General features: G+C 68.8%; 55 protein-coding genes and 1 rRNA gene (1 of these 56 only partly in view). 22 read left to right on the top strand and 34 right to left on the bottom strand.

What is annotated here, in order from left to right; translation table 11 throughout:
• The 7 genes from LDL21_RS28400 to LDL21_RS28370 form a co-directional block, all read left to right on the top strand.
• Positions 1 to 708: the 3' portion of an ABC transporter ATP-binding protein gene (locus tag LDL21_RS28400; RefSeq protein WP_225282493.1), read on the top strand. 51 nt of this gene lie to the left of the window's left edge; 708 of the gene's 759 nt are visible here — the last part of the coding sequence; the start codon falls outside the window, past its left edge; its stop codon occupies positions 706 to 708.
• Entirely contained in the window at positions 705 to 1,430 is a 726-nt protein-coding gene (locus LDL21_RS28395; protein WP_225282492.1) for an ABC transporter ATP-binding protein, read from the top strand. Before LDL21_RS28400 ends, LDL21_RS28395 begins: the two co-directional genes overlap by 4 nt.
• The gene (locus tag LDL21_RS28390; protein WP_225282491.1) at positions 1,427 to 2,305 is read left to right on the top strand and encodes a branched-chain amino acid ABC transporter permease; all 879 of its coding nucleotides are present in this window, start codon (positions 1,427 to 1,429) and stop codon (positions 2,303 to 2,305) included. The genes LDL21_RS28395 and LDL21_RS28390 overlap by 4 nt, the downstream gene beginning before the upstream one ends.
• Positions 2,302 to 3,342, top strand: coding sequence for a branched-chain amino acid ABC transporter permease (locus LDL21_RS28385; protein ID WP_225282490.1), 1,041 nt, complete (start codon positions 2,302 to 2,304; stop codon positions 3,340 to 3,342). The genes LDL21_RS28390 and LDL21_RS28385 overlap by 4 nt, the downstream gene beginning before the upstream one ends.
• Entirely contained in the window at positions 3,332 to 4,591 is a 1,260-nt protein-coding gene (locus LDL21_RS28380; protein ID WP_225282489.1) for an ABC transporter substrate-binding protein, read from the top strand. Before LDL21_RS28385 ends, LDL21_RS28380 begins: the two co-directional genes overlap by 11 nt.
• A gap of 48 nt (positions 4,592 to 4,639) precedes the next feature.
• A complete protein-coding gene (locus LDL21_RS28375; RefSeq protein WP_225282488.1) occupies positions 4,640 to 5,386 on the top strand; it encodes a DUF8020 domain-containing protein in 747 nt (248 codons plus the stop codon).
• An 86-nt stretch (positions 5,387 to 5,472) separates the two neighbouring features.
• Positions 5,473 to 6,630, top strand: a complete 1,158-nt coding sequence (locus LDL21_RS28370; protein ID WP_225282487.1) for an acyl-CoA dehydrogenase family protein — start codon at positions 5,473 to 5,475, stop codon at positions 6,628 to 6,630.
• 46 nt (positions 6,631 to 6,676) lie between these two features.
• Here the strand turns inward: LDL21_RS28370 and hisF are convergent, their stop codons facing one another.
• The 3 genes from hisF to priA are packed head-to-tail and all read right to left on the bottom strand — an operon-like array spanning position 6,677 to position 9,037.
• Complete coding sequence (hisF, locus tag LDL21_RS28365; RefSeq protein WP_181697640.1) at positions 6,677 to 7,471, bottom strand: imidazole glycerol phosphate synthase subunit HisF; 795 nt, start codon at positions 7,469 to 7,471, stop codon at positions 6,677 to 6,679.
• A gap of 5 nt (positions 7,472 to 7,476) precedes the next feature.
• A complete protein-coding gene (locus tag LDL21_RS28360) occupies positions 7,477 to 8,298 on the bottom strand; it encodes an inositol monophosphatase family protein (RefSeq protein WP_067644745.1) in 822 nt (273 codons plus the stop codon).
• Between the two features lie 7 nt (positions 8,299 to 8,305).
• Entirely contained in the window at positions 8,306 to 9,037 is a 732-nt protein-coding gene (priA, locus tag LDL21_RS28355; protein WP_181697638.1) for a bifunctional 1-(5-phosphoribosyl)-5-((5-phosphoribosylamino)methylideneamino)imidazole-4-carboxamide isomerase/phosphoribosylanthranilate isomerase PriA, read from the bottom strand.
• A 381-nt stretch (positions 9,038 to 9,418) separates the two neighbouring features.
• Here priA and LDL21_RS28350 point away from each other — a divergent pair, with 381 nt between their 5' ends.
• The 7 genes from LDL21_RS28350 to LDL21_RS28320 all read left to right on the top strand — a co-directional run bounded on the left by LDL21_RS28350 (position 9,419) and on the right by LDL21_RS28320 (position 15,612).
• Positions 9,419 to 9,841, top strand: a complete 423-nt coding sequence (locus tag LDL21_RS28350; RefSeq protein WP_067644751.1) for a hypothetical protein — start codon at positions 9,419 to 9,421, stop codon at positions 9,839 to 9,841.
• Positions 9,842 to 10,167: 326 nt separating this feature from the next.
• On the top strand, positions 10,168 to 11,058 hold the full coding sequence (locus tag LDL21_RS28345; RefSeq protein ID WP_181697637.1) for a LysR family transcriptional regulator: 891 nt from the start codon (positions 10,168 to 10,170) through the stop codon (positions 11,056 to 11,058).
• On the top strand, positions 11,055 to 11,984 hold the full coding sequence (locus LDL21_RS28340) for a LysR family transcriptional regulator (protein WP_225282486.1): 930 nt from the start codon (positions 11,055 to 11,057) through the stop codon (positions 11,982 to 11,984). Before LDL21_RS28345 ends, LDL21_RS28340 begins: the two co-directional genes overlap by 4 nt.
• Before the next feature lie 84 nt (positions 11,985 to 12,068).
• A complete protein-coding gene (locus tag LDL21_RS28335; RefSeq protein ID WP_225282485.1) occupies positions 12,069 to 13,220 on the top strand; it encodes a DUF2786 domain-containing protein in 1,152 nt (383 codons plus the stop codon).
• Between the two features lie 77 nt (positions 13,221 to 13,297).
• Positions 13,298 to 14,086, top strand: a complete 789-nt coding sequence (locus LDL21_RS28330; RefSeq protein ID WP_225282484.1) for a helix-turn-helix domain-containing protein — start codon at positions 13,298 to 13,300, stop codon at positions 14,084 to 14,086.
• A gap of 182 nt (positions 14,087 to 14,268) precedes the next feature.
• Positions 14,269 to 15,231, top strand: coding sequence for an alpha/beta fold hydrolase (locus tag LDL21_RS28325; protein WP_225282483.1), 963 nt, complete (start codon positions 14,269 to 14,271; stop codon positions 15,229 to 15,231).
• A gap of 27 nt (positions 15,232 to 15,258) precedes the next feature.
• A complete protein-coding gene (locus LDL21_RS28320; protein ID WP_181697632.1) occupies positions 15,259 to 15,612 on the top strand; it encodes a cupin domain-containing protein in 354 nt (117 codons plus the stop codon).
• Between the two features lies 1 nt (position 15,613).
• Here LDL21_RS28320 and hisH read toward each other — a convergent pair whose 3' ends face one another.
• From hisH to LDL21_RS28270, 10 genes are all read right to left on the bottom strand, one after another.
• Positions 15,614 to 16,243 carry an imidazole glycerol phosphate synthase subunit HisH gene (gene hisH, locus LDL21_RS28315; protein WP_067644773.1) on the bottom strand — a complete coding sequence of 210 codons (630 nt, stop codon included), beginning with the start codon at positions 16,241 to 16,243 and terminating at the stop codon, positions 15,614 to 15,616.
• Positions 16,240 to 16,854, bottom strand: a complete 615-nt coding sequence (gene hisB, locus LDL21_RS28310; protein ID WP_157105161.1) for an imidazoleglycerol-phosphate dehydratase HisB — start codon at positions 16,852 to 16,854, stop codon at positions 16,240 to 16,242. The genes hisH and hisB overlap by 4 nt, the downstream gene beginning before the upstream one ends.
• An 18-nt stretch (positions 16,855 to 16,872) precedes the next feature.
• A complete protein-coding gene (locus tag LDL21_RS28305) occupies positions 16,873 to 18,000 on the bottom strand; it encodes a histidinol-phosphate transaminase (protein ID WP_225282482.1) in 1,128 nt (375 codons plus the stop codon).
• Entirely contained in the window at positions 17,997 to 19,334 is a 1,338-nt protein-coding gene (gene hisD / locus LDL21_RS28300) for a histidinol dehydrogenase (protein ID WP_181697630.1), read from the bottom strand. The genes LDL21_RS28305 and hisD overlap by 4 nt, the downstream gene beginning before the upstream one ends.
• A gap of 143 nt (positions 19,335 to 19,477) precedes the next feature.
• Positions 19,478 to 21,079 (bottom strand): serine/threonine-protein kinase, encoded by a 1,602-nt coding sequence (locus tag LDL21_RS28295; protein ID WP_181697629.1) that lies wholly within the window; start codon positions 21,077 to 21,079, stop codon positions 19,478 to 19,480.
• A gap of 88 nt (positions 21,080 to 21,167) precedes the next feature.
• On the bottom strand, positions 21,168 to 22,907 hold the full coding sequence (locus LDL21_RS28290) for a penicillin-binding transpeptidase domain-containing protein (protein WP_225282481.1): 1,740 nt from the start codon (positions 22,905 to 22,907) through the stop codon (positions 21,168 to 21,170).
• Positions 22,908 to 22,953: 46 nt separating this feature from the next.
• Positions 22,954 to 25,029, bottom strand: a complete 2,076-nt coding sequence (locus LDL21_RS28285) for an acyltransferase family protein (RefSeq protein ID WP_225282480.1) — start codon at positions 25,027 to 25,029, stop codon at positions 22,954 to 22,956.
• A 128-nt stretch (positions 25,030 to 25,157) separates the two neighbouring features.
• On the bottom strand, positions 25,158 to 26,015 hold the full coding sequence (locus LDL21_RS28280; protein ID WP_225282479.1) for an arylamine N-acetyltransferase family protein: 858 nt from the start codon (positions 26,013 to 26,015) through the stop codon (positions 25,158 to 25,160).
• A 151-nt stretch (positions 26,016 to 26,166) separates the two neighbouring features.
• On the bottom strand, positions 26,167 to 27,156 hold the full coding sequence (locus tag LDL21_RS28275) for a TAXI family TRAP transporter solute-binding subunit (RefSeq protein WP_225282478.1): 990 nt from the start codon (positions 27,154 to 27,156) through the stop codon (positions 26,167 to 26,169).
• A gap of 41 nt (positions 27,157 to 27,197) precedes the next feature.
• A complete protein-coding gene (locus tag LDL21_RS28270; protein ID WP_225282477.1) occupies positions 27,198 to 29,441 on the bottom strand; it encodes a TRAP transporter permease in 2,244 nt (747 codons plus the stop codon).
• Positions 29,442 to 29,561: 120 nt separating this feature from the next.
• On the opposite strand from LDL21_RS28270, the gene LDL21_RS28265 reads away from it, so the two are divergent.
• On the top strand, positions 29,562 to 30,734 hold the full coding sequence (locus tag LDL21_RS28265) for a winged helix DNA-binding domain-containing protein (RefSeq protein WP_225282476.1): 1,173 nt from the start codon (positions 29,562 to 29,564) through the stop codon (positions 30,732 to 30,734).
• A 410-nt stretch (positions 30,735 to 31,144) separates the two neighbouring features.
• Here the strand turns inward: LDL21_RS28265 and nadC are convergent, their stop codons facing one another.
• The 3 genes from nadC to nadA form a co-directional block, all read right to left on the bottom strand.
• The gene (gene nadC, locus LDL21_RS28260; protein ID WP_225282475.1) at positions 31,145 to 32,005 is read right to left on the bottom strand and encodes a carboxylating nicotinate-nucleotide diphosphorylase; all 861 of its coding nucleotides are present in this window, start codon (positions 32,003 to 32,005) and stop codon (positions 31,145 to 31,147) included.
• A 203-nt stretch (positions 32,006 to 32,208) separates the two neighbouring features.
• Positions 32,209 to 33,954, bottom strand: a complete 1,746-nt coding sequence (locus tag LDL21_RS28255; RefSeq protein ID WP_225282474.1) for an L-aspartate oxidase — start codon at positions 33,952 to 33,954, stop codon at positions 32,209 to 32,211.
• A 32-nt stretch (positions 33,955 to 33,986) separates the two neighbouring features.
• Positions 33,987 to 35,024, bottom strand: coding sequence for a quinolinate synthase NadA (nadA, locus tag LDL21_RS28250; protein WP_225282473.1), 1,038 nt, complete (start codon positions 35,022 to 35,024; stop codon positions 33,987 to 33,989).
• A gap of 78 nt (positions 35,025 to 35,102) precedes the next feature.
• Here nadA and LDL21_RS28245 point away from each other — a divergent pair, with 78 nt between their 5' ends.
• Positions 35,103 to 35,819 (top strand): NUDIX hydrolase, encoded by a 717-nt coding sequence (locus LDL21_RS28245; protein WP_181701233.1) that lies wholly within the window; start codon positions 35,103 to 35,105, stop codon positions 35,817 to 35,819.
• A 58-nt stretch (positions 35,820 to 35,877) separates the two neighbouring features.
• Positions 35,878 to 36,369, top strand: a complete 492-nt coding sequence (locus LDL21_RS28240; RefSeq protein WP_225282472.1) for a nitroreductase/quinone reductase family protein — start codon at positions 35,878 to 35,880, stop codon at positions 36,367 to 36,369.
• Positions 36,370 to 36,372: 3 nt separating this feature from the next.
• Here the strand turns inward: LDL21_RS28240 and LDL21_RS28235 are convergent, their stop codons facing one another.
• From LDL21_RS28235 to bioB, 5 genes are all read right to left on the bottom strand, one after another.
• Positions 36,373 to 36,531, bottom strand: coding sequence for a hypothetical protein (locus LDL21_RS28235; RefSeq protein ID WP_225282471.1), 159 nt, complete (start codon positions 36,529 to 36,531; stop codon positions 36,373 to 36,375).
• Positions 36,532 to 36,620: 89 nt separating this feature from the next.
• Positions 36,621 to 37,154 carry a DUF1353 domain-containing protein gene (locus LDL21_RS28230; RefSeq protein ID WP_181701237.1) on the bottom strand — a complete coding sequence of 178 codons (534 nt, stop codon included), beginning with the start codon at positions 37,152 to 37,154 and terminating at the stop codon, positions 36,621 to 36,623.
• A gap of 70 nt (positions 37,155 to 37,224) precedes the next feature.
• A complete protein-coding gene (locus LDL21_RS28225; RefSeq protein ID WP_225282470.1) occupies positions 37,225 to 37,866 on the bottom strand; it encodes a DUF2567 domain-containing protein in 642 nt (213 codons plus the stop codon).
• A gap of 11 nt (positions 37,867 to 37,877) precedes the next feature.
• Positions 37,878 to 38,087 carry a biotin synthase auxiliary protein BsaP gene (bsaP, locus tag LDL21_RS28220; protein ID WP_067498764.1) on the bottom strand — a complete coding sequence of 70 codons (210 nt, stop codon included), beginning with the start codon at positions 38,085 to 38,087 and terminating at the stop codon, positions 37,878 to 37,880.
• A gap of 60 nt (positions 38,088 to 38,147) precedes the next feature.
• Positions 38,148 to 39,161: a biotin synthase BioB gene (bioB, locus tag LDL21_RS28215; RefSeq protein WP_181701242.1), complete on the bottom strand. Its 1,014-nt coding sequence runs from the start codon at positions 39,159 to 39,161 to the stop codon at positions 38,148 to 38,150.
• Positions 39,162 to 39,300: 139 nt separating this feature from the next.
• Between bioB and LDL21_RS28210 the strand changes: the two genes are divergently transcribed.
• Positions 39,301 to 39,885 (top strand): TetR/AcrR family transcriptional regulator C-terminal domain-containing protein, encoded by a 585-nt coding sequence (locus LDL21_RS28210; RefSeq protein WP_067498719.1) that lies wholly within the window; start codon positions 39,301 to 39,303, stop codon positions 39,883 to 39,885.
• Between the two features lie 4 nt (positions 39,886 to 39,889).
• On the opposite strand, the gene LDL21_RS28205 is transcribed toward LDL21_RS28210, so the two are convergent.
• Complete coding sequence (locus LDL21_RS28205) at positions 39,890 to 41,026, bottom strand: alpha/beta fold hydrolase (protein WP_225282469.1); 1,137 nt, start codon at positions 41,024 to 41,026, stop codon at positions 39,890 to 39,892.
• Positions 40,953 to 41,660, bottom strand: a complete 708-nt coding sequence (locus tag LDL21_RS28200) for a DUF6597 domain-containing transcriptional factor (RefSeq protein WP_225282468.1) — start codon at positions 41,658 to 41,660, stop codon at positions 40,953 to 40,955. The genes LDL21_RS28205 and LDL21_RS28200 overlap by 74 nt, the downstream gene beginning before the upstream one ends.
• A 62-nt stretch (positions 41,661 to 41,722) precedes the next feature.
• Between LDL21_RS28200 and LDL21_RS28195 the strand changes: the two genes are divergently transcribed.
• Positions 41,723 to 42,313, top strand: a complete 591-nt coding sequence (locus LDL21_RS28195; RefSeq protein ID WP_225282467.1) for a TIGR03086 family metal-binding protein — start codon at positions 41,723 to 41,725, stop codon at positions 42,311 to 42,313.
• 29 nt (positions 42,314 to 42,342) lie between these two features.
• Here the strand turns inward: LDL21_RS28195 and LDL21_RS28190 are convergent, their stop codons facing one another.
• From LDL21_RS28190 to LDL21_RS28170, 5 genes are read right to left on the bottom strand one after another with little or no spacing between them, the layout of a single operon-like run.
• Positions 42,343 to 43,518 carry an MFS transporter gene (locus tag LDL21_RS28190; RefSeq protein WP_225282568.1) on the bottom strand — a complete coding sequence of 392 codons (1,176 nt, stop codon included), beginning with the start codon at positions 43,516 to 43,518 and terminating at the stop codon, positions 42,343 to 42,345.
• 52 nt (positions 43,519 to 43,570) lie between these two features.
• Entirely contained in the window at positions 43,571 to 44,923 is a 1,353-nt protein-coding gene (locus LDL21_RS28185; protein WP_225282567.1) for an LLM class flavin-dependent oxidoreductase, read from the bottom strand.
• Positions 44,917 to 45,684, bottom strand: coding sequence for an ABC transporter ATP-binding protein (locus LDL21_RS28180; RefSeq protein WP_225282466.1), 768 nt, complete (start codon positions 45,682 to 45,684; stop codon positions 44,917 to 44,919). Before LDL21_RS28180 ends, LDL21_RS28185 begins: the two co-directional genes overlap by 7 nt.
• Positions 45,660 to 46,520: an ABC transporter permease gene (locus tag LDL21_RS28175; RefSeq protein ID WP_225282465.1), complete on the bottom strand. Its 861-nt coding sequence runs from the start codon at positions 46,518 to 46,520 to the stop codon at positions 45,660 to 45,662. Before LDL21_RS28175 ends, LDL21_RS28180 begins: the two co-directional genes overlap by 25 nt.
• Positions 46,520 to 47,611 carry an ABC transporter substrate-binding protein gene (locus LDL21_RS28170; RefSeq protein WP_225282464.1) on the bottom strand — a complete coding sequence of 364 codons (1,092 nt, stop codon included), beginning with the start codon at positions 47,609 to 47,611 and terminating at the stop codon, positions 46,520 to 46,522. Before LDL21_RS28170 ends, LDL21_RS28175 begins: the two co-directional genes overlap by 1 nt.
• A 238-nt stretch (positions 47,612 to 47,849) precedes the next feature.
• On the opposite strand from LDL21_RS28170, the gene LDL21_RS28165 reads away from it, so the two are divergent.
• From LDL21_RS28165 to LDL21_RS28155, 3 genes are read left to right on the top strand one after another with little or no spacing between them, the layout of a single operon-like run.
• Complete coding sequence (locus LDL21_RS28165; protein WP_225282463.1) at positions 47,850 to 48,881, top strand: FecCD family ABC transporter permease; 1,032 nt, start codon at positions 47,850 to 47,852, stop codon at positions 48,879 to 48,881.
• The gene (locus tag LDL21_RS28160; protein WP_225282462.1) at positions 48,878 to 49,699 is read left to right on the top strand and encodes an ABC transporter ATP-binding protein; all 822 of its coding nucleotides are present in this window, start codon (positions 48,878 to 48,880) and stop codon (positions 49,697 to 49,699) included. The genes LDL21_RS28165 and LDL21_RS28160 overlap by 4 nt, the downstream gene beginning before the upstream one ends.
• On the top strand, positions 49,696 to 50,730 hold the full coding sequence (locus LDL21_RS28155; protein WP_225282461.1) for an ABC transporter substrate-binding protein: 1,035 nt from the start codon (positions 49,696 to 49,698) through the stop codon (positions 50,728 to 50,730). Before LDL21_RS28160 ends, LDL21_RS28155 begins: the two co-directional genes overlap by 4 nt.
• Positions 50,731 to 50,734: 4 nt before the next feature.
• Here LDL21_RS28155 and LDL21_RS28150 read toward each other — a convergent pair whose 3' ends face one another.
• From LDL21_RS28150 to rrf, 6 genes are all read right to left on the bottom strand, one after another.
• The gene (locus LDL21_RS28150) at positions 50,735 to 51,163 is read right to left on the bottom strand and encodes a nitroreductase family deazaflavin-dependent oxidoreductase (protein WP_181701262.1); all 429 of its coding nucleotides are present in this window, start codon (positions 51,161 to 51,163) and stop codon (positions 50,735 to 50,737) included.
• Positions 51,164 to 51,173: 10 nt separating this feature from the next.
• Positions 51,174 to 52,391, bottom strand: a complete 1,218-nt coding sequence (locus LDL21_RS28145) for an ROK family transcriptional regulator (RefSeq protein ID WP_225282460.1) — start codon at positions 52,389 to 52,391, stop codon at positions 51,174 to 51,176.
• 25 nt (positions 52,392 to 52,416) lie between these two features.
• The gene (locus LDL21_RS28140; protein ID WP_225282459.1) at positions 52,417 to 53,658 is read right to left on the bottom strand and encodes a sugar ABC transporter permease; all 1,242 of its coding nucleotides are present in this window, start codon (positions 53,656 to 53,658) and stop codon (positions 52,417 to 52,419) included.
• Complete coding sequence (locus LDL21_RS28135; protein WP_067498705.1) at positions 53,655 to 54,410, bottom strand: ATP-binding cassette domain-containing protein; 756 nt, start codon at positions 54,408 to 54,410, stop codon at positions 53,655 to 53,657. Before LDL21_RS28135 ends, LDL21_RS28140 begins: the two co-directional genes overlap by 4 nt.
• Positions 54,410 to 55,495, bottom strand: coding sequence for a sugar ABC transporter substrate-binding protein (locus LDL21_RS28130; protein WP_181701268.1), 1,086 nt, complete (start codon positions 55,493 to 55,495; stop codon positions 54,410 to 54,412). The genes LDL21_RS28135 and LDL21_RS28130 overlap by 1 nt, the downstream gene beginning before the upstream one ends.
• Positions 55,496 to 55,728: 233 nt before the next feature.
• Positions 55,729 to 55,845: ribosomal RNA gene (rrf, locus tag LDL21_RS28125) — 5S ribosomal RNA — on the bottom strand.
• Between the last annotated feature and the right edge of the window lie 171 nt (positions 55,846 to 56,016).

Genomic DNA, 56,016 nt, shown 5'->3' with positions numbered 1-56,016 from the left:
CAGGATGTGGGGTTCACGGTCGCCGCGGGCGAGATGGTCGGTCTGATCGGGCCCAACGGCGCGGGCAAGACCACCCTGTTCAACTGCCTCACCCGGCGCAACCGTCCCACCTCCGGCACCTTGCGCTACCTCGACACCGACCTGACCACGGTGCGCCCCGATGCACTGGCCGGGCTCGGCATCGCCCGCACCTTCCAGAACCTCGGCCTGTTCACCCGGATGTCGGTACGCGACAACGTGCTCGTCGGCACCCATCACCGCACGCGCGGCGGCTTCGTCTCGGCGGGGCTGCGGATGCCGTGGGTCGGCCGGGAGGAACGGCGATTGCGCGTCGAGGCCGACGAACTGCTCGAGCGGCTCGACCTCACCGCAGTCGCCGACCATCCCGCCGCCGGGCTGCCGTTCGGCACGCTCAAACGGATCGAATTGGCGCGCGCCCTGGCGGTGCGGCCCCGGCTGCTACTGCTCGACGAGCCGGTGAACGGGCTGAGCCACGGCGAGGTCGACGAGTTCGCCGAGCGTCTTCGTGCCCTGCAGGCCGAGCTCGATCTCACCGTTGTCGTCGTCGAACACCACATGGGATTCGTGATGAACACCTGCGACCGGGTGGTCTGCCTCGAGTTCGGACAGGTGATCGCCGAGGGCGAACCCGAAGCGGTGCAGAGCGATCCGGCTGTCGTCCGCGCCTATCTGGGGGCTGCCTCATGAGCGAATTCCTGGCCGTCACCGACCTGCACGCGGGCTACGGCGCGGCGAAAGTGCTGCACGGTGTGAGCTTTTCGGTCGCCGAGGGCGAAGTATGCGCCATCCTCGGTCCCAACGGTGCGGGCAAGACCACCTTGCTGCGCGCGCTGTGCGGCATGGTGAAAGTGCGTGGCACCCTTCGCTTGAACGGTGACGAGGTCGCCGGACGGGCACCCGAGGCGATGGCCCGGCTCGGCGTCGCCCACGTGCCCGAGGGCCGCGGCACCTTCGCCCCGCTCACGGTGGAGGAGAACCTGCGCCTCGGCGCCTACTCCCGCCGCGACCGCGCGGGCGTCGAGTCCGACCTGCGCCGCGTCTACGACTACTTCCCGATCCTGCGCGACAAACAGCGCGACGCGGCGGGCGGGCTGTCCGGCGGTCAGCAGCAGATGCTCGCCATCGGCCGGGCGCTGATGCTGCGCCCACGACTGCTGCTGCTGGACGAACCTTCGCTCGGGCTTTCCCCGCTGGTCACCCAGGAGCTGTTCGGGATCGTGCACACCATCAACGCAGAGGAACGCACCACCGTGATAGTCGTCGAACAGAACGCCCACCTCGCGCTGGGTGTCGCCCATCAGGCACATGTGCTCGAGACGGGCCGCATCGTCCTGTCCGGCAGCGCCGCCGAGATCAAAGCAGACGAGCAGGTCGTCCGCTCCTACCTCGGATACCGGGTGCGACCGTGAACGAATTCGCGCAGCAGCTCGTCGAGGGGCTCTCGGCGGGCGCGATCTACGCGGGGCTGGCGCTGGCGCTGGTCCTGATCTACCGGTTCACCGGGGTGGCCAACTTCGCCCAGGGCGAGCTGGCCATGTTCTCGGCTTTCCTGGCCTGGCAGCTGAGTCAGGTGATGCCGTTCTGGGCGGCACTCGTCCTCACGCTGGTGATCTCCTTCCTCGCGGGCATGGTGATCGAGCGGGTGGTGATCCGGCCGGTCGAAGGCAAACCGGAGATCACCCTGGTGATCGTCACGGTCGGTTTGTTCTTCACGGTGCACGCGGCGGCGGGCTGGATCTGGTCCTACCAGGTGAAGTCCTTCCCGAATCCCTTCCCGGACGGCGCATTACGGGTCGCCGATGTCAGTGTGGGGTACGGCAGCCTCGGCATCTTCGCCGTCGTCGGACTGGTGATGGCACTGCTGTATCTGCTGTTCCGTTACACCGCGATCGGGTTGGCCATGCGGGCGGTGGCGTGTAATCCGCAGTCCGCCAGGCTCGTCGGCATCCGGGTCGGCACCGTGCTCTCGCTGGGATGGGGCCTGGCCGCGCTGGTCGGGTCGGTGTCGGGCGTGCTGTCGGCGCCGCTGCTGTTCCTCGATCCCAACATGATGAGCGGCGTCCTGATCTACGCCTTCGCGGCGGCGACGCTCGGCGGGTTCGACTCCCCCGGCGGCGCGGTGGCGGGCGGACTGATCGTCGGCGTCGCCGAAACCCTCACCGGCGCATACGTCGACGCGATCGGCACCGAACTCAAGATCGGTGTGCCGCTGGTGATCATCCTGGGCGTGCTGTTGCTTCGCCCCCAAGGTCTGTTCGGACATGCGGCGGTGGAACGGGTATGAGCGAGTTGAAAATCTCGGCAGCGAATCCTGCAGCACTCCAGGCGGAACCGGAACGTTCGAGAATTCGCGTCCCCCGGCTTCCGCTGGTCTTCACGGTCGCGGTACTCCTGCTCGCCTGTGCCGCACCGTTCCAGCTGGTGCCCTTCCACACCTTCCAGCTGGCGATGGCCATGATCTACGCGGTCACCCTGCTCGGGCTCAACCTGCTCGTCGGGCACACCGGCCAGATCTCGCTCGGCCACGGCGCGTTCTTCGCGATCGGCGCCTACACGGCCGCGATCGCGATGCATCGCTGGGACACAGCGTATTTCGCGACCATACCGCTGGCGGCGGCGATCACCTTCGTGCTCGGGTTCGCGCTCGGGATCCCGGCGTTGCGCCTGCGCGGGCTGTATCTCGCACTGGTCACCCTGTCGATCGCGATCTTCCTGGTCCCGTTGCTGAAACGGTTCGACGGACTCACCGGCGGCTCGATGGGACTCGGCGTCGACAAGCCGGTGCCGCCTGCCTGGACCGGGCTCGCCGAGGACCAGTGGCTGTACTTCCTCGCGCTGGCCGTCACCGTGCTGAGCTTCGTGCTGGTCGCCGGGATGCTGCGCTCCAAAGTCGGTCGCGCCCTGCACGCGGTGCGTGACAACGAGACCGCCGCCGAGGTGCTCGGGGTGAACCTGGCGCACTACAAGACCCTGGCCTTCGCCTGGAGCGCGCTGCTGGCCGGCGTCGCGGGCTGCGTCTACACCTGGGTGATCGCCTTCGTCTCCCCCGACTCGTTCGCGCTCACCCTGTCGATCACCCTGCTGGCCGGGCTCGTCGTCGGCGGACTCGGCACGACGTGGGGGCCGGTGCTCGGCGGGCTGTTCGTGATGTTCGTGCCGAGCCTGGCGCAAGACGTCAACCAGGCCGCACCCGGCGTCATCTTCGGACTGCTGATCATCGCGGTCATGTACCTCGCACCCCAGGGACTGGCCGGTCTGGCCACCCGATGGGCGCACTGGCTCGGACAACGCGTCCGGAAAGGGAGAACTCATGCGCACTAGGACAATCCAGTGTCTCGGGGTGGCCGCCGCACTGGCCCTCGCGGTCGCCACGCTCACCGCGTGCGGTGGTCGCAACGCCGACACCGGAACCGTCGGCCAAGGCGATTGCCGAGGTCAGCAGACCACCGGCATCACCGACAGCACCATCAAGCTCGGCGGCGTGTACCCGCTGTCCGGTCCGGCCTCGGCCTATGGCGAGGTGCCCAAGGGCATCAAGGCCTACTTCGACTACGTCAACGCCGAGAAAGGCGGCATCGGTGGACGCCAGGTGGAATACCTCGTCCGCGACGACGGCTACCAGCCGCCCAAAACCGTCGAGGAGACCCGTCGCCTCGTCGAACAGGATCAGGTGTTCGCCGTCTTCCAGACCCTCGGCACCGCCACCTCCTCGGCGGTGAGCGACTACCTCGGCCAGCGCAAGGTGCCGCAGGTGTTCGTCGCCACCGGCGCCACGAAGTTCGGGTCCGAGGACAACCCGTGGACCATCGGCTGGCAACCCAGCTACCGCACCGAGGGCCTGGCCTACGCCGAGTACGTGAAGAAGCAGCGCCCCACCGCGACCGTCGCGGTGCTGTACCAGAACGACGACTTCGGCAAGGACCTGCTCGCCGCGTTCCGCGAAGGCGCCGAGGGCAGCGGGGTGAAGGTGGTCGCCGAGCAGAGCTTCGAGGTGACCGACCCCACCGTCGACGCGCAGGTCCGCAACCTGGCCAACTCCAAAGCCGATGTGATGCTGAACTTCTCGACGCCGAAGTTCGCCTCCCAGGCCCTGGCCGCCGACGTGCGCAACACCGACTGGAACCCGCTGCACGTGCTCACCCAGGTATCCAACACCATGGCGACACTGCGCCCGGTCGGCCTGCCGAACATCCAGGGCACGGTGAGCGCGGCGTTCCTCAAGGACCCCGCCGACCCGCGCTGGGCCACCGACGCAGGCATGCAGACGTTCAAGACCGAACTCACCCAGTACGCACCCGGCGCCGACACCGAGAACCAGCACGCCATGGCCGGCTGGGCGATGGCACAGAGCTTCCACAAGACCCTCGAAGCGGCGAAGTGCCCGACCAGGGAGGGCCTGCGCGATGCGATGCGCTCGCTCGACAACGTCTCCGCCGACCTGATGCTGCCCGGTATCAGCATGAAAACCGGTGCGGGCGACGGCTTCCCGCTCGAGGCGGTCGGCATCCAGACCTTCGCCGGCGAGCACTGGTCGCTGACCGAGGGCCTGATCGATACCTCCGGCAAGTAGTCCCGTGCCGCGAGGCACAAGTTCACCCCACGATCGATGAGGATCACCATGAAGATGTCAACCACGCTCGCGACGGCCGCCATGACGGCACTTGCCCTGTGCGTCGGCAGCGCGAACGCCAACGCCGAGCCGGCCCAGACCGAGGTCCACTACGAGATCAGCAGGCAGGGCGACGCGGCCGTGCTGTCGACGAACGACGGCAAACTACAGGTCGTCGACGGTCAGCTCGTGCTCACCACCGAGGCCGACGTGCCGGTCGCGGCGCTGCCGCTGTCGTACCGGATGGACGACAAGGTCTTCCCGATCACGGCGGCGATCGACGGTGACCGCGCCACCCTTACACCATCACGTGACGGCGGCACACCGGCCGAGGCGGCCACGAATGTCATCAGCCAGAATGCCGCGGTGCAGCAGATCGCCGAATCCTTCACCCCCCGTGACCAATCCGCGCTCGGCGTGCTCGCCCAGCGACTCACCATCGGCAGCGCGGTGGCCGCCATCATCGGCGCCGTGGTCGGCGGCGGGGTGGGCTGCCTGGTCGGCGGCGCGGCCGGTGCGACGATCGCCAGCCCCGTGATCGTGCTGCTCGTACCGTGGGTGGGCGCCACCGTGGCGGGATGTGTGCTCGGCGCGGCCACGCTCGGCGCGGTAGGCGGGATGGTCGGACTGGTCACCGTCGGCGGTCCGCTGGCCTTGTTCGCCGCCTACCAGTACTTCTCCACCATCCTCGCGCCGTGCCCGGCCGAGCTGGGCGCCTACTGCAAGGACCCCGCGGTACCCGCGCCCGCGAAGTAGATCTCGTCCGATGCCGGGCCGCGAACACGGGGGTGTTCGCGGCCCGGCCCGTGCGCACAGGCGCGCCGACAACAGGGGAATCGCTGATGCGCAGAACAACTTTCGACGCCGAACTCGTCGGCTTCCGGACCACGATCCGGGCCTTCATCGAAGCCGAAGTCGTGCCGAGCTTCGGCCGCTGGTACCAGGACGGTCTCGTGCCGCGCGAATTCTATTACCGGCTCGGCGATCTGGGGATTTTCGGTCTCGAGGTGCCGGTGGAGTTCGGTGGTGCCGGGCGTGACTCGCTGGCCTATCGTGGCGTGCTCGCCGAGGAGATCGCCAGGGCCGCTGTCTCCTTCGGCGGGGCGAGCGCGCACCTGGGCCGCTGCCTGCCGTTGATCACCGCACTCGCCACCCCGGCGCAGCAGGCCAGGTGGCTGCCGGGGATCATCTCCGGCGACACGATGTTCGCCCTCGCGGTGGCCGAGCCGGGCACCGGCACCGAACCGGAGGGGATGCGCACCACCGCGCCACAGACCGCTGAGGGCACCTACGTGCTGAACGGTTCGAAGACCTATGTCATCGGTGGGGTGCACGCCGATCGGGTCATCGTGTGCGCCCGCACCGCACCGCCGCGGCCCGACGACCCGTCCTTCGGTCTTTCGCTGCTGGTCGTCGACACGAGCGCCCCCGGTTTCCTGGTGGGCAGGCGCCTGGACACGTTGGGCCGCAAGGTCGGTGGCACCGCCGAACTCACCTTCACCGATGTGCGAGTCCCCGCCACCGACCTGCTCGGCGACCCGCACCGGGCCGCCGCGCACCTGGCCGCCCAGCTGCCACAGCAGCGACTGAATATCGCGCTCGGCGCCTACGCCCGGGCCAAGGCGGCCATCCGCTTCGCCCGCGACCACACCCGCGACCGGCTTCCGGTCGCCCGCCCCGTCGCCGCCGTCCAGCACAGCAAGTTCGAACTGGCGGGCTGCCGAGCCGAGGTCGATGCCATCGAGGCGGTGATCGATCGCGCTCTCGCCGCCCACGACAGCGCCGCACTCGACCCGGCCCACGCCGCCTCCGCCGAGCTCTTCGCCACCGAAACCGCGACCCGGGTCATCGACCGCTGCCTCCAACTACACGGCGGCGCAGGTTATCTCACCGACTCACCCATCGCCCGCCTCTACGCCGACCACCGCGTGGACCGCATCCAAGGCGGCGACAGCTCCGACACCCTGCGCACCGTCATCGCTACCGACATGGGCCTGTAGCACCGACGACCGACCGACCACAACGGGCCGTCTCGGACGACTGAGATCAGCGGACGGTGATGCCGTCTGCGCGCATGGCGTCTTTGACCTGGGCGATGGTGAGGTCGCCGAAGTGGAAGACGCTGGCGGCGAGCACCGCGTCGGCACCCGCGTGGACGGCGGGCGGAAAGTGTTCCACCGCGCCCGCACCGCCACTGGCGATCACGGGAACGTGCACGGCGGCGCGGACGGCGGTGATCATCGGGAGGTCGAAGCCCGCCTTGGTGCCGTCGGCGTCCATGGAGTTGAGCAGGATCTCGCCCACACCGAGTTCGGCGCCGCGCACAGCCCATTCGACGGCGTCGATACCGGTACCGCGTTTGCCACCGTGGGTGGTGACCTCCCAGCCGGACGGGGTGTCGGGCTGGCCGTCGGGCACGGTGCGGGCGTCGACCGAGAGCACGATGCATTGGGAACCGAAGCGCTGCGACATCTCCGAGAGCACCTCGGGGCGGGCGATGGCGGCGGTGTTCACCGAGACCTTGTCGGCCCCGGCGCGCAGCAGGCGGTCCACGTCCTCGACCGTGCGGACCCCGCCACCGACGGTGAGCGGGATGAAGATCTGTTCGGCGGTGCGGGTCACCACGTCGAGCATGGTCGCGCGATCGCCGGTGGAGGCGGTGACGTCGAGGAAGGTGAGTTCGTCGGCACCCTGAGCGTCGTAAGTGGCGGCCAGTTCCACCGGATCACCCGCGTCACGCAGGTTCTGGAAGTTCACGCCCTTGACCACCCGGCCCGCGTCCACATCGAGACAGGGGATCACGCGGACGGCCAGCGTGCTCTGCTGTGTGCTGGTACCCATCGTGTTCAACCTCGTTCTTCGTCGCTGACCGCGCAGATCATGTCAAGGAGTTCTTCGTGCACACCGGGTGCGGCGGCGAGCACCGAGCCGGAGGTGATGGTCCACGGCTCGCCCGCCAGGTCGGTGACCACCCCGCCCGCGGCCCGCACCAGGGCGACCCCGGCGGCGTTGTCCCACGGATGGTGCCCGAACACCACCGCTCCGCCGAGCACACCGGAGGCGGTGAACGCCAGATCGATGCCGGTGGCGCCGTGCATGCGGACCCGGGAGGACAACCGGCTCAGCGCACCGAGCAGGTCGAACCGGAACTGGCCAGGGATGCGGCCGGCCGAATCCAGGTTGAACGCACCGAACCCGATCATGGCCTCGCCGAGTTTGCCGGGCGCCAGCGGCGGCAGGGCCACCCCGTCGAGATACACCGGACCGCCGCTGACGGCCGCGTACCGCCGGCCCAGCCCGGGCAGCCAGGTCGCCCCGATCACCGGTTCGCCCTCGTGCACCAGCGCCAGCAGGATGCCCGACATGGGATGTCCCACCGAGTAATTGAAGGTGCCGTCGATCGGATCGAGCACCCAGGCCGTGCCCGACGTCAGCTCCGGCCCACCGAATTCCTCACCGTGCACCGCGATTCCGGTGCGCTGACGCAACTCGGCGGAAATGGTGCGTTCCAGTTCGAGGTCGAGTTCGGTGGCGAAGTCGTTGCGGCCCTTGGCGACCGCGCTCGGCGCGCCGACACCCTCGAGATAGCGCGGCACCACCCCGTCCAGCACCTGGGTGGCGACGGCCAGCAGGTCGGTCAGTTCGGCGGTGCTCGGCGCAGTGGTCATGGCGAGGTCAGCGCACCGCGGCCAGGGCCTCGGGCAGGGTGAACCGGCCCGCGTACAGCGCCTTGCCGATGATGGCGCCTTCGACACCCTCGTCGGTGAGGCCGGCGATGGCGACGAGATCGTCGAGCACCGAGATACCGCCGGAGGCTACGACGGGCGCCTCGGCGGCATTGGCCACCTGGCCGAGCAGTTCGAGATTGGGGCCGGTGAGCGTGCCGTCCTTGGAGACGTCGGTGACCACATAGCGTGCGCACCCGTCACGTTCGAGGCGCTCGAGGACCTCCCAGAGGTCACCGCCGTCGGTCACCCAGCCACGTCCGCGCAGCCGCCATTCGCCGTCGATCTGCTTGACGTCGAGCCCGACCGCGATCCGGTCGCCGTACTCCCCGAGTACGCGGGCGCACCACTGCGGGTTCTCGATCGCCGCGGTGCCGATGTTCACACGCGCGCAGCCGGTGGCCAGGGCGGCCTTCAGCGAGTCGTCGTCGCGGATACCGCCGGAGAGCTCGACTTTGACGTCGAGTTCGCCGATCACCTGGGCGATCAGTTCCCGGTTGCTGCCCTTGCCGAAGGCCGCGTCGAGGTCGACCAGGTGCACCCATTCGGCACCGGCCTCCTGCCACGCGAGGGCGGCGTCGCGGGGCGACCCGTATCCGGTTTCGCTACCGGCCTCCCCCTGTACGAGGCGCACGGCCTCCCCATTGGCGACATCGACCGCGGGCAACAGCACAAGACTCACGCCGATCAGACTAGTAGGTCCCCCCGGCGGGCCCGCAACGGTCCTGGCCGGTGCGCTCCGCGTCACTCCGCCCACCCCAGCCGCATACCCGAAGCCGTCACCGAGTGGTGTGCCATAAGTTTGCCCGATTTCTGAAGATCGGTAGCCAGCCATGCGCCGAACGTTATGTGATCGATCGAACAGACCCGATTGACCTGCGGAAACATTCCGTTTACCAAGTATTAATGGTGACAATCACCACGTGGAATCAATTAGCAATTCGTTTCCCGCATCGATTAACTTTCCGTTTTGTCGGCAGGAACACCAACCCCTACCGAGTTCATCGCCGCACCGCCCCTTTGCGTTACCAGCCTGTGATTGCAGGCACCGAAAGGAAATCTCATGACTCGCAAGACCCTCGCTGTTGCCGGTGCCCTCGCCATCGCCGTGCTCGGTCCCGCTGCCGCCGCCAACGCCTTCACCGGCTCGGCCGCCGCCGCCACCGGTTCCGCCGCCCTAGGCGCCACCGGCTCGGCCGCCCTCGGCGCGACCGGTTCCGCTGGTGCGGGCGCCGCGGGTGCCGGTGCTGCCGGTACCGGTTCCGCCGCCGCCCTGCCCGCTCTGGCCACCGGTTCGGCCGGTCTCGGTGCCGCTGGCACCGGTTCGGCGGGTCTCGGTGCCGCCGGTACCGGTTCGGCCGCCGCTCTCGCGGGCCTCGAGGTGCTCGAGACCGGCAGCTCGGCATTCGACAGCCTCACCAGTGGTGGCGCCAACATCGTCGACATCCTGCTCGGCGCGCGTGAACTCAACACCCCCGCCGAGTAATTCGGCGTAGCCGGACTTGCCGACCACTCCCCTCAGGTCGGTGCCGAATGCGGTGACGTGCCGAGCGCACGTCACCGCATTCTTTTGTCTCCGAATAGTTTTCCGCCATAAACAATTGCCACCATGTTTGCGGCACGATTACCGATTCCGTTGTCCGTGCCCGGCCGGCAGCCGATCAGCACCGGGCACTGCCCGATCAGGCGTTGTCGCCCAGCGCCTCCGCGTGTCGGGCGGGTGCCGACGAGGCGGTCGGAGCGTGACACAGGCGAACACCAGGCAAAATACTCACCGGTCGGTAAAGAGCCTTTACCGATGAGAGGTGATGGATGAACTGGCAAGAGATCGAAACGTTCCTCGCGGTGGCCGAGGAACTGCACTTCGGGCGAGCGGCGGATCGGTTGCTGCTGTCGCGGGCCCGGGTGAGCCAGTTGATCCAGACACTCGAGGCCCGCGTCGGCGCACCTCTGCTGGAGCGGACGAGCCGTCGGGTTTCCCTGACGCCCTTGGGCATTCAGCTCCGCGACGACCTGCTCCCGCACCATTGCGGTGTACTGGACGCGGTAGCGGAGGTGACCGAAACCGCGCGCGGCATCGACGGCGTGCTGCGAGTCGGTTTCTCCAGCCCACTGGCAGGCAAGCTGCTGATCGGGGCGGGCGATGCCCTGCGCGCACGCCACCCCGGCTGCACTCTCGATATCCGCGAGGTGCAGCTCTCCGATCGCTACAGCGCGTTGCGCTCGGGCGAGCTGGATCTGCAGCTCATCGAATTCCCCGCCACCGAACCCGACCTGGTGTGCGGTCCGGTGCTGCTGCGCGATGCCCGGGTTTTGGCGGTGTCCACCCGCAATCCGCTCTCGCGGCGACGCTCGGTCACCGTCGAGGATCTGACCGGACAAACCGTGCTGTTCATCGGCGGGGTGCCGGGCTACTTCCTCGATCACGTGGTTCCGCCGGTGACTCCCGCCGGGTCGCCGATCCGCCGTTCGACGACCACACGGTACTGGCAGGAGTTGCTGGCCCACGTCGCCGCCGATATCGGCGTCACCGTGACGGCCGCCCAGGGCATCGAGTACTACCCGCGACCCGACCTGGTCTACGTGCCGTTCGAGGAGCAGGCGCCGATCGAATACGGCCTGCAGTGGCGCGCGCCGGGTCTGTCGGCGCGGGCGGCGGCCTTCGTTCGTACCGCCGTGAAATGCGCCGGGAGCACACGATGAACTGGCAGGAGCAGGAAACCTTCCTGGTGCTGGCCGAGGAACTGCACTTCGGGCGTGCGGCGCAGCGGCTCACGGTATCGCGGGCCCGGGTGAGTCAGATGATCCACACCGTGGAACGGCGCATCGGCGCACCACTGTTCGAGCGGACGAGTCGACGGGTGTCGTTGACCCCCTTGGGGACTCAGCTGCGCGACGCCCTCGCTCCGCATCATCACGGCATTCTGGCCGCACTGGCCAGGGCGGCCGGCAGCGCGGGTGCCGCGGAGGTGTTGCGGGTCGGCTTCACACACCCACTGGGCAGCGAGATGCTGATGGCGGCCGCCACCGCGTTCCGCGCCGAGCGCCCCGCGTGCACGGTGGAGCTGCGTGAGGTCCAGCTGTCGGACCGGTTCGGTCAGCTGCGGCGCCGCGAACTCGACCTGGTCTTCCTCGAGTACCCCGCCGTCGAGCCGGATCTCGTGAGCGGCCCGGTGCTGTTGCGTGACGCGAAGGTCCTCGTCGTCCCGACCTCCCATCCCCTGGCCACCCGCTCCTCGGTCGCCGTGGTGGACTTGGCCGACGAAACCCTGCTCACCGCCCGGGGACTGGCGGGCTACTTCCTCGACCACCACTTCCCCACCCACACCCCCTCGGGCCGCCCGATCCATCGTTCGATGACCATGCCGTACTGGCAGGAAGTCATGGTCCAAGTGGCAGCGGGCAACGGCATCGCCCTCGCCGCCGCCCAAGCCGGCCACTTCTACCCCCGCCCCAGCCTGGTCTACCTCCCCTTCGACGATCTCCCACCCATCGAATACGGCCTGGTCTGGCGCACCTCCGGTTTGTCGAATGCCGGCATAGCCTTCGTTCGCGCGGTGACCGAAACCGCTCGCGCCTCGGCTGAAGCGGTGACAGCTTCCGATGAGCCAGACGCCCCGAACCGGTGATGACGCACGGATACGAGGCCTGCCGTGCGGGGGAGGTCGGCCCATTTGTCCACCGGACCGCGCGCGAGGGACGATCGGTAGACCATGGCCAAACAGAACCGCCGGCGTCGCACCGGGCGCAAGCCTGCCCCACCGACCGCGTTCGACGCGCTCTCGGGTGATCCGGCGACCATCGCCGAGGCGGTCGTCGCCGCTGCCGCGCAGGGTGCGGCCGAGTCGATCGGGACGGTGACCGTCACCGACGAGCTCGCCGCGGGCGTCGAGCTGGCGGGTCGGCGGCTCATCACCCACGCCTACGATCTCGGCTGGCTCCCCGGGGACATCCATCAGGCCGCGCGTCGACGCCTCGACGAGTTCGGCGTGGGATACCTGCTGGATCTGATGGCGGCGAACCGTCCCGACGCGAGGTGGGAAGCGCAGCTCGACGACCTCGGTGCCGCCGTCTGGTGGACGACTCCCCATCTACGGGCATGGGCCGATCGCGCCTTGCTCACCGGTGGCGAAGCACTGACCACCGTGATCGATGCCCTCGCGCTGTTGCTGCGACTGCCGAAGCTCGAAGCGTCCGGCCCGGCTCGACCCCGGCACGGTGTGGACGAGAAGGTGCTCGGCCGGGTACGCGGACTGCTCGCCAAAGCCGAATCCACGTCGTTTCCCGACGAGGCCGAAACCCTCTCGGCCAAGGCGCAGGAACTGATGACCAAGTACGCCATCGATCACCTGCTGCTCGAACCGTCGAGCGATCTCCCCGCCACCCGCCGCATCTGGCTCGACACCCCCTACACCGACGCCAAAGCCCTGCTCATCGACCGGGTGGCGCACGCCAATCGGTGCCGCGCCATCTTCGCCGCGGAGTGGGGCTTCGTCACCGTGGTCGGCGACGACACCGACCTCGAGCTGGTCGAACTCCTGTCCACCTCCCTGCTGGTCCAGGCCACCCGCACCATGATCGACAGCGCGGACACCGAAGAATCCCGTTCCCGCCACTACCGCAAAGCCTTCCTCACCGCCTACGCGACCCGTATCGGCGAGCGCCTCACCGAGGCCACCGACACCACGATCGCCCACGCTCCGAACCACCTCCTCCCCGTCCTCGCGGCCCGGCAACACCAGATCGACAAGGCTTTCGACACCTACTTCCCCACCGCCCGCGCCAAAGGCATCACCATCCGCAGCGCCGAAGGCTGGGCCGCAGGCACCGAAGCCGCCGCCGAAGCCCACGTCGCCCCTTCCTGATCCGATATGTGGCCTGTCGAGCCGTCGCCTGCGACTGATCGACGACGCTGACGTCACCACCCACCTACGCTGGTGAGATGCGCCCGATCGTGTCCGAAGCGGAACTGGGTGGGGGCTGGGAGGTTGCTGCTGCCGGTGCCAACCCGGTTCCGGGCGCGGTGATGGGCGGGTTCCTGGAGCGCGTCGGGGCAGGCGCGCCGATGCGGGTGTGCGCGCGACCCGAGGTGACCGTGGTGATCCAGTTCGGCGATGCTCCGCTGCGGGTCACAGCCGGTGGTGAACAGCGGCGGCTCGGCGGTGTGGTCGCCGGATTGGCGCCGATGCCGCAGCAGGTGACGGCCGACCGCATCGAATGCCTCGAGCTACGCCTGTCGCCCCTGTCCACACGCACTCTGCTGGGCGCCGCTCCATCCGAATTGCGTGGGGAGATGGTCGATCTCGATGCCGTGTGGGGACGCGCCGCAAACCTACTGCGCGAGCAACTGTCCGAAATGCCCACGTGGGCAGAACGATTCACCATCCTGACGACATTCCTCGCCCACCGCGAACCAGTCGGCACCGCCGACCCCGAGGTAACGGCTTGCTGGGACCGCATCGTCGCCACCGGTGGCCGAGTACGGGTGCAGGAGCTGGCCGAGTGGACCGGGTGGAGCCGACAACGACTGTGGTCCCGATTCACCGCACAAGTAGGTGTCACCCCCAAACAGGCCACAAAGATAGTGCGGTTCCGTCGCGCACTGGATCGCCTCGCCGCCGGGCAGCCCGTGGCAGACGTAGCCGCGATCTGTGGCTACGCCGATCAGCCCCACCTCCATCGCGAGGTCGTCGCTTTCGCCGGCACCACGCCGCGCACTCTCGCCAACTGACCAACCGACGCACACACACCGCAACGCGGACACACCGCCACCCGGCGTCATCTCGCACGATATCCCCGCGGCCGCCAACCCCACATCCCATCGCGCACCAACGCACGGACGACATTGCACTCCGCACCGAAAGCGGACATTCGTTCAAGACCTACCCGCGTTCCCTGCGCGACAGTTGATCCATGACGCCCTCTCTCGACAATCGGATTCGCGCGATCGAACAGCGGGTTGCCAGCGCACACGGTCTGACCATCACCGAGCACTTACTGCCGCAACGTGATCCGCGTGTCAGAGTGCTCAGCATCGGCGCGGGAAGTCCGTTGATCTACCTCAACGGCATCACCGCACCGGCGCTAGGCTTCGCACCGTTGCTGGCCGAACTCCCCGGTTACCGGCACATCCTGGTGGAATTCCCCGGTCAGGGACTGGCCCCTTCGCCGCAGTGGCCCGGCCCTTCACTGCGCGAATTCGCCGTCGCCACGCTGACCGGAACTCTCGACGCACTCGGCCTGCCGAAAGCGACCGTCATCGCCAACTCTCTGGGAGGGCTGTGCACACTCTGGACAGCATTGGACGCGCCCGACCGAATCTCGCGCGCCGTGCTCCTCGGCGCACCGGCTACCGCCCTCCCCGGCGCCCGGCCCGTTCCCGCGATGGTCTCCCTCACCACCCCGCTCCGTGGCCGGATGGAACAGTCGCTCATGGGACTGCCCTCACCGCGGTTCCTCGCCGAAGCCGCCCTCAGCGAGGCCCTCGGCGAGCAGGCGGTAGCCGCCATGTCGGACGACCTCGTCGACCTGCACCGGCTCCCCCTCCGCCGACCAGGCCAAGCCGCCGCCTATCGCTCTCTGCTGACGCGATTACTCGACGGCCGTGCACCACGCCCCGAAAACATCCTCACCCCAACAGAATTGAGCCAATTCGACATCCCATTGCTCTTCGTATGGGGCCGCGACGACGTCATCCTCTCCCCCACCGACGCCCTCCCCAGCATCGAACACATCCCCTCAGCGCACCTCGAAGAAGTCCCCGGCGGCCACAATCCCTGGTTCGACGACCCGGCCGCCTGCGCCACCCCGATCCGCTCCTTCGTCACCGCCGGGTGCCGCGCCGAATCCGACCCGGCACCCCATCCACTCCCCTGACGATCACCGACCGAGAAGAGCCGAACCATGCGCAAACACGACCCCATCACCACCGCGAAAACCCTCGCCCAGTTCGATTTTCGCGAACTGGCCCCGTTCAACACCGGAGCGTTCTGCATGTATCACGGCGCCGAACTCCCCGGCTCCGACTGGGAACTGCACCCCGACACCGACGAATTCCTGATGGTCCTGCACGGCAGCGTCACCGTGGAAATCCTCACCGACGACAGCAGTCATCGAAACCGGCTCACCGCAGGGCAATTCGTCGTCGTGCCGAAGGGCCACTGGCATCGCCACCTCGACATCGACAATGTCGTGGAGCTGTACTACACGCCGGGCGAGACGATCGAATCCACCGCCGACGACCCGAGACTCGGCTGACCTACAGCGACCCGATCCAGTTGCGCAGCAACTGAGCACCCGCGTCGCCGGACTTCTCCGGGTGGAACTGGGTGGCCGAGAGCGGGCCGTTCTCGACGGCGGCGAGGAACGGCACGCCGTGCTCGGCCCAGGTGAGTTTCGGCGGCGGAATATGGTCGGCTTCGGGCAGTTCCCACTGCTGGGCCGCGTAGGAGTGGACGAAGTAGAAGCGGGTGTCGGCGTCCATGCCCGCGAACAGGGTGCTGTCGGCGGGTGCTTTCACCGTGTTCCAGCCCATGTGCGGGAGGACGGGGGCCTCGAGCCCGGCGACCGTGCCGGGCCATTCACCACAGCCCTCGGTTTCCACACCGAACTCGACACCCCGGTCGAACATGATCTGCATGCCGACGCAGATGCCGAGCACCGGGCGTCCACCGGCCAGGCGCTGCCCGATGATGCGCTCACCACGCACCGCGCGCAGCCCGGCCATGCAGGCCGCGAACGCGCCGACACCGGGGACCACGAGCCCGTCGGCCGCCAACGCGGCGGTCGGGTCGGCGGTGACCTCCACCTGGGCGCCTGCCCGCACCAGGGCGCGTTCGGCGGAGTGCAGGTTGCCGGAGCCGTAGTCCAGCAGCACGACGGATTTCACAGCACACCTTTCGTGGACGGCACACCGCTCACGCGGGGGTCGATCTCGACGGCCGCGCGCAAAGCCCGTGCGACAGCCTTGAATTCGGCCTCGGTGATGTGGTGCTGGTCGCGCCCGTAGAGCACCCGGACATGCAGGGCGATCCGTGCGTTCTGCGCGATCGATTCGAACACGTGCTTGTTGAGCACCGTCGAGTACGACGCACCGGGGCCCGCGCTCGGAATGATGGTGTGCACCAGGTGTTCCGGCTCGCCGGTGAACACGCAGTACGGCCGCCCCGACACGTCGACGGCGGCGTGGGCGAGGGTCTCGTCCATGGGGATGAAGGCGTCGCCGAACCGGCGGATGCCCTTCTTGTCGCCCAGAGCCTGCCCGAGGGCTTGCCCGAACACGATGGCGGTGTCCTCGACGGTGTGGTGTGCCTCGATCTCGATATCACCTTCGGCACGCACCACCAGGTCGAACCCGGCGTGGGCGCCGAGGGCGGTGAGCATGTGGTCGTAGAACGGCACACCGGTGGAGATCTCGGTCTTGCCGCTGCCGTCGAGGTTCAGCTCCACCAGGATCGAGGATTCCTTGGTGACCCGTTCCACCCGCGCTGTTCTGCTCATGGTCTGTTTCTCCACGCTTTAGTGAGTGAGGTCGGTGGCGGCGATATCGCGGCTCACGCGCAGGAACTCGTCGTTCTCGGCGGCGAGCCCGATGGTGGCGCGCAGGTAGCCGGGAATGCCGACATCGCGGATGAGTACCCCGGCGTCGAGGTAGTGCTGCCAGGCGCGGCCCGCGTCGGTGAACCGGCCGAACAGCACGAAATTGGCGTCGCTCGGGATCACCTGGAACCCGAACGAGGCGAGCGCCGCGGCGACCCGATCGCGCTGGGAGGCCAATTCGGCCACACTGGCGAGGGTTTCGTCGGCGTGGCGCAGGGCGGCGCGGGCGGCGGCCTGGGTGACCACCGACAGGTGATACGGCAACCGGACGAGCAGGATCGCGTCGATCACCGCGGGCGAGGCCGCCAGGTAACCGAGACGGCCACCGGCGAAGGCGAACGCCTTGCTCATCGTGCGGGTGACGACCAGCTTGGTCGGGTACCGGTCGATCAGGGTGATCGCGCTCGGCGCGGCCGAGAACTCCCCGTATGCCTCGTCCACCACCACGATGCCCGGCGCGGCGTCGAGCACACGCTCGAGGTCGTCGATGGGGACGCTGTGCCCGGTCGGGTTGTTCGGGCTGGTCACGAACACCACATCGGGACGGCGTTCGGCGATCTGCGCGACGGCGTAGTCGATGTCGAGGGAGAAGTCGCTGCCGCGCGCGGCCTCTAGCCATTCGGTGTCGATGCCCTCGGAGATGATCGGGTGCATCGAGTACGACGGCACGAAACCCAGTGCGCTGCGGCCCGGCCCGCCGAAGGCCTGCAACAGCTGCTGCAGGATCTCGTTGGACCCGTTGGCCGCCCACACATTGCTGGTATCGACGGCGACACCGGTCTGGCGGGTCAGGTACTCGGCCAGGTCGTGGCGCAGCGCGACCGCGTCCCGATCCGGGTAGCGGTGCAGGTCGGCGGCGGCGGCCCGCACCGACTCGGCGACATCGTCGACGAGCGCACGACTCGGCGGGTGCGGGTTCTCGTTGGTGTTGAGCTGCACCGGCACCGTCAATTGCGGTGCGCCGTAGGGAGATTTGCCACGCAGGTTGTCGCGCAGCGGCAGCTGGTCGAGGGTTGCCGAGGCGCCGGGCACGGTGGGAGTGCTCATGACAACGCCTCGAACCGCGCCTGCACGGCCTGACCGTGCGCGGGCAGGTCTTCGGCATTGGCCAGCGCCACCACGTGTCCCGCGACATCCTTCAACGCCGCCTCGGTGTACTCCACGATGTGGATGCCACGCAGGAAGGTCTGCACGCTCAACCCCGAGGAGTGCCGCGCGCAGCCCGCAGTCGGCAGCACGTGGTTGGACCCGGCGCAGTAGTCGCCGAGGCTCACCGGCGCCCACGGACCGACGAAGATCGCGCCCGCGCTACGCACCCGCGCCGCGACGGCCGACGCGTCGGCGGTCTGGATTTCGAGGTGTTCGGCGGCGTAGGCGTCGACCACGCGGAGGCCCTGGGCGATGTCGTCGACGAGGACGATCCCGGACTGCTTGCCGCGCAACGCTTCCCGCACCCGGTCGTGGTGCTTCACCACGGCCAGCTGGGCATTGACGGCGGCATCGACCGCGTCGGCGAGGGCGACGGAATCGGTGACGAGCACGCTGGCGGCGAGCACATCGTGCTCGGCCTGGCTGATCAGGTCGGCGGCCACGTGCACCGGGTCGGCGGTGGCGTCGGCCAGCACGGCGATCTCGGTGGGGCCCGCCTCGGCGTCGATACCGACGAGGCCACGGCACAGCCGCTTGGCGGCGGTGACATAGATATTGCCGGGGCCGGTGATGAGGTCGACCGGTTCCAGCGCCGCACCGTCGGTGTCGGTGCCGCCGTAGGACAGCAGCGCCACGGCCTGCGCGCCACCGACGGCCCACACCTCGTCGACACCGAGCAGCGCGGCGGCCGCCAGGATCGTCGGGTGCGGCAGGCCACCGAACTGCGCCTGCGGCGGCGAGGACACCACCAGCGATTCCACGCCGGCGGCCTGCGCCGGGACGACGTTCATCACGACCGACGACGGGTACACGGCATTACCACCGGGCACGTACAGGCCGACCCGTTCGACCGGCACCCACTTCTCGGTGACGGTGCCGCCGGGCACCACCTCGGTGACCGAGTCGGTGCGGCGCTGATCGGCGTGCACCTTCCTGGTCCGCTCGATGGCTACCTCGAGCGCGGCGCGCACGGCGGGGTCGAGGGCGTCGAGGGCCTTGCCCAGCTCGGCGACCGGCACCCGGACCGCGCTCGGGCGGACACCGTCGAACTTCTCGCTGTAGTCCAGCGCGGCTTCGGCGCCCCGGTCGCGGATGTCTTCGACGACCGGCCGCACATGATGCAGCACCGAGTCGACGTCGACCCCTCCGCGCGGCAGCGCGGTGCGCAGCTCGGCGGCGGAGGGAGTACGACCGCGCAGATCGACGCGGGCGAGCTCGATGCGGGGAGTCATATCGGAGTGCGGTCCTGTTCTGTGCGTGGCATCAGGTCAGGTACCAGCCTAATGGGCGGCAACCACCGGTTTTCGGCCACATCCTCCTCGCGCGCCGATCCGCCCGTGTGTATCGGGCGGACCAGCGGTTTTCGGCGGGTGAGCTAGCGGGTGTCGCCGTCGATGCGCAGGTTGCCGTTGTAGTTCACCACGCGCATGACCATGGACTTGGTCTGGCCGTCGATGGTGATGCTGGCCAGGCGCATATCGGTCGATCCGTCGGCGTTGTTGCCGCTGACGGCGGTGATGCTGGTGAAGCTGGTGATGACGCGTGAGTTCCAGTACTGCCGGAACTCGGCCTCGCTGCCGTACACCTGCTGCGCGGCGGGCGTGAGCATCGACCACGACCCGGCAGGATCGCTGAAGAAGTTCTCCACCAGCAGACCGGCCGACCCGATGTTCACGGTGCCGGTATTGGGCGCCTGCCCCAGCGCGGGGATCGCCGAGGTCGTCGTCGGTGCGACAGCGGCCTGGGCCGTCGTCGTCGAATTCGCCTGCACCTGAGGCGAATCGGAGTCCGACCCACTCATGGCACTGATCGCGACGGCGATCGCGGCGATCACCGCACCCACACCCGAGCCGATCAGCACCGCACGGCCCTTGCCCGGCTGCTTGCGCGGGGCGGGGGCGGGCTGGGCCTGGGTGGGCGGATGCGCGGCGGTGTCGTAGCGCGGCTGCGGGCGCGGCTGCGAACGGATCTGGCGGGTCGCCGCGTTGGACGCACCCGCGTGCGAGGCACGCCTGCCGCCGGACTGCCGGATCACCTGCGTGGTGGCGGCCGAATTGCGGCGGCCGTAGGCCTCGCTGGCGGGGACGAATCCGGCGGGCACCGCGTCGGCGTCGTCGGCGAAGGCGGCGAGCGCGTCGCGGGCCTCGGTCATCGTCGGACGATCGAGCGGTTCGGGGTTGAGCAGGTCGAGCAGGAAATCGGTGGCCGGACCGGCGTTGTGTGGTTCGCGCACCTGGCCGTTGGCGGCCGCGTAGAGCACGGCGAGCGGGTTGGCGTTGGCGCCGTAGGGCGGTTCGCCTTCCAGCGCGTGGAACAGGGTGGCGCCGAGGGCGAACACGTCGGCGGCCGGAGTCGGATCGGCGCCACGCGCCACCTCGGGCGCGAGGTAGGCGGCGGTGCCGCAGATGAGGCCGGTCTCGGTGAGGGTCACATCGCCCGCGGCCCGCGAGATGCCGAAGTCGGTGATCTTCACCTCACCGTGCTCGCCGAGCAGGATGTTGCCCGGCTTCACGTCGCGGTGCACGAGCCCGGCCTGGTGGGCGGCGATCAACGAGGACGCCACCTGCTCACCGATGCGGGCCACCTCGAGCAGCGGCAACGGGCCCTTCTGGCCCAGTTCCGCGGCGAGGCTCACCGACTTGAGGTATTCCATCACCAGGCACGGATCACCGTTGTGCTCGGTGATGTCGAAAACGACGATGGCATTGGGATGCTGGAAGCGTGCCGCATTGCGGGCTTCGCGAATCGCACGCTGGCGCAGCACATCTCGCTCGGCCTCGGGCAGGCTCGGCTTGATGTGGATCTGCTTCACCGCAACCGAGCGTTGGAGGCGTTCGTCGACAGCGCGCCATACAACGCCTGTGCCGCCGCTACCAATACGCTCGACCAGGCGGTAATGCTCCGCGATCTTCTGACCGGTATCGATGGCGCCTACTCCGAACCTTCTCGAAATTGTGACATCCCGCGTATTGACCATGGGTATGGCCCGCCGACGAGTGTAGCTCGACTGGTGGTGACCGCGTGCGGCAGCGGGGGGATTGCACGCCTGCGGAGAGTGAGATGGCTCATCGTGTCACACGAAGCATCCTGCCCGCCGACTCGACCGCCGGTCCGGAGCTGCCCGCGTCGGCGACGAAGACCGCGAAGGCGAGGTCGCCGCGGATTCCGACGAACCATCCGTGTGCGTGTTCGTCGTCGAGGTACTCGGCCGTGCCGGTCTTGCCGAGCAGGCCGGGGATGTCGCGCAGGGAGGTAGCGGTTCCGGCGCTGACCGTCTCGGCCATCATGGCTTCCACCTGCGATGTCACCGCGGCGGGCACCGGTTCGGTCCGGCGGTCGGCGGTGCCAGGACGACCCACGACCACCGACGGCGCGGGCGCGGTTCCGTGGGCGAGCGAGGCGGCGACGAGCGACATTCCGAACGGCGACGCGGTGACCGTGCCCTGTCCGATGCTCGCCTCCACCTGCTGCGCCGGATTCTGCGCGGCGGGAACTTCCCCGGTGACTGTCGTCAAGCCGGGTGTCACATAGTCCACTCCTAGGCCGAGCTGCGCGGCGGCCTGGGTGAGCCCGTCGGCGGGCAGGCGCACACCGAGCTGCGCCATCGTCGTATTGCAGGACCGGGCGAAGGCGGTGTGCAGCGGCACGTCACCGAGGTCGAAGCCGTCGTCGTTGGGGATGGTCCGGCCTTCGATGGTGGCGCGGCCGGGGCACGGCAGCACGGTGTCGGCGGTGACACCGCCCGCCTGCAACGCGGCCGACACGGTGACGGTCTTGAATGTCGAACCCGGCGGGTAGAGCCCGGTGAGCGCGATGGGACCCTGCGCATCGGCGGGTGCGTTCTGCGCGACGGCGAGCACCTCGCCCGTCGAGGGCCGCAGCGCCACGATGGCTGCGGGCGTCGGCACGGGCGCCAGCGCGCCTTCGGCGGCGTTCTGCAGGTCGATGTCGAGGGTGGTGGCGATGTCGGTGGTCGCGGTGGCGTCGGGTCCGGCGATGCGCTGGGTGCCCGAGGGCGTGTGGGCGCGTACCGCCCAGCCCGCCGCGTCGTCGGCCTGGTGCTGCCAGAGTTCGGTCAGTCCGGCCAGCGTCGGTGCCGCGAGGGTCTTGTCGACCGTCAGCAGTCTCGGCTGGGGTGCCAGGGTCACACCGCGCAGCCCGGTCAGCGTGTCACGAACCGGGGCGATGTCGGCCTCGCGCAGGGCGACGGCGGTGATCGGTTTACCTTGGGCCGCAGCGAGATCCGCGCTCAGGGTGGCCTCGGTGACGCCGTGCGGCGCGAGCGCGGCGGCCACGGCGGGCAGGTCGGCGTCCGGGGCGACGGTCACCAGGGTCACCACCTGCTCGGTCATCAGCTCACCACCGCTCGCGTCGAGTACGCGTGCGGGTTTCGGTGGTATGGGGCTGTAGCTCAGCGGGCCGAGATCGAGGCCGGGCGCCACCGTGGCGGGGTTCCAATCGATCGTCCAGTCGTTCTCGTCGGCCGTTCCGGTGCTGGTGTAGGTCCATTCGTCCCGACCGCCCGTGCCGAGCTTCCAGGTGGATTCGAGGGTGAAGCTCGCCTCGTCGGTGGCGCTCACTCGCACGGTGTCGTTCTTGCCCAGGTTCTCGAACAGGGTGGTGAGGGTCTGGCGGGCCTGGTCGGGGGCGTCGGTGAGGGCCGCGGCGGCCGCCGCGTCACCGCTGCTCAGGGCCTTCGCGAAGGCCTCGGCGACGGTCTGTGGCTGGTCCGGTCCGGACGAGCACGCGACGGGCACGACAGCGAGCGCGACGAGCAGGACCGATGCCTTGCGGGGTATGCGCACCGGTCCGAGGGTAGCCGGACCTGTGGCGCGCGTGGTGATCTCGCGCTCACCACCAGCCGGTGACGGCGGCGATCTGGCGGCCCAGTTCGGGGGCGAGTGATCGGGCGTAACTGGCGGTGAGGTGGTGTTCGTCGCGATAGATCAGCACATTGCCCTCGACGACCCGGCAGCGCTGCGGGCGGCACACGGCGTCGGAGAGATCGAGCAGGTAGATGTTCGGGTAGCCGGCGGCCGGTGCGGCGGCCGGGTCGACCGCGTCGAGCGCCTCGCTGCGGTCCATCCCGCAACTGTCGGGGTCGCCGCGGTGGGCCAGACAGTCCGGGGCCCGGTAGAACACGCCGTCGCGTCGCAGCCGCGGCGTGTCGCGCAGGGCGAGCACATTGAGCCCACGCTCCTGCAGCGCCGACCACACCTCGAGGTACTCGCCGGGCACCTCGTCGCCCGGTGCGTCCTGGCGGTAGCGGGTCGACAGGGTGATCACCCAGTCCGGTTGTTCTGCGGCCAGCCGGTCGAGCACTTCCACCGACCACTCGTGACATTCGGGGAAGGGCCATTCGGCGTAGGACGGCTCGTCGACCAGCACCAGCGGGCACCCTTCCTTGAGGTAGGACACCACCCGGAAACCGTGTTCGGCGCCGAGCACTTCGAGTGCGGGCAACCAGTGTTCGGAATGTGAGCCGCCGACGAGCGCGATCGAGCGGGCGGCGTCGGGGTCGCCGTAGACGCAGGTGCGGACCTCGCGGTTGGGTGTGATGCACCCGTCGGTGGTCGGCGAGGGGGTGTCGACGTGACCTTCGAACACGGTGGGCCGCATGGGCGCCTTGGGGAATTCGGCGCCGGAGAGCAGCGCGGTTGCTCCCGGGTAGCGCAGGCTGTCGAGGTTTTCCGGTGGCACGGCCGGGTTGGCGAGCAGCACCAGCTGCCAGCCGAGGGCCGAGGCGAGCACGGCGACGGTGAGCGCGCCGACGAGTGTCCCGGTGGCCCGGTGCGGCGGTGTCTCCTGACCGCGCGGCCCCATCCGCAGGGGTGCCTCGATCCAGCGCGCGGTGGCGTAGGCGGGGATCAGCGAGACACCGATCACCACCAGCCCGTCGACGACACCGGCGTCGGTCCGCCCGGTCTCGCCCAGGTAGAAGATGAGAATCGGCCAGTGCCACAGGTACAGCGGGTACGCCATCGCGCCCAGTTCGGTGCACACCCGCCCCGACAGCAGCCGGGTCGCGGTGCCCGGTGTCGTGCCAGATCCGAAGCCGGCGGCGATCACCAGGCAGGCGGCGGTCACCGGCCACAGGGCGGCGACGCCGGGAAACTGGGTGGCGCCGTCGAAGAGCGGACCGCACGCGAAGACCATGAGGAGCCCGAGCCCCGCGGCCAGACCGCGCAGCCGGGTCGGCAGGCGCAGCCAAGGCGCCGCGATGGCGAGCACCGCGCCGGCCAGCAGTTCCCATCCGCGCGCGAGACTGTCGTAATACGTCCAGGCCTGGTGGTGTCCGGTTCCGGTCGTGGCGTACCAGAACGAGAGCAGCCCGATCGCGGTCAGCACCGCGATGAGTGTCCCCCGGTCGGCCCTGCCCCGGCGGCGCAACCACGCCCAACCGGCCAGCAGCGCGAAGATCACCAGATAGAACTGTCCCTGCACCGACATCGACCACAGGTGTTGTAGTGGGCTCACGGTCGGGTCGGGCGCGGTGTAGTCGAGTTCGGCGACGGCCAGATACCAGTTCTGGACGTAGAACATCGAGGCGAGAGTCTGCGCGGCGGTTTCGCCGAGCAGGGTGTAGGGCCGCAGGGTGATCGTCGCGACCGCGACCGCCGCGAGCACGACGACCAGTGCGGGGGTGAGTCTGCGCAAGGTCCGGCGCGCGGTCTCGGTGGCGGCCACCCGGCCGCTGCGCTCCACCCCGCGCACGATCGCGCCGGTGAAGAAGAAGCCCGACAGCACGAGAAACACGTCGACGCCACCGGAGACCCGGCCCGCCCACACGTGGAACGCCACGACCAGCGCGATCGCCACGCCGCGTAGCCCGTCCAGGTCCGACCGCCAGCCGGGCCGGGCAGCGGCCCCGCTCGAACGGACCCCCTGCTCCGGCTGACCCGGCAACGCGAAATGAACCTTCGGCACAAACGACCCCACTGAATCGGACCCCACCGCAGCGATCGGGGTTTGTTTCCCGGCAAGTAACCATCAATTTGCCGTAGCGACACGATGGAAGCAAACCGCCGAGCCGTGTCGGTGGGACCGAAATGCGGTCAGGCGGTGCGCCAGGGTGTGGTGACGAGCACCTCCGCGTCGGCGGGGTCGAGTTCGATGTCGAACACGTCGCTCAGCACTTTCGGCAGGTCGGTGGCGTCGATCTCGCGGCTTTCGCTGGTGCCGTCGGGGTATTCGGTCACCAGGGTGAGGTCGTCGAGCACGTGGTGGACGTCGGGCCGGAAGCGCTGCAGGAACGGCCGGGTGGTGAACGGTGAGTGTGGCGAGGTCGACACGAAGTGGTTCCCCACCGCGAAGTCGGTACGGTACTGCGGGTTCTCGGTGAAGGTGTAGCGATCGATCCAGCCGTCACGGCCGAACTGGTAGAGCACCCACAGGTCGTCGCGGTGCTCGAGCCGGAAGCGCCAGTCCCCCAACGTGAATTCGCCCCTGCTGTCGGCCAATTCGTACGGTTCGAGCGGACCGGCACCGAAACCGACATCGCAGATCCAGACCCGGTCGTCGTCCGGGGTGGTGACGCGGAGCAGGGCGTGGGTGGCGGGCCGGATCGCCCCCGTGGCCAGCGAACCGAAGGTCACTCGGCCGCTCAGGCCACGCACATCGAATCCGAGGCGTTCCAGTGCGGCGGCGAAGAGACCGGCGTTCTCGTAGCAGTATCCGCCGCGCGCGTGCCGGACCAGTTTGTCCTGCAGGGATTTCAGGTCGAGCGGAATGCCGCGGCCGAGGATGATCTCGAGGTTCTCGAAGGGGATCGTGGTGGTGTGGGCGCGTGTCAGGGCGCGCAGGGTGTCGAGCGAGGCGGTGCGCGGTCCGTCGTAGCCGATCCGGGCCAGATAAGCGTCCAGATCGAGCTCCTCGCCCAGCCAGCGTTCGTCGCGTGCCACGGCCTCGGTCATCGCATCCTCGTTTCGGTCGGCGTCTGTTTCGCACAACCGAGCCTCGCCACGGGTTGTTCCCCGCACAGCACACGGTCCCCGTCACCCCTGGTAATCGAGGGCGGCGGGGACCGTGGCACCCGCGTGTCGGGCGCGGGTGGCGGGGGCGAGGTCAGCGCAGGGCTACCTCCGAGCCGCGGTGCAGCTGTACCGGCGCGGTCTTGTTCGCGGTGTCGGCATTGATCCCCTTGGCGGCCGGGTTCGCCTGCTCGAGTTGGGGTTTGCGGTCGAGCAGGGTCTTGGTGAGGACGCAGGCGAGGTTCGCGTCGAGGTCGTCGCGGACCACGAGCAGGTTGGGTACGACCACGGTCGGCACGTCGGCGCTCAGGCCGTAGGTGGCGGCCGGGATCGAGCCCGCCTCGTAGACGGGGTTGATCTCCTTCAGCTTCGGCAGCGCCCCCGTGATGTCGAGGAACCTGACCTTGTCCTTCGCGGTGGTGAACAGGTCGGTGATGCCGGGCGTCGGTAGGCCGCCGGACCAGAACATGGCGTCGATCGAGCCGTCCTTGAGGCCGTCGACGGTCTTGGTGAGGTCGAGGCGCTGGGCGGAGATGTCGGTGTCGTGGTTGAGACCCGAGGCCTGCAGGACGCGCTGGGCGATCACCTCGGTGCCCGATTTGGGCGAGCCGGTGGAGACCCGTTTGCCGCGCAGGTCGGCCAGGGAGTTGATGCCCGCGTCGGCGCGCACGATCACCTGGGTGTAGTTGTCGTAGAGGCGGGCCAGCGCGCGCACCGGCTGGACGCTGGTGAAGCTGCCCTTGCCCTGCACGGCGTCGGCGGCGGAGTCGGCCAGCGAGAAGCCGACCTGATAGGTACCGCCGACCACCTGCTGGATGTTCTGCACCGAGGCGCCGGTCTCGGCGGCGGTGGCCTTGACCTTGCCGTCGGTGGCGGCCGAGATCTGTTCGGCGTAGGCGTTGCCGAGCGCGAAGTACACACCGGTCGCATTGCCGGTGGCGATGCCGATCCTGGTGTCCTGCTTCACTTCACAGCTCACCTCGCCACCGGTGTCCGCCGTCGGCGAGTCCTGTCGGCCGCCGCAGCCCGTGAGCAGGGCGGCGGCGGTGCTCGCCGCGACAACGATGCCAAGTGTTCTGATCATGACGACCTCTCTCCTCGACGGCGGCGCCGCCTGCTGACCGATCACGGTGTGCCCGTGGCTTTTCGACGACGCACGCGTTCGACGACTCCGGCCGCTGCGGCGACTACGAGCACACCGAGCCCGATCGCCGTAGCCGTCGGGTGCGGGTACAGCAGCGTGAGACCGGCGGCGCCCGCGAGTACGCGCGGCACCGCCCCCACCGCGCCGATGCCGAGGATCCAGCCGCCGGTCGCGGCCGCCAGCGCCGCGACGCCGACGCACGCGGCCGCGGTCACCCACAGCACGTCGAGCAGCGCGCCACGGCCGAGCAGGTGCTGCCCGGAGTCGGTGAGCACGAACATCAGCGGCACGAGGAACGCCGGCAGCGCGTAGCGCAGCGCCGACCACATGGTCGGCATGGCCTTCGCGCCGGTGACGGCGGCGGCGCCGACGGCGGCGAGCGCGGTCGGCGGGGTCACCTCCGAGAGCACCGAGAAGTAGAAGACGAACATGGCGGCGGCGGGCGCGGCGACGTGCAGGTCGAGCAGGGCCGGACCGATGATGACCCAGCCGATCACGAACGACGCCGTCACCGGCACCGCGAGACCGAGCAGCGACAACGCGATCGCGGCGAGCAGCGCGGTGGTGGCGAGCACGACGGCGGGGTCGTCGGAGAGCACCGAGCCTGCCCGTACCAGCAGCGAGGCGAGCTGGGCGCCGAGACCGGTCTTGGTGGTCATCGCGGTGATCACACCCGCCGCGGCGCACACGGCGACGACCGGCAGTGCGGAGCGCATCCCCAGCGAGAGTGCACGCAGGGCTTCGAACACGAAACGTTGCAGTGTTTTTCGCGTCCAGAGGTCGGTGGGGGTCGACTGCTTTGTCGCCGTTACGTCTGACGATGCGTCGCCCGTCGACGGGTCGCCCGTCGACGGGTCGCCCGTCGACGGGTCGCCTACCGACTTGTCGACTGTCGACTTGCCGACCGTCGACGCACCGACTGTCGACGATCCGCCAGTCGATGATGGGGCTCCGGCCGCGTCGCGAGCTCGCAGCATTCGATCCGGCACAGCCAGGATCAAGGCGAGCGCCGTGGCGTAGACGACGGCACGGGTCGCGCTCACCCCGGCGAGCAGCAGCACCACGATGACGATCAGCGACGAGAAGTGATATCCGAAGCGTCCCAGCAGTTTCCACCACGGTGTCGGCAGCGGAGCGTCGGTGAGGTCGGCGGGCGCGCGGCCCTCGGCATGGATGCGACGGGCGTCGATCTCCACCGACAGCAGGATGCCGAGGTAGTACAGCAGGGTCGGGATGAGTGCCCAGCCGAGGACGGTCACATACGACACGTCGAGGTACTCGGCGACGATGAATGCCGCTACCCCGAGCGTCGGCGGTGACAGGATCGCGCCCACACCCGCCGCCGCGAGCATGCCGCCCGCCTGTTCCGGCCGGTAACCTGCCCGCTTCAGGATCGGCCAGGTGACCGCACCGGTACTCACCGCGGTCGCCGTGCCCGACCCGGACACGGTGCCGAGCAGGAATCCCGACGCCACCGCCGTGCGCCCGGCCGCACTGTGCGAGCGACGGAACAGCGACACCGACAGATCGACGAAGAACCGAGCGGCACCGGAGAATTCGAGTACCGCGCCGTACAGGGTGAACAGCACGATGTAGCTGGCCGCCACGTCGAGCGGAGTGCCGTAGAACCCGCTGCCCGAGTTGTACAGCGCGTCGACGATCTGATCGATGTCGAGCCCGGCGTGGGCGATGGCCCAGTTCTGCGGCAGCAGCCCGCCGTAGTAGCCGTAGGCGAGGAACACCAGGCACACGATCGGCAGAATGACCCCGGTCGTGCGCCTGCACGCCTCGAGCACGAGCACCAGCAGCAACCCACCCATCGCCACATCGAGCGGGGCGAGCATGCCCTGGCGGTCGAGGAAGGCGTTGTAGCCGCCGCCCGCGTCACCGAAGGTCAACGGCAGGATCGGATACAGGCACACCACCAGGGCGATCGCGGCGAGCACCCAGTCGAGCACCGAGGGCGCGTCGGCCCGGTCGAGCCTGCCCCACCAGGACCGATAGCTCAGGTACACCAGCGGCAAGGCGATCCCGAGAAACACCACCAGGTAGTATTGGCTGCCCTGGGCCAGCGGCCGGAACACCTGCCAGATCGACAGCAGCGCCACCGCGAGCGCGACGATCCCGACCAGCCTGGCCGGGAATCCCGACAGGGTCCGTGCGGGCCGTTCCTCGTCGTCCACACCCAGCTCAGCCGCGGTGACAACGGGCGGCGCAACGCTCATGTGCGGACGATAGCAACGGGATTCGGGCATCGGAGCGAAAACGGCGACCGGGCGTTCTGTACAAAATGGACACTAAGCGGGCGTGCGTTTCTGTCGGTACCCCCGCTTAGGATGCGGCCCATGATCTCGATCGATAGCGCGCAGCGGCGGGCCCGCCTGGCGATCCGGCATCGCCTCGCACCCTCCGCCCGGTCCACCGACCCGGTCGACATCGCCCGGTCGATGGTCGTCCTGCACGCCACCGATCCGGCGACGGTGTTCCTCTCGGTCGGCGCGCGCGGTATCGACCTCACCCCGGCGGATATGGAGAAGGCGCTCTACGCCGACCGCACCCTGCTGCGCCTGCTCGCCATGCGCCGCACCATGTTCGTCGCCCCCACCGAGCTGCTCCCGGTCCTGCAAGCCTCCACCTGCGACGCGCTCGCCCACAAGCAGCGCCGCGCCTACGGCCGCTATCTCGAGCAGGCCGGGATCGACGACGTCGACATCTGGTTGCGTGAGGTGGAGGCCGAAACACATGCGGCGCTACTGGCGCGTGGCGCAGCCACGGGCGCCCAACTGGGCAAAGACGTCCCCCGGTTGCAGACCAAGATCGATACCGCGCCCGGCAAGTCGTATTCCAAGCCCACGAGCATCACCACCTGGGTCCTGGTCATCCTCGGCGCCGAGGGTCGCATCGTCCGCGGCCGACCCAACGGCGGCTGGGCGAGCAGCCAGTACACCTGGTCACCGGTGGAAACCTGGCTCCCCCAAGGTTTTACACCGATGCCCGCCGACGAAGCCCGCACCGAACTCGTCCGCCGGTGGCTCTACGCCTTCGGCCCCGCCCCCGTCACCGACCTGAAGTGGTGGACCGGCTGGACCCTCGGTGACGTCCGAAAGGCACTGGCCCCCTTGGACATCGCCGAAGTGGATCTCGACGGCACCCCCGGCATCATCCTGGCCGACGACCTCGCCCCTGTCCCCACCCCCGAGCCCTGGGCGGCCCTGCTCCCCGCCCTCGACCCCACCCCCATGGGCTGGCAGTCCCGCGCCTGGTTCCTCGGCCCCCACGCCCCCGCCCTCTTCGACACCAACGGCAACATCGGCCCCTCCATCTGGGCCGACGGCCGCATCGTCGGCGGCTGGGCCCAACGCCCCGACGGCGAAGTAGTCACCCGCCTCCTGGAAGACGTCTCCCCCGAAACCCGAAAACTCATCGACACCGAAATCGACCGCACCACCACTTGGTTCGGCACCACCCGCGCCATCCCCCGCTTCCGCACCCCACTCCAACGCGAACTCACGGCCTGACCGGTCTCCGCACGTCGGTCACAATGGTCGGATGACACCTGTCGAACCCGAGTGGATCCCCCTACTGAGTTACGACGCCGTCACAGGCTCACAGCGCCCGATCAGCGCATTGCGCGGTTGACTACGCGACCGCGGGATCGACTGGATGCCCTTCGCCGCCGACGAGATCCGCGTCGACCTCCCACGAGTCCAACACCGCGACGGTCGTTTCGGCTGTTCGGTCTGCGTATCCGTCCGCAGCGAAGTCCTTCGACCACTGGGCCTACATCCCGACCAGCCCGAGTCGCGACCCGTGCCCCCGGCGCCACCGGCGTGGTGGCACGCTGCGGCCGAGCGCAGTCCCTGGGCGCAGTTGTGAGCGATCGTCGCGGTTCACAGCCGCACCGAAGCGGCCGTAGTCGGCCGACAGCTCACATGTCCAAGCCGAGGTCGAGTACGCGCACCGAGTGGGTGAGGGCGCCGATGGCGAGATAGTCGACGCCGGTGCTCGCGTAGTCGGCGGCCTGGTCGAGGGAGAGGCCGCCCGAGGACTCGAGCTTCGTGTCGGGGGCGGTCGCGTCGCGGCGCTGGACGGCGGCCTGGGTCTGCCAGAGGGGGAAGTTGTCGAGCAGGACGAGCTCCACGTTCTCGGCCAAGACGGCGTCGAGCTGTTCGAGACTGTCGACCTCGACCTCGCAGGCGATGTCGGGTGCCAGTTCGCGGACCGCGCGCAGCGCGTCGACGACCGAACCCGCCGCCACGACATGGTTGTCCTTGATGAGCGCGGCATCGCCGAGTCCCATGCGGTGGTTGACTCCCCCACCCACGCGCACGGCGTACTTCTGCAGCGCGCGCAGGCCGGGCAGGGTTTTGCGGCTGTCGCGGATCTGGCACCGTGTGCCTTCCACCGCGTCCACCCAGGCCGCGGTGGCGGTGGCGATGCCGGACAGGTGGCAGACCAGGTTGAGCATCGTCCGCTCGGCGGTGAGCAGACCGCGCGTCGGCGCGACGACGCTCAGCACGCTGGTGCCCGGTTCCACCCGGGTCCCGTCGGCCACCCGGCCGGTGATCTCGTAGCTGCCCGCGCCGAGCACTTCGTCGAGCACGAGCAGACCGACATCGATGCCCGCCACGGTGCCGTGCTGTCGCGAAACCACCGACGCCTTGCTCACGGCGTCGGCAGGCACGGTCGCCATCGTGGTGACATCGGGTCCGTATCGCAGATCCTCGTCGAGGGCGGTGCGGATCAGGGCCAGCAGTTCGTCCTGGTCCAACGCGGCATCGAGAGTCATCGCTGCACTCCTGTTCTCGGGGCGCACCTCGCGCCGGGTCGAGCGGGAGGTCGTCGCCTCACCACAGTTCATCGGGTACTACAGGTTTCGCCGCGCCGCCCATGTGAGCGGCCGCCGGCGAGGGGCCATCGACGGGATCGGCCTGCGCGAGACCGTCGACGACCTCCCCGCACTCCGGTTGCCACCGGAACTGCCGACGACGCTCATCGCGCGCAAACCACCGCAGTAGCTGCCGGCATAGCCGACACATCGAAACCACAGCGCGGATCGAGGCGCACCATCGTGCTGTGCCGCCGGCCGTCGACCGCACCCGGGTGATCCGAGCGCGTGTGACACCCTCGGCTCTCGGCGCGCGCCGCCGCCGCACGCAACAGCGCCCGAGCGGTGACGGTCAACGCCGCGTCCTCGACATACCGCAGATGTCGCGCCCACACGGACGCGGATTCGCCCACCTGCTGACCGGGACCACACCGACCGGCGTCCCCGAAAGCCACACCGGGCTCGGACTGCATCACCCCGCGAGAGTCGGTCAGCCCGGCTGCACCGGGTACCGACACCACGTCGGAAGCGGGCAGCCGCACGTCACCGGCAACGGGATCCGGCACCGTCACAGTCCCGATCGCCGCCTCGATGCGCTCGAGGGCTTGCGCCAGACCGTCCCCGTCGCGGACCACCGAGGCATGTTCGGTCATCGCCTGCTGCACAACCGCCCGCTCGGCGAATTCAGCTGTCCACGAACCGATCTCCGTGATCCGCGCGCGAACCCCCAGGCGTTCGGCAGCAGCCGCGCCCGCACGTTCACCGACGACGAGCCCTTCGAGCAGACTGTTGGACGCCAACCGGTTCGCTCCGTGCAGTCCGGTCCTGGCGACCTCGCCCGCCGCGTACAACCCGGGTACTCCGGTGCGCCCGTACGTATCGGTCGATACTCCGCCGCACTGGTAGTGCGCGGCAGGCGCGACCGGAATCAGCTGTTGGGCCGGGTCGATACCCGCGGCCAGGCAGGATGCGGTGATCGTCGGGAACCGCTGCGCGAAACCGGGGAGATGACGCGCGTCGAGGAACACGTGATCGGTACCGAGCGCCCGCATCCGTGCCGCGATCGCCCGCGAAACCACGTCACGCGGTGCGAGGTCACCGCGGGGATGCACCCCGGCGGTCACCGAATCACCCTGGGAATCGACGAGTTTCGCGCCCTCGCCGCGCACGGCCTCACTGATCAGCGGCCGCCGCCCGACCCCACCCGGTGTGAAGAGCACCGTCGGATGGAACTGCACGAATTCGAGGTCGGCCACCGCCGCTCCCGCCCACAGCGCCAGCGCCACCCCGTCACCGGTGGCTCCGGGCGGATTGGTGCTCGCGGCGTAGAGCTGCCCGAGCCCGCCGGTGGCCAGCAGCACCGAGGGTGTGTGCACCACGCCGAAACCGTTGTCCGACACGGCGACAACACCGCACACGCCCTCCGGTCCGGTCACCACACGCAGCGCGGCGGCACCGAAGAGCACCGGCAGCCCGGCGGCATTGAGGGCCCGCTGCACCTCCGCGCCGGTGGCGTCACCGCCGGCGTGAATGATGCGCCGCGTGCTGTGCCCACCCTCGCGGGTCCGCGAGATCTGCCCGTCACGGCCGAGGTCGAAGACCGCGCCCAGGTCGGTCAGCGCCGCGATCGCCGCCTGACCGCCCTCGACGATCGAGCGCACCGCGTCGATATCGCACAGCCCGGCACCGGCCTCGACCGTGTCGTGTACATGCGAGTCGACCGAATCACCTCGCGGTGCGACGACCGCGATGCCGCCCTGCGCGTACTGGGTCGAGGTGTCGGTGGGGCCGCCCTTGCTGAGGGTGAGCACCCGCAGCCCGCGCAGCGAGGCGGTGCGAGCCGCGGTGAGACCGGCGACGCCGCCGCCGATCACCACCAGGTCGGCCTCGGCCTCCCACGAGACGTTCATGATCGTCTATCCGCTCGATCGCGCGGGGGAGATCACTCCCCACCGCCGGGGTTGCCGATCGCGATCATCCGCTGCACCGACGCGCGACCGGCCTCGGCCATCGCCGGGTCGACGTGCACCTCGTCGGCGTTCTCCACCAGGCAGCGCAGCAGCGCGGCGGGGGTGATCATCTTCATGTACTTGCAGGAGGCGCGGTCGTTCACGGCCTGGAAGTCGATGCCCGGCGCGGCCTTGCGCAGCTGGTGCAGCATGCCGACCTCGGTCGCCACCAGCACCTGGTTCGACGTTGACGCCTTGGCCGCGTCGATCATGCCGCCGGTCGAGAGGATGTGCACCCGCTCGGCCGGGAACGCGCCCTCACCCGCGAGGTAGAGCGCCGAGGTGGCGCAGCCGCACTCCGGGTGCACGAACAGTTCGGCGTCGGGGTGGGTGCGGGCCTGCTCGGTGAGTTCGTCACCGTTGATGCCCGCGTGCACGTGGCACTCACCGGCCCAGATGTGCATGTTCTCGCGGCCGGTCACCCGCTTGACGTGCGCGCCGAGGAACTGGTCGGGCAGGAACAGCACCTCGGTGTCCGGGTCGATCGAGGCGACCACGTCGACGGCGTTGGACGACGTGCAGCAGATGTCGGTGAGCGCCTTCACCTCGGCCGTGGTGTTCACGTACGACACCACCATCGCGCCCGGGTGCTCGGCCTTCCAGGCGCGCAGTTCCTCGGCGGAGATGGAGTCGGCCAGCGAGCAGCCCGCCCGCTGATCCGGGATGAGCACGGTCTTGGCCGGGCTGAGAATCTTGGCGGTCTCGGCCATGAAGTGCACGCCGCAGAACACGATGGTGTCCTCCGGCGCCTCGGCCGCGATCCGCGACAGGGCGAGCGAGTCGCCGACGTGGTCGGCCACGTCCTGGATCTCGGGCAGCTGGTAGTTGTGCGCCAGGATGGTGGCGTTGCGCTCGCGCGCCAGCCGCCGCACCTCCTTCGCCCACTCCGGCGTCGCTTCGACACCCGCGTATCCGCCGGGTCCGTCGATGACCGAACCCATCAGCGTCGGCTGCGTAGTCGTCGTCGCCATGGTGGCTCCCTTCCTCGTGCGAGCGGCATCCGCGCCACGATTCGCACCAAACCAGGTTTTCGACTTAGAATCGAAAACGTGCCCCATAGTAACACCATCCACGAATCGCTCACCGCGGTGTTCCAGGTTCGCCGCTTCGGCTCCGACGTTTCCGCAGGTAGAAACGGTAAGCACCCCGAGCTGGCGGTCTTGCTGTGGGAACGCGCGCTCGATCCGCAGAAGGGAACGTGGTCGCTGCCCGGTGGCAGGCTGCGCGACGACGAGGATCTCGACACCTCGGCCAGGCGCCAGCTCGCCGAGAAGGTCGACGTGCGCGAACTGGCCCACCTCGAGCAGCTGTCGGTGTTCAGCGCCCCCGACCGGGTGCCCGCCCCACGCCGTATCGCCTCGGCCTACCTGGGGCTCGTCCCGTTGACCACGGAACCCGAACTACCCGCCGACACCACCTGGCACCCGGTGTCGGATCTGCCGGACATGTCCTTCGACCACCGCACCGTCGTCGACCACGCCCGCACCCGCCTGGCCGCCAAACTCTCCTACACCAACATCGCCTTCGCCCTGGCTCCCGACACCTTCACCATGTCGACGCTGCGCGAAATCTACTGCGCCGCACTCGGATACGACGTCGACACCACCAACCTCCAGCGCGTCCTCACCCGCCGCAAGGTCATCACCCCCACCGGCGCCACGGCCCCCTCCGGCCGCGCAGGTGGCCGCCCGGCCGCCCTCTACCGCTTCACCGACTCGGGCCTACGCGTCACCGACGAATTCGCCGCCCTCCGCCCACCCACCTGACCTCGGCGGACGCCGTCGGCGGCCCGAACTTGTCGGTGGTCGCTGTCACACTGCTCGTATGGACAACAACGCGGCGGATACGAAAAAAGTCACCTCCTACGACGATCCGGATGCCCCTTGGAACAAGGAGTTCTCGGCCGAGGAGATGACCGGCTGGAACGACGGCGTCATCACCGAGTTCCGGGAGAACGGTGGCCAGGTGGGCGGTGACTACGCGGGCGCCACCCTGCTGCTGCTCACGACCACGGGCGCGAAAAGCGGTAAGCCCCATGTGGTTCCGCTCGGCGCGCTGTATCGGGGAGATGTGCTGTACGTGTCGTCGTTCATCGAGGACCGGTACCCGGCCTGGTACCACAACGCCAAGGCGAACCCGAGTGTGACGATCGAGCTCGGCGGGGAGAAGTTCCCGGCGAAGGCCGACGTGCTCACCGGCGAGCGATACGACGAGTTCGCGGCCTGGGCGCTCACCGAGAACCCCCTGCTCGCCGACTACCAGTCCAAGGTGGACAAGCCACTGCCGCTGGTGGTGCTGACCCGCGAATCCGCGTAGCCGTCAGGATTCGTAGCGCCGATCACGGTGCTTGGTGGAGCGTCGATAGGTGCGGCCACTCGGCACCGCGGTCGCCGCGGACGAACTGCGCAGCGCGTGGCGCTTGCGCCAGGCTGCCAGATCGGGCCGCTCGGCGGGCGCCTGTTCGTCTTCGGTCTTCATGTCCAGGTCCTCCCCCGAAATTCGTCGTTCCCAGGGTAGGCAGTGGATCCGACGGATTCCACCGATTTTCCGGCCCGCACGGATGAGGGTCAGGCCGTTTTCATCTGGGGCGCGGGCGGCGGAACCTCGCTGCGGGTGGCGACGCGGCCGACCGCCCAGAAGAGCAGCTCCACGAACCAGAACACCACGAGTGCGGTGGTCACCACCACGACCGGGACGGCGAGGAACAGCACCGAGGGCACCGCGATCAGGAACCAGCCGAGAACATCGCCCGCCGTCGCCCCACGCAGGCGCGAACCGAATCGCACTGCGGCCCACATCATCCAGCGTCGCGGAACCGAAACACCGGCTTCCCGGAGGCTGCGCCGGAACAGCCCGTCGGCGTCCGCCGGCCCGACTTCGCCTGTGCGGCACAGATAGTCGTGCAGGATCGCCGCGCGGGTGTAGGCGCCGTAGCGGGGAATGAGCCACACGAGCGCACGGGGCACCGAGGCGAAGTCGGTGCGGAATCCCGCGGGCACGGTGAAGGTCTCGACCGCTCCTCGATAGGTGAGCGGCTCGGTGAGCCGCCAGAATTTCGCATCGATCCCCTCGACGACGGGACCAGAACCGATGAATGCCACGACTGCTCCTCTCGAGCCGCGCGCAGTCTCTCTACCTGCCGATATGCCGATGGTAGCGCGGTGGGGAGGCTCAGCCGCGAGGTTGCGAACTCGGGTCGAAATCGCCGCTGGGCCGATACTGTTCGGCTCCGTAGGGCAGGCGATAGTCCTCGTCGTCGTCGAAATCGGCGGGTCGCAGATCGCCGAGCAGTCCCGCCGCGCCCGACCCGAGGTCGGCGGCGGGATGCAGGGCGGCGAGGAACAGCAGCACGAGCGCGGCGAGGAACGGTTGCACGAGCAGCGCCATGTCCGTACCGATTTCGGCGGGCAGGGCGATGATCTGACCGACGGGCGGGTCATCGGGACGCGGATACCGCAGGCCCGCAACCCATTCCCCCATCCACATCATGATCGCCGCACCGAGCGCCGAGGCGAACAGCAGTCCGAGCACGAGCGCGGGCCCACGCACGATCCGTACCCGCCAGGCGGCGATCGTGGTGAGCACCGCCACCGCCGCACCGATACACAGGAACATGCCGACGGCGTCGAACAGATGCATGCTCTCCCCGGTGAGCACCGCGGCCCGGCCGGGCTGGGTCACCCGCAACCGTTCGGTCGGCGCGAGCAGACCCCACACCACACCGGCGGCGGCACTCACCGCGAGAACCGCGACGATCACGGCACCGACGCCGATCACCTCGCGGCGCAGCACCTGCGGCCGTGGCTCGCTCACCGCGTCCACCACTACCGGCGTTCCAGCTGGGCCGATTCGGTGACGCCGTGCCGCGAGCACTTGGCCCACCAGCCGTCGGGGCTGATCTGCACGACCATCCGGCGCCCGCACTGCTCGCAGAACCGTGGCGGTTCCAGCCCGAGCGCGGCGGCCGCGGGCATGGCGTCGTCGAGTCCTGGCACGATCCGCTTGCCCGTGAACGGGTTGTAGCGTTCGTCCATGGCGGTCACCTCCTCGGTCGCCGTGTCGGCCCTGGTCGATTCCCGATCGTACACAGCGATTTACAGCGTTTCGTTGAGCGCCTTGATCGGCATCTTCAGTTCGCCGAGCAGGTCGAGGTCGGATTCGGCGGGGCGGCCGAGGGTGGTCAGGTAGTTGCCGACGATCACCGCGTTGATGCCGCCGAGCATGCCCTGCTTGGCGCCGAGGTCGCCGAGGGTGATCTCGCGACCGCCCGCGAACCGCAGGATGGTGCGCGGCAGAGCGAGCCGGAACGCGGCGATGGCGCGCAGCGCGTCGGCGGCGGGCAGCACCTCGAGGTCGCCGAAGGGGGTGCCGGGGCGGGGGTTGAGGAAGTTCAGCGGCACCTCGTCGGGTTCGAGGGAGGCGAGCTGGGCGGCGAATTCGGCGCGCTGCTCGATGCTCTCGCCCATGCCGAGGATGCCACCGCAGCACACCTCCATGCCTGCTTCGCGCACCATGCGCAGGGTGTCCCAGCGCTCCTCGTAGGTGTGGGTGGTGACGACCTTCGGGAAGTGCGACTTGGCGGTCTCGAGGTTGTGGTTGTAGCGGTGCACGCCCATGGCGGCGAGCTGGTCGACCTGCTCCTGGTTGAGCATGCCGAGCGAGCAGGCCACCTGGATGTCGACCTCGTTGCGGATCGCCTCCACACCGGCGGCGACCTGTGCCATCAGCCGCTCGTCGGGGCCGCGCACGGCGGCGACGATGCAGAACTCGGTGGCGCCGGTCTTGGCGGTCTGCTTGGCGGCCTCGACGAGGCTGGGGATGTCGAGCCAGGCGGCGCGCACGGGCGACTGGAACAGGCCCGACTGCGAGCAGAAGTGGCAGTCCTCGGGGCAGCCGCCGGTCTTGAGGCTGATGATGCCCTCGACCTCGACCTCGGGCCCGCACCACTTCATGCGGACCTCGTGGGCCAGCTCGAGCAGCGCTTCGAGCTGGTCGTCGCCCAGGCGCAGCACCTCGACGGTCTGTTCCTCGGTGAGGCCGACGCCGCGCTCGAGCACCTGCTCACGGGCGATGGCGAGAATGTCGGTACGGACGGGTGCCTGCGTCACGACGTGATGTCCCTTCGTCGGGGGCGTGCACGCGCCGCTGGTGATGGTGGTGGCCGTGCAACTTGAACGGTGTTCAGGATAGGGTAGCGGGAAGTAGTGAGTCACGACACTCGGGTCGCGAATCGGCGGAAGGACACCTGTGCAGCTGCGGAAGACGGACGTGGTCGATGCCGCGGTGACGATTCTGGATCAGTACGGGCTGGCCGATCTGACGATGCGCAGGTTGGCCGGGTCGCTGCAGGTGCAGCCGGGGGCGCTGTACTGGCACGTCAAGGACAAGCAGTCGCTGCTCGGTGCGGTGGCCGACCGGATCCTCGCACCCATGGACGAGCCGATCGCCGCCACCGAGTGGCCCGAGCAGCTCACCGAGCTCGCGCATCGGCTGCGCGACTGCCTGCTCGCCTACCGTGACGGTGCCGAACTGGTCTCGGCGACCTACGCGTCGCGGTTGACCACGAGCAAGGCGCGAGAACGACTGGCGGGCATCGTGATCCGGGCAGGCATGACGAGGGAGGAAGCCGAACTCACGGCCTACACCCTGCTCTACTACGTACTCGGCCAGACCGTCGACGAACAGTCGCGCATGCAGATGGACTCGGTCGGCGCCCTGCCCGCCGACAACACTCCCCTGTTCGAGACACCGGACGCCACCGCACGATTCGACTTCGGCCTGCAGTTGTTCATCGCCGGGGTGCGCACCATCCTCGGTTCCCGGGTTCGCTGATTCCTCAGCGGCGGTCGCGGACCGCCTGCTGATAGCGGAACAGGAACGGCAGCACCTGCGACTCGAGCGCGGCGTTGTATTCGCGCGGACGCTGGATCGGGTTCGCGTGACCGGTTCCGTTCGCCCGCACCACGAGCAAGTTGCCGCCGGGCCCGCCCGCGTGCTCGGTGAGCACCCGATGCGAGGACTCGACGTCGACTACGTCGTCGCGAGCGGCGTCGCGGGGGCGGATGAACACGATGGCCGGACGTTCACGGTCAGGGTTGGGGCGAGCCAGCGCCCGCAGATCGGCGGCGCCACCGCCCGCGACGATGGCCAGGAACTGCGATTCGATCAGGCCGTTGCTCGCCGCGTTCTCGGAGAAGATCTTGTCGCGCAACACTTCTTCGGCCACCTCGCGCAGTGCACCGAAGTCGATTCCGGGCAGCGGGGCACCGGGCACGGTGAAACGTTCGCGCCTGGCGGCCGTTTCGACGGTGAAGCGCAGCAGCCTGCTCTCCCGCGCACCCGGCAGCCAGCCGGTCCAGCGCAGCAGTTCCGCTCCACGACTGCGGCTTTCGGGGCGAACGGCGTGGAGGTCGATCGGGGTGCAGTCGAGAACCACCCCGACCAATCGCCGGTCACTGCCCAGGTGGATGTGGCGGGCCACCTCGAGCGCGACCACCCCGCCCATGCTGTGCCCCACGAGCACGATATTGCGCACGGCGCCGTAGCGGGCGGCGCGCACGATCATGTCGGCGATGACCTTGGTATCGATACCGGCGTCGTCGTACCGCACCGCCCACACCACACCGAGCTGGTTCAGCACGGGCAGCGCCGACGCGGTCGGGACGGCGTTCACTCCACCGAGACCGACCAGATCGACCACCGCGGTGTCCCAATCCCGGGAGTCGGCGGGCAACGACACCGGCAGCAGGTCGGGTGCGGTCTGTTCGAGCCGTGCCCGCTCGGGCATCACGTCGTACTTCCAGTACTGGGCGAACGCGATGAGCCCGACGAGGACCACCCCGACCGTTCGCATCGCCGTCAGCCGGGCGCGCCCCCAGCGCCGGGTACCTGTCCGGGTTTCACGCAGCCGTGCCCGCCGTCGCGCGTCGTCGTAGTCCGCGACGGTGGACGGATGCCGCTCGAACGTCGACATATCTCCACTGTAGGGGCGCCCGCCGCGGCCCCGGCCCGACGATCGTCAGCCGCCGAAACCGTCGTACCGCTGCGCGTAACCCGTCGGTGGCTCCCAGCCGCTGCAGCCCGCGCACCGTGGTCCCGAACCGATCCGCCACCTCGTCGACCCTGGTCACCGTGGGGTCGGCGGCGATCCCGGCCACCACGCGTGCCGCGAGTTCGGCGCGGGAATCAGGCGCGGGCAGCCGGGCTTCGAGGAAGCGGCAGGCCGCTGCGGGATCCGTGAGACTTGTCACGCTGGGCCCGAAAACTGTTGTGGCGTCGATCGTCCGGTCGCGCAACGACGCGACGGATGCGCCGAGGAACGGCCGGAACATCCCCGGCCGGAAGGCGACCCCGAACACGCAGCCGACGCCGGCGAGCTCGCGATACACGTGGGAGGACGACGGGCCGTGCAGTTCGGCGCGTCCGTCCCGACAGGTGAGGTGGACATTGGGCAGCGGCACGACCACCTGGCGGTAGGGCAGGTCGTAATTCCAGGCGACCGCCCAGAACCGTTCCACGTATCCCGCCAGTTCGGCCGGCGGCTCGGTGAAGATGTGGCGTTGCGAGGTCCGCCACGCACCGCCGAGTTCCCGTGGGTCGCGTTGCACGCCGGGAGTGTATGTCGCGTTTGTTCAAGACACGGGTGGGCGGCCGGTGGTTGGCTCGCCGTATGTCCGAGAACGAACGTGTGGCCCGCGCTGCGGTGCCGTTGTCGAAGATCATCCGTACTGTCACGCCGGATCAGCTGACCGCGCCGACACCGTGTACCGAGTTCGATGTGCGTGCTCTGCTCAATCACCTGTTGTTCTGGGGGCCGTCGCTGATCGGAGCGGGCCGTAAGGAAAGTGTTTCGCCGCCTGCCGCTGCCGAATCCGACGTCGACCTGGTCACCGGAGACTGGGCGGCCGCCCTCGAAACACAGCTCGACGAACTCGCCACCATCTGGCGTGACCCCGTGGCGTGGGAGGGCGTCACCCACATGGGTGGCCCGACGGAACTGCCCTCCGCGATGATCGGCGGGATGGTCGTCGGCGAGCTGATCGTGCACGGCTGGGACCTGTCCCGGGCGCTCGGCACGCCGGTGTCGTGGGACGACGATCTCCTCGCGGACGTCTACGCCGAAACCGCTGCCACCGCCGAGCAAGGACGCGGCATGGGAATCTACGGGCCCGAAGTGTCGGTCTCCCCCGATGCCCCGCTGATCGACCGCGTCCTCGGTGTCACCGGTCGCGACCCCGGGTGGCAGCCACCGGCTCGATAGCCTCAGCCTCGAGCCGCCGGGTTTCCCGGTCAGCCGCCGGTACGCGAAATCGGCCCGGGAAACCACCGGTACATCGCGACCGACCCGAGCCCGAGGGTGACCGCGAGTAGCCCACCGGCGGCGGACAGTCCAGCGAAGGCGCCGACCACTCCGACCGCGACCGGCCCCGCGAACATCCCGGCGTCGTGTGTCAGCCGCCAAGCGCCGAGGAATTCGGCGCGCCGGTCCGGTGGGGCGGCGAACGCCCCGACGGTCATGATGAGACCGTTGCTCAGTCCGTTCGCCAGGCCGAGCAGCATGGTGGCCGCACCCATGGTGAGCACCGAATAGGTGAAAGGCAGTGCCGCGTAACCGGCGGCGAAGCAGATTCCGCAGGCGACGCCGGTGACGCGGCTGCCCGCTCGGTCCAGCCACACCCCGGCCGGGTAGGACATGAGTACGTCGATCGCGCCCGCCAGCCCGAACAGCAGACTCGTCGTCGCGGCATCGATACCGAGGTGCACCGCCCACAGCGGCAGCAGCGCCGATCGCGACGCGCGCGCCGCCCCGACCGCGACCGCCGCGAGGCCGAGAGTGCCGAGTGCCCTGCGGTTTTCGGAGACCACCGTGTGCAGCGGCCGCAACGACGGCTCGTCCGGCGCGCCCGACCCGATCGTCAGCATCGCCGCGGCCGCCACCACGATGGTCACCAACTGCAACCACAGTGCCCCGATCGGCCCGAACCCGTGCACCAGTGCCGCACCGAGGAACGGCCCGCAGAAGAAGCCCAACCGGTGCGCACCGGCCAACGTCGACATGGCCCGCCCACGCTGTTCCGGTGCGACCACCGAAACCAGATAGGTCTGTCGCGCCAGCCCCCACACCGCGCCCGCCGCGCCGATGAGCAGCAGACCCACCGCAAGCACACCGAGATTCGGTGCGAGGATCGCCGCGAGCACACCGATCAGACCGAGCCCGCTGCCGAAACCGATCGCGGCCCGCTCCCCGATCCGCGCGACGATCCGTCCGGCGGGCAGATCCGTGAGAACCATGCCGAGCCCGCTCAACGCGACGATCAACCCGGCCGCGCCCGCCGAGGCACCGAGATCGAGCGCCCGCAGCGCGTACATCGGCGCCGCGGCACCGGTCCCGACTCCGTACAACACCATCGGCGCGAAGACCGGCAAGACAAGCGTGCGCAGCCGAACGGGAGAATCGTCGAGCATCACCACCCGGCAACCGAACCACTGCTACGAGCCGGACAACAACTTTCGTCGCTCATCCGACACTCACCGGTTCGGGCGCGAATCGGCTCGCGGGCCGGGCGAGACCGAAGTGGTCGCGCAAGGTCGTTCCCGAGTACTCGGTGCGGAACAGGCCGCGCTCCTGCAGGATCGGCACCACCGTCGAGGTGAACACCTCGAGTCCGCCGGGGTACCAGGGCGGCATCACATTGAATCCGTCGGCCGCGCCGTGGGTGAACCATTCCTCGATGGTGTCGGCGATCTGCTCGGGGGTTCCGGCGATCACCCGGTGCCCACGCGCACCGGCCAGCCGGTGCAGCAGGCCGCGCAGCGTCGGTCGTTCGCGCTCGACGATTCCGGCCACCACCTGCAACCTGCTGCGGGCGTTGTCGGTGACATCGCCCGCCCCGGCGAAGACCTCCACCGGCACCACCTCGTCCAGCGCGTACCCGCGCAGCGACGTTCCGGTGATCGATTCCAGTTGCTTCAACCCGTATTCCGGCACGGTGAGCTCGTTGAACTCACGCTCCAGACGGCGCGCGGCGGACTCGGTGTCGGCGATGAACGGGCTGATGCCCGGCAGAATCCGCACCTCCTCGGCGGCGCGCCCGTACTCGGCAGCCTTGGCCTTGATATCGGCGTAGAAGGCCTGCGCATCCGAAAGGCGCTGGTGTGCTGTGAAAATCGCCTCGGCGTACCGGCCCGCGAATGCGCGGCCCTCGTTGGAGGCACCGGCTTGCACCAGCACCGGACGCCCCTGCGGTGTCCGCGCCGAATTGAAAGGTCCACGCACACGCAGGTATTCACCGACGAAATCGATCGGATGGATCTTGTCCGCGTCGGCGTAGATACCCGCCGCCCGGTCGAGCACGATCGCGTCGTCCTCCCAGCTGTCCCACAGCGCGACCACCGCGTCGACGAATTCCCGCGCCCTGGCATACCGCTCACGATGATCGGGATGCCGGTCGAGACCGAAATTGGCTGCCGCCACGTCGGTTCCGGTGGTGACGATGTTCCAGCCGGCGCGGCCGCCCGAGATGTGGTCGAGCGAGGAGAACAATCGCGCGAGGTTGTACGGCTCGTAGTACGTGGTCGACGCCGTCGCGATGAGCCCCAGATGCGTGGTGGCGGATGCGATCGCGGTGAGCAGCGTGATCGGTTCGAGCCCCGGCGCGGCATTGTGGCGCACATCGGTGCGCAGGGCGGGTCCGTCGGCGAAGAACACCGCGTCCAGCTTCGCCGCCTCCGCCGTGCGCCCGATCTCCTGGTAGTAGGTCACGTCGTAGATGCGGTCCGGTCGGCTGTCGGGATGCCGCCACGCGGCCTCGTGATGACCGGACGGGTAGATGAAAGCGTTCAGACTCAATTGCCGTGGTGCGTTCACGATGCCTGCTTCACTGTCTCGAGGTCGGTGGTGTCCACGCCGAGCCCGGCCAGCAGCACCTCGCGCAACCGGATGAATTCGGGGTGGGCGTGCCTACGCGGTCGGGCGATGTCGATGCGCTGATCGATGGCGATGCGGCCCTCGTCGAGGACCAGCACCCGGTCGGCCAGCAGCAGTGCTTCGTCCACGTCATGGGTCACGAGCAACACGGCGGGCTGGTGCCGTGCGCACAGCGCCTGCAACAGCGAGTGCATGCGGATCCTGGTGAGGGCGTCGAGCGCGCCGAACGGTTCGTCGGCCAGCAACAGCTCCGGCTCACGCACCAGCGATCGGGCCAGCGCCACCCGCTGCTGTTCACCGCCGGAAAGCTCACGGGGCCAAGCTTTCTCGCGCCCACCGAGGCCCACCTCGGCCAGCGCGGACCGCCCGCGCTCGGCGGCGTCGCGGCCGGTGAGTCCGAGCACCACGTTGTCGAGCACCCGTGCCCAGGGCAGCAGCCGCGAATCCTGGAACACCACCGCGCGCCGTCCGGGAACGGTGAGCTCTCCGGAGCCCGGTACCTGCCCGTCGAGTTCGGCCAGGGCACGCAACAGTGTGCTCTTACCCGACCCGCTGCGCCCCAGCAACGCCACGAATTCTCCGCGACGGATCGCAATATCTATACCCCGCAATATGACGCGCTGCCCGAAGCCGCGAGTGAGGCCCCGGGTCCGTACCACCGCGCGGTCGTCGTGCTCGATCAGTCGCCCAGCGTCTGTCGCCATGCCAGCACCTTCCGTTCTGTTGTCCGCACGGCGAGGTCGCCGAAGAGTCCGAGAAGCCCGTAGATCACCAGGCCGACGACGATCACGTCGATCTGCCCATAGGTGCGCGCCTGGGTCATCAGGTATCCGATGCCGCTGGTCGCGTTCACCTGTTCGACGACAACCAGCGCCAGCCACGAGATCGTCACCGCGAGCCGCAGCCCGAGGAAGAAGCCGGGCAGCGACCCGGGCAGTGCGACGCGGCGCAGGAATCCCCACCGCGACAGCCCGACCGTCTCGGCCAGCTCCACATAACGCGCGTCCACACCGCGCAGGTACGCGTGGGTATTGAGGTAGATCGGGATCAGCACGCTGGTCGTGATGACGATCAGCTTCATCTCCTCGCCGATCCCGAACCACACGATGAACAGCGGGATCAGCGCCAACGTCGGAATGGCGCGCTTGATCTGTACGGGGCCGTCGACCAGCGCCTCCCCGATCCGGCTCAACCCGGCGATCAGTGCCAGCACCACCCCGATCACCACACCGAGCACCAGCCCGATCGCCGCCCGTTGCAGCGAGGTGAGCAGATTGGACTGCAGTCGCCCGTCCGCGATCAGCTCCCCCGCCGTCCGCGCGACCGTCCACGGCGCGGGCAGGGTCTCGGGATCCAGTGCACCAGTGGCCGATCCGGCGACCCAGGCGCCGACGAGCAGCGCCGGACCGAGCGCGAAACCGAACGGAATGGGCTTGCCGGGGCCGAGCCTTCGCTTCCCGCGTCCGCGCGGAGCCAATTCGGGTTCGCCGGTCCGGTGTGCCCGCACGCGCCGCAACACACCGGCTTCGAGGGTCGCCATCAGCTCACCGCCGGGGCGAAGGCTGCGCCGCTGGCGGTGACGGCTTCGGTGACCGCCGCGTCGAACCGCAGGTCGAAACCGTCTGCGGCGGTGATCTTCTTCGGCAATTCACCGGCGGCGTCGATCGCGTCGATCGTGCTCTGCTGACGCGCGACCAACTGCTGGTCCAGGTGCGGGAATGTATAGGTGCCGAGCGATTCCACGATCCGCCGCGCGTCGTCTGGGCTCACCTTCTGGTTGCGCACGTAATAGGCGTCGGCCCATTCCGCGCTGTGGGTGTTGGTCCAGTGCCAGGCCCGCACGAACGCGCCGACCAGGGCCCGGGTCGCGGCCGCTTTCGCCGGATCCTGCACCACAGCGCGCCGCGCGTACACATAGGCGAGCCCGCTGTAGATGCCGCTCGTCTCCGAATCCGGGATCAGCGACGTGCCAGGAGTGCGCAGCAACCTGGTCACATTCGGTTCGATCAGCGGCGCCACATCGACCTGCCCGGTGCGCACCGCGTCGAGGAACTCCGCGAGCTGCAACCGGATCAGTTGCACGTCACCGGTTTTAAGACCCGCCTTGCTCAGAGCTTTCAACACCGCCGCCTGCTGGGCGGTGCCCTCGGCGTAGGCGATCTTGCGCCCCTTCAGGTCCGTGAGCTTCGTGATCGACAAACCCGGAGCGACAGCGAGTCTCAGCGCCTGCGGGTTGGTCTGGTAGGAGCCGACGATCGGTACGTCCTGTCCCGCCGCGAGTGCGTGGATCGGCGGTACGTCACCGACCTGGCCCACATCGGCCGCCCCGGCCCGGAAGGCCTCCAGGATCGCGGGCCCGCCGACGAAGTTCGCGAACTCGATCTTGAACGGCAGCTTGTCCAGCTCGCCCGAGAGCCGAAGCGCGTTCTGCAACCGCTCCTGCTGGTCGGCGACCACGAGGGTGGTGCCCGGCGGAACCTCGATGGGCAGCGGCGCGTCGGGGGTGCCGAGCGGCTTGTCGTCACCGCCCGCACATCCGGTAAGGCCGAGAGTCGCGGCGGTGGCCACCGCGAGGAACGCGGCGGTGACGCGGCCACGCAGGCCGTGCGCAGAGGTGTTCGGTCGGTACATACCCGGATTCAAGCAACCGGACAAACCGGCGAACACCCTTTGCCTTACCGTGAGCCGAACCCGGCGCTGTGCCGGCACCCGGTGCCGCGCTACAGTCGGTGGGTCATCCCCGGTGGGTGCGGGAATCCGGTGCAATTCCGGGACGGTCGCGCCACTGTGATCGCCTCACGGCGAAAGTCAGACCTCCCTCGCCGGGCACCCTCTGAAAGGGCCGCGCCTTGCCTCTGGAGATTCCGCGATGATCCGTGCACGGATCTCGCTCGCCCTACCCGTGCTCGCGGTGTTGCTGGTGGTCGCCATGATCGCCGCCACCGGCTTCGGCGCCGAGACCGTTCCGGTGCGCGCAGTGCTCGACACCCTCGGCGCCCGGCTCACCGGAACCACCCCCACCGACCCCGGTATCGACACCATCGTCTGGCAGCTGCGCGTCCCGCGCACCATCCTCGCCGCCGTGGTCGGTGCCGGTCTCGCGGTGGCGGGCGCCGCGATGCAGACCCTGGTTCGCAACCCGCTCGCCGACCCCTACCTGCTCGGCGTCTCCTCCGGCGCGGCCGTCGGCGCGGCGGCCGTAATCACCTCCGGCCTGTTCGCGGGTGCCGGCATGTGGGCGCTGTCCGGCGGCGCGCTGGCCGGCGCTTTCGGTGCGGCGACCCTCGTCTTCCTCATCGCCCTGGCGCAGGGCGGGCTCACCCCGTTGCGGCTGGTGCTCACCGGTACCGTGCTCGGCTCGGCCTTCGCCGCGTGCAGCAGCTACCTGGTGTTCCGCAGCACCGATCCCGCCGCCGCGGAATCGGTGCTGTTCTGGTTGCTCGGCAGCCTCGCGGGCGCCGATTGGTCGACCCTGGCCCTCCCACTGACCGTCGTCGCGCTCTGTGCCACGATCCTGGTCGCGATCGCGGGCTGGCTCGACGCCCTCACCCTCGGCGCCGACACCGCCTCCTCGCTCGGGGTTCCGGTGACCGGCCTGCGGATCGGGTTGTTCGTGCTGCTCGCCGTGCTCGTCGGTGTGCTGGTCGCGGTGTCGGGTGGGATCGGATTCGTCGGCTTGGTCGTACCGCATGCCGCGCGCATGATCGTCGGACCACGGCATCGCGATCTGTTGCCCGCCTGCGCGCTGTGCGGGGCGCTGTTCCTCGTCGTCGCCGATGCCGCCACCCGGGTGCTGGTGCGCCCCACCGAGATTCCGGTGGGTGTCCTCACCGGCCTCATCGGCGCCCCCACTTTCCTGTTGCTGATGGGCAGACGCCGCTACCGATTCGGCACCTCATGAGTTCCCACCAACCGGACCCCGAGCCGCCGCCTCTCGAACACGGCAGACTCCATGCGCGCGAGCTCGCCTGCGCCATCGGTCGGCGCACTGTTCTCGCGGAGGTGGACTTCACGATCGAGCCGGGTGAGACCGTCGGCATCGTCGGCCCCAACGGCAGCGGCAAAACCACGCTGCTGCGCACCTTGTCCGGTGTGCACCGGCCCCGTTCCGGCCGGGTACTCGTCGACGACCAGGTCCTGCACGATCTGCGGCCCCGCCGCCGCGCCGCGACCGTCGCGCTGGTCGCCCAGGACGAGATACCACCCGACGATATGCTGGTCGGTGAGGTCGTCGCGCTGGGGCTCACCCCGTACCTGCCGCCGTGGGGTCTGGACGCACCACGCGAACAACAGCGTGTGACACAGGCTTTGGCGTCGGTCGACCTGCACGGCTTCGCCGGGCGACCGGTGCGCCGGCTCTCCGGTGGCGAACGTCAACGGGTCCTGCTGGCCCGCGCACTCGTCCAGAACACTCCCGTCCTGCTGCTCGACGAGCCGACCAACCATCTCGATGTCACCCATCAGCTCGAATTGCTCACCCTGGTCCGCGGTCTGCGCCGCACGGTGGTGGCCGCTCTGCACGACCTGTCGCTGGCTGACCGCTATTGCGATCGGATCATCGTGCTGCACAAGGGATGCGCGCGCCCGCCGGCACCGCCGGCCGAAGCGCTCTCCCCCGCCGTCGTCGCCGAGGTGTTCGGTGTCGATGCCAACCGAGTCCGGCATCCGGTCACCGGCGAGGACCACCTGTTGATCACCCCGCGAGAGGCACGACGATGAACACGAACCTCGGCCGGATCCTGGCCGCCACCGCACTCGCCGCCGTACTCGCGGCGTGCGCCGGAACGTCCGCCGAATCCGCGACCGCCGTGACGGTGCGCAATTGCGGTGTGGAGACCCGTTTTCCGGCACCCGCACAGCGCATATTCGTCAACGACGGCAATCTCATCTCCATGGTGTTGGCACTGGGTGCCCAGGATCAGGTGGCGGCGGTCTCCAGCGTCAAACGTGACGCGGCCACCCTGCGCACCCACTACGGTGCCGAGGTCGTCGACGGCCTCAACGATGTCGCCCCCGAATACCCTTCGCGCGAAACGGTTCTCGCCCAACGCCCCGACGTGATGCTCGCCGGTTGGAGCTACGGCTACGACGAGGCGAGCAACCTCACCCCCGCCTCCTTGCGCAAGGACGGCATAGCCGCCTACGTACTCACCGAGAGTTGTCGCCAGGCCGACGGGGGCGCCGCACGCGGCACCGTCGAGCCGTGGACGGCGTTGCGTACCGACCTCACCGATCTCGGTGTCATCACCGGCCGCACCGCCCGCGCGAGCGAAGTCACCGCCGATCTCGACACCAGGCTGGCGGCCCTGGCGGCCGCTCCGAAACCGGCGAAGGCTCCCACCGTCTTCCTCTTCGACAGCGGCACCGACACCATCTACTCGAGCGGGAAATTCGGTGCGCCTCAGGCGATCCTGGAGGCGGCGGGCGCCCGCAACATCCTCGACGACGTCGCCGACACCTGGACCAAGGTCTCCTGGGAGCGCCTGGCCGCCGCCGACCCCGACGCCATCATGTTCGTCGACTACCCCGGCCAGACCTACGCGCAGAAGGTCGACCTGCTGCGCGGCAAGCCCGGCATCAACAACCTGCGTGCGGTGCGGGAGAGTCGCTTCTTCAACCTGCCCTACGCCCTGTGGACGAGCGGACCGCTCAACATCGACGCCGCCGAGCAGATCCGCAAGCAATTGGAGGCCTGGAACCTGGTGCCCGCCTCGACCGTGGTCCCACGCGCCGACGACGCGGTTCGCTGACCGGTCAGCGCGGGGTGAGCAGGACCAGCGGGATCTCGCGGGTGGTCTTGGTCTGGTAGTCGCCGTATCCCTTGTACGTCGCGACGACCTGCGGCCACAGGTCTGCCCGTTCGGCTTCCGTCGCCACGCGGGCGATCATCGGCGTGCGCGGACCGCTCTGCACGGCCACCTCGACCTCGGGGTTGTCGCGCAGGTTGAGGAACCAGGCGGGATGGGTGGGATCGCCGCCGCGCGAGGCGACGACGACGATCCGGTCTTCCTCCAGAATCGGAGCCGTGAGCATCACCGAACGCGGCTGACCCGACTTGCGTCCGATCGTGGTGAGTTCGAGCGACGGCATCCCCATCACGGTCTTGCCGATCCGCCCACCGGTGACGGTGAGCAGGGCACGGTGAACACCGTTCATGATCTTCAGCTGCAGGTCACTTGGCATATCGGCAAATCTACTCGGTGCTCGCACGCAGGTCAGGCGTTTGCGCGCGGGCCAGGGTCTGCAACGGATCGGTGAGCAGCTCGGCGAAGGCCAGTTCGGCGGCGCCGACGAGCGGGGCGTCATCAGCGAGCGCGGAGGTACGCAACCGGACCCGCTCGCGGACCGCGAGCAGCCCGTCGACCGCCAACCGGCTGCGCACCTGCGCCGCGGCGGCCAGGTAGATCTCGCGCAGGACCCCACCGAACACCACCATGGTCGGGTTGAACACGTTGACCAGATTGGCCACCCCGTACCCGAGCCAGTCCCCCACCTGGTGCAGTGCGTCGCGGGCGTCGGCGTCACCGCGCGCCGCCGCGTCGACGATCGCCGCGACCGCCGCCCGGCCGGTCAGGTCGCTGCGACCGGCCGCCGCGATCAGGGCGAGCTCACCGGCCTCGGCTTCCAGACAGCCCCGCGAGCCGCATCGGCAAGCCCGGCCGCCGGGATTCACGATCATGTGCCCGACCTCGCCGCCGTACCCGCCTTCGCCACCGAGCAGTTCTCCACCCATGATGACGCCGCCGCCGATCCCGACCTCACCGTGCAGGTAGATCAGGTCGCGTACTCCTGTCCCCACACCGCGTTCACGTTCGGCGATCGCGCCGAGGTTGGCGTTGTTGCCCACTGCCACAGGCACACCGAGCCTTTCGGACAGCAACGCCCCGACCGGCACATCGACCCAGCCGATATTCGGCCCGTACCGCACGACTCCGTCCCGCTCGCGCACCATCCCGCAGAACGCGAGCCCCACACCGACGCACACCGCACCCTGATGCGCCGCGTCCATCATCGATTCCGTCATCCTCGCCAGTTCGGCGATCACCTCATCGGGATCGAAAGTGCTTGTGTGACGCGGCATTTCGCACCTATCGAGGATCGCGCCACCCAAACCGACCCGCGCCACCGCGAGCCGATCGGCGCCAACGTCCAGTGCGAGGACATAGACCCGGTCGGATTCGGGGCGTACCACCAGCGACGGGCGCCCCGCTTTCCCTGTCTGTCCCGGCAATTCCTCCCGCACCAACCCCGCGGCGGCGAGGTCGGTGGTCAGGGCGAGGATCGTGCTGCGGTTCAAGCCCATTCGCTCGGCGAGCTCCGCCCTCGACAACGGCCCGCTCACGTGGACGTGGCGCAGCAGCACCGCGAGATTCCGGCGGCGGATCTCGTCCGGGGAGGGTGCTGCTTTCATCCGGCCCTCCCTTCCCCGTCGTCGGTCAACTTCCTGGCAGCGAACGCTTGCGCGACAGCGCGTCCACCCCCGCCGCGAGCAGCAGAACAAATCCTGTCACAACGAATTTCGTGCCCGCGCTGTAGCCCATCAGGCCCATCCCGTTGTTGATGACCGCCACCACCGCGGCACCGAGCACCGCGTCGAGCATGCGGCCGCGACCACCGAACAGGCTGGTGCCACCGATCACCGCCGCACCGACCGCCGTCAGCAGCACATCGGATCCACCGGTGTTGGGATCGACCGAGTTGGCTCGCGACGCGGCGATCAAGCCGCCGACCGCGGCCATCGTCGAACAGAGCACGAAGGCACTGATCTTGATCCGGTCGACCGGAATGCCCGCGCGCCGAGCCGCTTCCACGTTGCCGCCCACCGCGTAGATGTGCCGCCCGAACGAGGTGCGGTTGAGCACGAAGGTCCACAGCAGCAGCAACGCCACGATGATCGGTACCACGATCGGCATGCCCTGCAACGAGTTGACCTCGGGATTGCGGCTGCGTTCGTCATTGAGGATCGCCACTGCGACACCGGCGACCACCGCCACCGCCGCGATCCGCAGCGTCACCACCGCCGCACTCTCGCCGGTGAGCCCGAGCTGAGTACGCGCCCGCAGCTTCCGGTACTGCACGAACCCGAACCCGGCAAGCAGCACCGCGTACATCGCCCAGCCGAGCAGCGGCGGCACGTTCTTGTTCGCGATGGCGAGGATCGTCTCGTCGTGGATGGAGATATTGCGTCCGTTGTCCATGATCTTGAGCGCCACACCCTGCAGCGCCAGGAACGCCGCGAGGGTCACCACGAACGAGGGCACCCCGATCTTCACCACGATCGCCCCGATGGCCGAACCGATCACCACACCGGTGAGCAGCGCGACGAGCACCGCCGAATACCACGGCCAGCCCTTGTCGGTGAGCAGCACCGCGAGCACCGCCGCGCACACACCACTGGTGAACCCGGCCGACAGGTCGATCTCGCCGAGCAACAGCACGAAGATCAACCCCATGGCGATCACCGCGATCGCCGCGCCCTGGGTGAACAGATTCGCGATATTGCCCTGCGTCATGAACACCGGCCGCGCGATCCAGAAAACCACCGACAGCACCACGAGCGCGATCACCGACGGCAACGCGCCCATGTTCCCACTGCGCAACCGCCCGACGTAAGAGCTCACCAGTTCGCTGGCCGGAGCCGTCGCGGCCGCACTCTTCTCCGTCACCGTCGTGCTCACGCCTTCACCCCGAGACTGCCGCTGCGACCGGAGGTGATCAGCTCGACCACCTGTGAATGAGTGACATCGGTCGTCCGGACCTGCGCGGCCATCCGACCCAGGTACAACGCCGCGATCCGGTCGGAGACCGCGAACACGTCGTTCATGTTGTGCGAGATCAGCACCACCGCAAGACCTTTGTCGGCCAGGCGGCGCACCAATTCCAGCACCTGCTGGGTCTGGGCGACGCCGAGTGCGGCGGTCGGTTCGTCCAGGATCACCACCTTGCTGTTCCACAGCACCGCTTTGGCGATGGCGACCGTCTGACGCTGACCACCCGACAGGCTCGCCACCTTCTGCCGCACCGACTTGACGGTCCGCACCGACAGCCCGGCCAGGGTTCGCCCGGCCAGTTCCTCCATGCCGTATTCGTCGAGCACGATGCCGTGCTTGCGTTCGCGGCCGAGAAACATGTTCTGCACGATGTCGAGGTTGTCGCAGAGCGCAAGGTCCTGATACACGATCTCGATGCCGAGCTCGGCGGCGTCGCGCGGGTTGCCGATCTGCACCGGTTCGCCCTCGAACAGGATCTCGCCCGCATCGATCGGATGGGTGCCGCCGATGCATTTGACCAGGGTCGATTTGCCGGCGCCGTTGTCGCCGACCAGCGCGGTCACTTCGCCTGGGTAGACCGAGAAGTCGACCGTGTGCAAGACATGGACGGGGCCGAAACTCTTGTCGATACCCCGTAATTCGATGACCGGGGTGTCCATCAGCGCACGCCGTTGTCGGCACAGAGCTTGGCGAACTCACCCGCGCACAGCTCGGTCTTGTCGACGAATCCGTCGGCGACCACATCATTGACATTGTTCTTGAAGATCGCCTTCGGCTCCAGCAGCACCGCGGGCACCTTCGTCTTGGACTCGGGATCATCGACGGTGCTGTTCGCCTCACCCTTCTCCCCCTTGGCCAGCGCGATCGCAAGCTTCGCGCCCGCGGCGGCCTCGAGCTTGATCGCCTTGTAGACGGTCATGCACTGGTCGCCGGCGAGCACGTTCTGCAGTCCCTGCACGGTCGCGTCCTGGCCGGTCACCGGCACCTGCCCGTTCAGCTTCTGCTTCTTCAGCACCGCGATGGCGGCGTTGGCCAGCCCGTCGTTCGCCGCCACGACGCCGCCGAGGTTCGGCGTGCCGGTGAGCATCTGCTCGAAGATGGTGCCCGCCTTGGTGTTGTCCCACTCCGGCACGGCCTGGTCCGGCCCCTTCACCAGCTCGCCCGCGGCGAACTTCGGCGCCAGGGCACCGTCGTAGCCGTTCTTGAACAAGGTGGCGTTGTTGTCGGTCGGACCGCCGTTGAGATACGCGACGACCGGCTTCACAGCCTGCTTGTCGGTCAGACACTTGGCCAGACCATTGCCCATCAGCTCGCCGACCTTCACGTTGTCGAACGAGACGTAATAGGGCGCACCGCCGCCCAGCGTGAGCCGGTCGTAGTCGATGACGGTGACACCTTGGGCCTTGGCCTTCTGGATCACGGCCTTGCCGGTGCCACTGTCGAGGTTGGTGATCATCAGGACCGAGGCGCCGTTGGTGATCATCTGGTCGGCGATGGTCTGGAAGGCGTTCTTGTCGCCCTGCGCGTTCTGGATGTCGGCCTTGATGCCGGCCTCGTCGAACGCCTGCTGCAGGTACTTGCGATCCGCCGTCTCCCACCGCGCCGAGGTCTTGCTGTCGGGCAGGATCACGCCGATCTTGGCGCCGCTGCCGGAGCTGGAGCTGCTGTCGTCACCACCGCAGGCGGTGACCGAGGTGAGAAGTGCGATCGAGACGGCCGCGATGCCGAAGATCCCCTGACGCATGAGGGTGGGCCTTTCGTGGAACCACCGCCCGCTGGGCGGACGAGCTGGAGCGAATGTTGTGCTCGACAACTTATTCGAGGCCGTCCGATTGCACAGCGGATTGAGCAAAGGATTTGTTGTCTGCGATAACAATCAAGCAACGAGCGCTGTAGACGCCCAGCTCAGAGGGTGGTTCCTGGTCCAGAAACGACGAAAGCCCCCTGACCGTAGTCAGAGGGCTTTCGTGAATGATTGTCCGGCGGTGTCCTACTCTCCCACACCCTGTCGAGTGCAGTACCATCGGCGCAGGTGGCCTTAGCTTCCGGGTTCGGAATGGGACCGGGCGTTTCCCCACCGCTATAACCGCCGTAACACTATGAAACTATCCACAAACAGCGCTCCCCAACACCCAAGGAATCACCCTCGGATCATGGGTTTGCTGCAGTGTCTGTGTGTTGTTTCAGATACCGCACAGTGGACGCGTAACACCTTCGATAGTAAGCCCTCGGCCTATTAGTACCGGTCACCTCCACACGTTACCG

The sequence above is a fragment of the Nocardia rosealba genome, from assembly GCF_020216065.1.
GTDB lineage: Bacteria > Actinomycetota > Actinomycetes > Mycobacteriales > Mycobacteriaceae > Nocardia > Nocardia rosealba.
This window is presented reverse-complemented; position numbering and strand designations above follow the sequence as displayed.

What these genes read in the sequence shown, in the direction of transcription:
- LDL21_RS28370 (WP_225282487.1), top strand. Translation starts at nt 5,473, where the DNA reads ATGCGCAGAACAACTTTCGACGCCGAACTCGTCGGCTTCCGGACCACG.
- LDL21_RS28385 (WP_225282490.1), top strand. Translation starts at nt 2,302, where the DNA reads ATGAGCGAGTTGAAAATCTCGGCAGCGAATCCTGCAGCACTCCAGGCG.
- nadA (WP_225282473.1), bottom strand. Translation starts at nt 35,024, where the DNA reads ATGGCGACGACGACTACGCAGCCGACGCTGATGGGTTCGGTCATCGAC.
- LDL21_RS28165 (WP_225282463.1), top strand. Translation starts at nt 47,850, where the DNA reads ATGATCCGTGCACGGATCTCGCTCGCCCTACCCGTGCTCGCGGTGTTG.
- LDL21_RS28170 (WP_225282464.1), bottom strand. Translation starts at nt 47,611, where the DNA reads ATGTACCGACCGAACACCTCTGCGCACGGCCTGCGTGGCCGCGTCACC.
- LDL21_RS28265 (WP_225282476.1), top strand. Translation starts at nt 29,562, where the DNA reads ATGATCTCGATCGATAGCGCGCAGCGGCGGGCCCGCCTGGCGATCCGG.
- LDL21_RS28320 (WP_181697632.1), top strand. Translation starts at nt 15,259, where the DNA reads ATGCGCAAACACGACCCCATCACCACCGCGAAAACCCTCGCCCAGTTC.
- LDL21_RS28255 (WP_225282474.1), bottom strand. Translation starts at nt 33,954, where the DNA reads ATGAACGTCTCGTGGGAGGCCGAGGCCGACCTGGTGGTGATCGGCGGC.
- LDL21_RS28160 (WP_225282462.1), top strand. Translation starts at nt 48,878, where the DNA reads ATGAGTTCCCACCAACCGGACCCCGAGCCGCCGCCTCTCGAACACGGC.
- LDL21_RS28175 (WP_225282465.1), bottom strand. Translation starts at nt 46,520, where the DNA reads ATGGCGACCCTCGAAGCCGGTGTGTTGCGGCGCGTGCGGGCACACCGG.
- LDL21_RS28275 (WP_225282478.1), bottom strand. Translation starts at nt 27,156, where the DNA reads ATGATCAGAACACTTGGCATCGTTGTCGCGGCGAGCACCGCCGCCGCC.
- LDL21_RS28155 (WP_225282461.1), top strand. Translation starts at nt 49,696, where the DNA reads ATGAACACGAACCTCGGCCGGATCCTGGCCGCCACCGCACTCGCCGCC.
- LDL21_RS28280 (WP_225282479.1), bottom strand. Translation starts at nt 26,015, where the DNA reads ATGACCGAGGCCGTGGCACGCGACGAACGCTGGCTGGGCGAGGAGCTC.
- LDL21_RS28360 (WP_067644745.1), bottom strand. Translation starts at nt 8,298, where the DNA reads ATGACCACTGCGCCGAGCACCGCCGAACTGACCGACCTGCTGGCCGTC.
- LDL21_RS28305 (WP_225282482.1), bottom strand. Translation starts at nt 18,000, where the DNA reads ATGAGCACTCCCACCGTGCCCGGCGCCTCGGCAACCCTCGACCAGCTG.
- LDL21_RS28380 (WP_225282489.1), top strand. Translation starts at nt 3,332, where the DNA reads ATGCGCACTAGGACAATCCAGTGTCTCGGGGTGGCCGCCGCACTGGCC.
- LDL21_RS28145 (WP_225282460.1), bottom strand. Translation starts at nt 52,391, where the DNA reads ATGAAAGCAGCACCCTCCCCGGACGAGATCCGCCGCCGGAATCTCGCG.
- LDL21_RS28205 (WP_225282469.1), bottom strand. Translation starts at nt 41,026, where the DNA reads ATGTCGACGTTCGAGCGGCATCCGTCCACCGTCGCGGACTACGACGAC.
- LDL21_RS28135 (WP_067498705.1), bottom strand. Translation starts at nt 54,410, where the DNA reads ATGGACACCCCGGTCATCGAATTACGGGGTATCGACAAGAGTTTCGGC.
- hisF (WP_181697640.1), bottom strand. Translation starts at nt 7,471, where the DNA reads ATGGGTACCAGCACACAGCAGAGCACGCTGGCCGTCCGCGTGATCCCC.
- LDL21_RS28295 (WP_181697629.1), bottom strand. Translation starts at nt 21,079, where the DNA reads ATGGTCAATACGCGGGATGTCACAATTTCGAGAAGGTTCGGAGTAGGC.
- LDL21_RS28235 (WP_225282471.1), bottom strand. Translation starts at nt 36,531, where the DNA reads ATGAAGACCGAAGACGAACAGGCGCCCGCCGAGCGGCCCGATCTGGCA.
- LDL21_RS28330 (WP_225282484.1), top strand. Translation starts at nt 13,298, where the DNA reads ATGCGCCCGATCGTGTCCGAAGCGGAACTGGGTGGGGGCTGGGAGGTT.
- LDL21_RS28130 (WP_181701268.1), bottom strand. Translation starts at nt 55,495, where the DNA reads ATGCGTCAGGGGATCTTCGGCATCGCGGCCGTCTCGATCGCACTTCTC.
- LDL21_RS28180 (WP_225282466.1), bottom strand. Translation starts at nt 45,684, where the DNA reads ATGGCGACAGACGCTGGGCGACTGATCGAGCACGACGACCGCGCGGTG.
- LDL21_RS28190 (WP_225282568.1), bottom strand. Translation starts at nt 43,518, where the DNA reads ATGCTCGACGATTCTCCCGTTCGGCTGCGCACGCTTGTCTTGCCGGTC.
- LDL21_RS28195 (WP_225282467.1), top strand. Translation starts at nt 41,723, where the DNA reads ATGTCCGAGAACGAACGTGTGGCCCGCGCTGCGGTGCCGTTGTCGAAG.
- LDL21_RS28350 (WP_067644751.1), top strand. Translation starts at nt 9,419, where the DNA reads ATGACTCGCAAGACCCTCGCTGTTGCCGGTGCCCTCGCCATCGCCGTG.
- LDL21_RS28395 (WP_225282492.1), top strand. Translation starts at nt 705, where the DNA reads ATGAGCGAATTCCTGGCCGTCACCGACCTGCACGCGGGCTACGGCGCG.
- LDL21_RS28345 (WP_181697637.1), top strand. Translation starts at nt 10,168, where the DNA reads ATGAACTGGCAAGAGATCGAAACGTTCCTCGCGGTGGCCGAGGAACTG.
- hisD (WP_181697630.1), bottom strand. Translation starts at nt 19,334, where the DNA reads ATGACTCCCCGCATCGAGCTCGCCCGCGTCGATCTGCGCGGTCGTACT.
- LDL21_RS28270 (WP_225282477.1), bottom strand. Translation starts at nt 29,441, where the DNA reads ATGAGCGTTGCGCCGCCCGTTGTCACCGCGGCTGAGCTGGGTGTGGAC.
- hisB (WP_157105161.1), bottom strand. Translation starts at nt 16,854, where the DNA reads ATGAGCAGAACAGCGCGGGTGGAACGGGTCACCAAGGAATCCTCGATC.
- LDL21_RS28375 (WP_225282488.1), top strand. Translation starts at nt 4,640, where the DNA reads ATGAAGATGTCAACCACGCTCGCGACGGCCGCCATGACGGCACTTGCC.
- nadC (WP_225282475.1), bottom strand. Translation starts at nt 32,005, where the DNA reads ATGACTCTCGATGCCGCGTTGGACCAGGACGAACTGCTGGCCCTGATC.
- LDL21_RS28325 (WP_225282483.1), top strand. Translation starts at nt 14,269, where the DNA reads ATGACGCCCTCTCTCGACAATCGGATTCGCGCGATCGAACAGCGGGTT.
- bsaP (WP_067498764.1), bottom strand. Translation starts at nt 38,087, where the DNA reads ATGGACGAACGCTACAACCCGTTCACGGGCAAGCGGATCGTGCCAGGA.
- LDL21_RS28335 (WP_225282485.1), top strand. Translation starts at nt 12,069, where the DNA reads ATGGCCAAACAGAACCGCCGGCGTCGCACCGGGCGCAAGCCTGCCCCA.
- LDL21_RS28150 (WP_181701262.1), bottom strand. Translation starts at nt 51,163, where the DNA reads ATGCCAAGTGACCTGCAGCTGAAGATCATGAACGGTGTTCACCGTGCC.
- LDL21_RS28340 (WP_225282486.1), top strand. Translation starts at nt 11,055, where the DNA reads ATGAACTGGCAGGAGCAGGAAACCTTCCTGGTGCTGGCCGAGGAACTG.
- LDL21_RS28240 (WP_225282472.1), top strand. Translation starts at nt 35,878, where the DNA reads ATGGACAACAACGCGGCGGATACGAAAAAAGTCACCTCCTACGACGAT.